Below are 56,642 nucleotides of genomic sequence, written 5' to 3'. Positions count from 1 at the left end.
CAACCGGGAACGTCCGCACCTGGCCCTCCAATACAAAACGCCCGATGCAGTGCATCGGGCGTTTCAAAGGAGCGATCAGGCAGATAATTTACCCTGCTTAACCGTCAACCTATAGCAGGACGGGTCACTGCAGCACGGGTCTTGCACACCTGCCATGGCGGCCGGCAAGCCCTTCCGCAAATCGGTTCTCCCTTCTCTTGCAGCAGTGCCGAAAAGGTATAATGCGCGCCATGAATACCCGGACCGACCCCCAGCTCGACGCGCTTCGTGTTCCACCCCATTCGATCGAGGCAGAGCAATCCGTATTAGGCGGTCTTCTCCTCGACAACGCGGCGTGGGACCGCATCGCCGATTTCGTCAGCGAGGATGATTTCTATCGCTACGACCACCGCATCATCTTCCAGCACATCGTCAAGCTGATCAACGCAACGCGTCCGGCGGACGTGATCACGGTGTACGAGGCACTCAGCACCAGCGGCAAGGCGGAAGAAGTCGGCGGCCTGACCTACCTGAATGCGCTGGCGCAGAACACGCCGTCTGCCGCCAACATCCGCCGCTATGCCGAGATCGTCCGCGACCGCGGCGTGCTGCGCAAGCTGATCACCGTATCGGATGAGATTTCGTCGGAAGCTTTCAACCCTCAGGGCAAGGAAGTCAAGCAGATCCTCGACGCCGCGGAATCCAAGATCTTCGCCATCGCGGAAGAGGGGGCGCGCGGCGCCCAGGGCTTCCAGGCGATCCAGCCGCTGCTGACCCAGGTCGTGGAGCGCATCGACGAGCTTTATAACCGCGACAATCAGAACGACATCACCGGGGTGCCGACCGGCTTCATCGACCTCGACCGCATGACCTCGGGTCTGCAGCCCGGCGACCTGGTCATCGTCGCCGGCCGTCCGTCCATGGGCAAGACCGCGTTCTCCCTGAACATCGGCGAGAACGTCGCGATCGACAGCGGCCTTCCGGTCGCCGTGTTTTCGATGGAAATGGGCGGCACCCAGCTGGCCATGCGTATGCTCGGCTCGGTCGGTCGTCTCGACCAGAGCCGCCTGCGGGTGGGCAAGCTCAACGACGAGGACTGGCCGCGGCTCACGCATGCGATCCAGAAGATGAACGATGCGCAGCTGTACATCGACGAGACGCCCGCGCTGTCGCCGATCGAACTGCGCGCGCGCGCCCGGCGCCTGTCGCGCCAGTGCGGCAAGCTCGGCCTGATCATCGTCGACTACCTGCAGCTCATGGCGGGCAACAGCGCCGGCGAGAACCGCGCCACCGAGATCTCCGAGATCTCGCGTAACCTGAAAGGCCTGGCCAAGGAACTGCACTGCCCCGTGATCGCACTGTCGCAGCTGAACCGATCGCTGGAACAGCGGCCGAACAAGCGACCGGTGATGTCCGACCTGCGGGAATCGGGCGCCATCGAGCAGGACGCCGACGTCATTCTGTTCATCTACCGCGATCAGGTCTACAACCCGGACTCGCCGGACAAGGGCACTGCGGAAATCATCATCGGCAAGCAGCGTAACGGCCCGATCGGCACGGTGCGCCTGACCTTCCTCGGCGAATACACCAAGTTCGACAATTACACGGGCGGCAACGCCGTCTTCGACAACGAATAAAAAAATGACATGGCGGGCGCCTTGCCACGCCGTTTCGACATCGACTACATCACTTCAGAGAGCGACTTATGTTTGGACGTTTGATGCCCACGGAGGGCAAATTCTTCGAGCTTTTCAGCCAGCACGCCGATCTTTGCGTCAAGGGCGCAAAGGAAATGGTCGCCCTGATGACCAACTTCGACGATCTCGAAACCCGCGTGCATGCGATCGAGACCATCGAGAAGCAGGCGGACAAGGTGACCTATGAAACCCTGGACCTGCTGCACAAGACCTTCATCACGCCGCTGGACCGCGACGACATCCACAAGCTGATCACCAGCATGGACGACATCCTCGACCTGCTGGAAGATGCGGGCCAGACCATCTCCCTGTACGACATCAAGGCCATCACGCCTGAAGCCAAGCGCCTCGCCGAGCTGTGCCTGGCCTGCGCCGAGAAGGTCCAGGCCACCGTCGTCCTGCTCAACAACATGGACAACTCGCGCGAGATGCTCGGCATCTGCGAAGAGATCGACCGTCTCGAATCCGATGCCGACCATGTGATGCGCGCCGCGATGTCCAAGCTGTTCCGCGACGAGCCGGACGTCCGTACGCTCATCAAGCTCAAGGCGATCTACGAGATCCTCGAGACCGTGACCGACCGCTGCGAAGACGTGGCCAACATCATCGAGGCGATCATCGTCGAGAACGCCTGAACACGCGGGCCAACCGGAACAACACCAAGAACATTTCATGCAAACCCTAGAAATAAGCATCTATGTGCTCGCGTTCCTGATCGCGCTGGCGCTGCTGTTCGACTTCATGAACGGCTTTCACGATGCGGCCAATGCGATTGCGACGGTGGTCTCGACCGGCGTGCTCAAGCCGCAGCACGCGGTGGCAATGGCCGCCTTCTTCAACGTCGTCGCGATCTTCTTCTTCCAGCTCAAGGTGGCCTCGACGGTGGGCAAGGGCACGATCGAACCCGCGGTCGTCGATCATTACGTGGTATTCGGGGCACTCGTCGGCGCGATCGTCTGGAACGTCATCACCTGGTACTACGGCATTCCCTCGTCGTCCTCGCATGCGCTGATCGGCGGCCTCGTCGGCGCGGCCGTCGCCAAGGCGGGCACGGGCTCGCTGATCTCGGCCGGCCTGATCAAGACCATCTCCTTCATTCTGCTGTCGCCGCTGCTCGGCTTTGTCTTCGGCTCGATCATGATGGTAGTCGTGTCATGGATGTTCGTGCGCACCACGCCGCGCAAGGTGGACAAGTGGTTCCGGCGCATGCAGCTGGTTTCGGCCTCCATGTACAGCCTCGGCCACGGCGGCAACGATGCGCAGAAGACCATGGGCATCATCTGGATGCTGCTGATCGCCGCCGGCCATTCCACGTCCAGCGATCCGCTGCCGATGTGGGTGGTGCTGAGCTGCTACGCGGCGATCGGCCTGGGCACGCTGTTCGGCGGCTGGCGCATCGTCAAGACCATGGGCCAGAAAATCACCAAGCTCAAGCCCGTCGGCGGCTTCTGCGCCGAAACCGGCGGCGCGATCACGCTCTTCCTGGCGACCGCGCTCGGCATCCCAGTATCGACGACCCATACCATCACCGGCGCGATCGTCGGGGTCGGTTCGTCCCGCAAGATGTCCGCGGTGCGCTGGGGCGTGGCGGGCAATATCGTCTGGGCATGGGTCTTCACCATCCCCGCGTCGGCCTTCATGGCGGCGGTCGCATGGTGGATCGGTACCAAGATTCTCTGATCCAGACCGAAAACTCGCGGGAAGCGCATCGGCTAGCCTGAGCCTTCCCGACACACAATGCCGTTCAGCGTCAGCGCCGAGCGGCATTTTTTTTCGTCCTTCCGCCGCCGCGTGCCCCGTTCTGGAGCACTCCATCCCTTCTCTGGTGCACCGCGACATGTCCGGAACCGCTGTCCGCGGTCCGGCTACTGATCGCGTGAGTTTTCCATCGCTACGTGTGACCCAGCCAGACGAGGAGCAGAGATGAACATGTCGTTGAGCGCGTTTTTCAGGGGCAGGCAACCGGCGCAGGTCGTGGCGCCGCCGAACCACGGTGAGCCGAGGCACATCGAAGTTGCCGTGCCCCGCGATAACGAGACCGGATGCCCGCGGCGCAATGTGTACGGCGATCCGGGCGTGTACCACGCAATCGAAGGCGTGACCGCGAAAGCGCACGCCAATGCCCAGCGTCTGCACGAGGAAGCGATCAACCGCCTGTACCCCGGCGCCTATGCGGTGTCCGGTCCCGCGACCGAGGTGTTCTCCATCACGCAGGCCGCGTACGATCACATGGATGTCGCCGCCGGGCGGAAACTGGAGCAGGACCTGCTGCGCGCCGGCTTCCGTCTGCCCGGCGGTTCGTGGACCTACCGGGCGGTAGCGAAGTCGGGCGCCATGCTGGACAGGCTTGCGGACAAAGTCGGCGCAAGCGGCGCACCCGACGGACTCAAGCGCGTCGCGGACAAGGGACTGTCGAAGCTGGGTGCGGCGGTGCGGGGCATCCGCAAGCCGCCGTTGAACTATCCCGGCATGGAGCACGTGCGCGACCGGCGCACCTACTTCGACCTGCTGCGCCGCGCGGACAAGTCCGATACCGCCGCTCATGCCCTGAGCGCGTCACAGCGCAGCAAGCGGCTGCGTCTTGAACGCCAGCTTGTCTACTATCAGCGACTCTACGAGTCGGCTCACGCCTATCTTCAGCAGGGCGCGATCAAGCTGTCCGGGCTTTTTGCCTATGACGCCGGCAGGCGCGGCCTGCAACTGCTACCTAGGAGCGTCGGGGAGATCGACGCCTTCTTCAGGGAACGCTTCGACCTGGTCCCGGACGGCCGGGCGAGCAAGGATGCGGAAAAGAAGTTCGCCAAGGCGGGAAACGATGCGGCCGGGCAGGAACAGGTGCTGCGCGATCATCTGCACGCCCTGCTTGCGAAAGTGCCGCTGGGATTGGGTGAGGGCGCCGGGGGCGTCGCCGGGAATGGCTTGCTGGGACTGGCCGAGGCCTACGCGACGGAGATCGGCCTGCAGCGGCAAAGCGACATCGGCGAGCATGTGATGCAGATCGACAAGAGCGTATGGCTGGCGCCTCACGACGATCCCGCCGCCGGCCCCGGTTCTTTCAGGCTGGTGCAGCCCTTCGGCCAGGATAACTGGGCGTTGCGCAGCAAGCAGCTGGTGGCCACCCGGGATGCCGGTACCGGGCGCTACAAGCTCGAGCTGAAGACGTTTTCCTATTTCGTCGAGGTCGAGGGGCCGGATGGCGGCACCGAAAAAAAGTATGTGTCCGCCACCGGCTTCGACGATCCGAACGCGGTGATCAGGGAAGAGCTGAGCACATCGGTGGAACTGCCGCCCGGGCGCGAGGCCATGGAGATGCTGCGACAGCACTTCTCGGTCAACAATCTCGACCTGCTGTTTGACGATGGCGGCGGATTGGGTACGGAGGACTACAAGACTGTCGCCGCGCGCGTGACCGCCAAGCGCATGATCAACGAGAAGGCCAACGACATCGTCTGCAGGCACGTGGACGAACAGCGCGACCGCTACCTGGAACAGACGAAGGTGATCAGCGGGCAGGAAACCGGCTACTTCTTCAATTCCGGCATGTACGGCGAGAACATCTGCGTCAAGAGCCGCGAGCGGTTCATGGACAGATTCAGCAAGAAGGTGCCGGTGGTCGGCTCCTGCGGCTCGCACCAGCGGGTGGCGGCGGATCACGGCCGGCCGATCATCGCGCTCGAGCATTTGCCGCCGTATCTCAAGTTTCTTCTCAGCCGCCACGGGTCCGATCCCTACACGCTCGGCGAACCCGGCAAGCAGACCATCGGCGCATACAATGAAAACACGCTGGCGGCGGGGGTGATGGAGACTCCGCTCGACATCGTGCCCCATGCCCCAGGCAAGCGCGACGCGGAACCGGGCCGCCCGGTGGCGCAGTCGAAGGAGACGCCGCTGCTCACCCGGGACGTCGACAATTCGCAGCATCTCCCGCTCAACCAGCGCGAGTACATCGAGCCCGGCGCCGCATCCCGGCCGGCCTCGCTGCGGCGGCTCTGGCGGCCCCGCGACGCGGCCAACCTCTGCCTGCATGTCCGGATGAGCCAGGACGATCCGGTCGGTCAGCCCTTCACCTTCTATCAGCCGCAGGCCGCCGTGCCTCGCCTCGCGCCCGCAACGCCGGAGGAGTTGAAGGCAAAGGGGCCGTCGGCGGCGCAGGGTACGGCCAGGGTCGGATTGCGGCAGATTCCGGTGCAGGTTTCGGAAAACCTCAGGCTGCGCGCCGTCGTCATGCAGGACGGTACCCGCACGCCTATCAGCGAAGCCGCGCTGACGCTGGACCGGCTCCGCGAACTCAGCCAGCTCGACGGATTCTCCCATCTCGAGATGACCCATGAAATCCCGGAAGGCTGGGCGCTGTGCGACGACAACCGCCAGCCCATCCGAGACGACGACGGCAACGAAGTACGGCTGCTGGAGCGGGTGCTCATCAAGCCCCACCTGCTGCCCTCGATGCGCAAGGAACTCGTGCATGAGCCGGATGCGGCGGGCAATCCCAGCCCGGTGTACGAAGACGAGCGTGGGGTGAGGGTGTTCCCGACATCGCAGCCGGGACAGGCCGACCCCGTGTTCGAGGACGCCCGCGGCATCCAGGCGACGGGACGCGTCCGGCTGAAGTATGTCGAGGTGGAAGACAAGGATCCTGCGCTGCGCTTCGAGATTACCGGTATCGAGCGCTGGACGCGCGTCCCGATGCCGGATGCGCCGGGCTCGCAGGTGGCGGCGACCCGAAAGGGCGACGGCAAGCCCGACCGCGTGCTTTGCACCTATCGCAAGACCACGCTCGCGCATGGCGACCGCAACTTCCAGCAGGCGCTCTACAGCCTCCGCGACAATCTGTACTTCGAGATGAACTGCATCCACTCGCAGAATCCGGTGTCCGATCTGGCGCGCGAGATGCCCGGGCCGGAAGAGGTGGCCGTCTCCGTGGTCCCCAACGACGGCCGCATGCCCAGGTCCTTCATGACCGCCTGGAGCCGGCAGAATCCGCGCACCCATGCGATCCACGTGGACTGGATGGCGCCGATACAGTCGCTGATTCTCGAAGGGCTCGAGAATTCGAACAGGGGAAACAAGGGTTTTCTGGTGACGCTGCATACCCACCAGGGTCACCGGGACATGGGAACGGACGACATGGGAGCGCGTCTTCATCCCGACTATCTGACCGATTACACCGGCAAGATCAGGAAAGAATATCTCGCACAGCTGCAGGGGAACCTGGAAGGCGTATTCGCCGCGGTCACCCAGGCGCAGGTCGGCGCGCTGGTCCGCGAAATCGCCCTGGCGGCCGCGCAGTCCCTGCCGGAGCGCACTGCCATCGACAGGGTCGACGAAAGCAAACTGGCGGCGGCAGAGGAGACCCTGTGGGAGATCGATGAGACATGGCAAGCCTACGGCAGGACGCGGCGGCCGGAGGACGCCCGGCGCATCATCGGAGCGCTGGCCGGATCACGTCATGTTCAACTGGTGCCTGTCGCCGATGCCCTGCTGCGCAACATGAACGGCTGGGCCACCGAGGGCGCGACGGCCGGCGTCTTCAGCGCGGTGTCGCAGGATGTCGCGGCATTGCTGTCCGTGCTCGACGATGAAGCGCGGGTAGCGTCGCCATCGGCCGCCGACCTGCGACGGCAGACGAGGATCAGGGACGCCATGCACCACCTGCGCGAGCTGGAGACGCCGCTCGCCGCGCTGCAGGCGGTCCTGAAGGGCGAGGCGGACGGGGACGTGAACTGCTACGCGCTGGCCAGGGTTATCGCCAGCGGCGTGGATAACGTCCAGCGCCGGTTCGCGGCCGACGGACCGCCGGCCGGCGCCGACGCTCTTGCGCGCCTGCAGACCTCGGTTGCCGCGCTCGTCAACTGGGAACGCGAGCCGGAAACGCTGCGCCGCGAGCTGCGCAATGCGATCAGCAGCCAGCGCGCGGCGCTGACAGCGGGCGAGGAAGTGACCGTGTCGAGGGAAAAGCTGCTGATGCCCGGTCATATCGTCAGCATCAGAGATCAGGAAGTTCTGCGTAATGGCTACCGGCGGCCGGGGATTGCCGGGATAAGAACGCGCAACGATGCGCTTGCGAACCGCTATCTCGCGGACCCATCGGCCGAGGACGGCGAGGCGCGCTACACGCCCCTGTTCAGGCTGTTTCTCGAGCAGGATTATCTGCCGCCGCGCGTCGAGGTCGAGGAAGACGGCGCCGCCTACCGGGAGCGCCGCAAGCTGTACTGGGCGGAGAAGGATGCGCTCGCCGCGTCCCTGCAGGCCCGCGCCGCGGACATCGCGAACGAGCTGCCGGGCTTGCGGCGGGATACGGTGCTGAACCGGCAGCGGATCGACCAGCTGGAGCAGGAAAAGGTCGAACTGGAGGCTGCAGCCGGCGCGTGGGAGCGGTTCCGTACCCGGGCCGCCGCGGCCTTCGAAACCGGCGATGACGCGCAACGCGCGGCATGGATGGACGGCCGCACGGCCCGGTTGCGGGATCTGGACGCCGCGCTGCAGGAGAAGAATGAAGCGATCCTGCATGCGGCGGCCCCGGCGGAGCAGCTGTCGGCCGAACGCGCCGGCCTGCTGGAAGAACGCCTGCGCTTGCGCTCGGAAATCAGGCAGGCGCGCCGCATTGAGATGCTGGAGGCGGGGCGCGACTGGCTCGCGGGCGCGGCGCCGCCCGGGGGCGCGGTGCAGGCGGCCACGCGCGAAGTCGAACGCCTGCGCACCGAACTGGCGAGCATCGGCGCCCGCGTGGCAAGGCAGGAAACCTGGCTGCAGGCATTGCGCGAAAATCCGGCCGAGCGGCCGCAGATCCTCGAGCAGATGCAGGCCGCGCGCAACGACACGGACAGGTTCTCGGGCATGGGACTGGATGAACTCCAGGGCGAGCGCGAGATGCTGGCCGCGGAGCTGGCCGACGCCAGGGAACTGCTCGACAATTTCGTCTCGGTGGTGGACAGGCAGGAGCCGGTCAGGACCCCTGGCGCGCTCGCACGCATGGGCCACGTACTGCAGACCGACGGCGTCGCCGCGGCCCGACCCGCCGCGGCGCAGGCCGGCGCCACGGCGCCGGAAGACGCCGTCGCCGCAAGCGACGACGCGAACTGGGCGCAGCAGGTCGAGTCCCTGGCTGTCGCGCTCGCCAGGCCGGATTCGAACGAGAAAGCACAGGCGATCGACGATTTCGTGGCGGCGTGCGCAAGCAGGGGCTTGCTCGATGTCCTGTTCCCGGTCGGCCATGCAGGCGAAGACGACAGGATCGCCGCGGCTGTGCAACTCCTGAGCTCTCCCGAATTCGCGCAGAGCATGAGAGACACGGCTCCGGCCGAGCTGGCGGGCATCTACCCCCAGGCGATGCTCGGCCTGCTCGGCGGGCTGCGCCGGCAGCTCCCCGCCGACGGGGAGGCGGACGACGAGAGCATGGGGCGCGTGAAGCAGAACTATCCGGACCGCACTCGTCGCACCCAGCTGGCGAACATGCTGCTGGCCGGCATGGCCGGCAACACTGCGATCGTCGGCACGTTCGCGCAGGTGAAGGAGGCCATCGCGCTGGCAAACAGGCAGGCCGCGGACGCGCTGGGAGGCGCGGAAGCGGCGACAGCCCTGGGCGCCGACGCCGCCTTCGGCCTGCTGCAGATCGCGGCCGGCGCCAACCTGGTCAAGGACGCCCGTTATACCCTGCGTCATCTCGAGGAGAGCAACACCGGCACGCGGGCGGTGGTGGAAGGCGCGATACAAAAGTACGATGACCTCGCCGCTGAGCTGAGAGGGCTGCTTGAGCAGTTGCAGCAGATGGTCGACAGGGTCCCCGATGCCGCCGGTCCCGCCGAGAAGCGCCAGGCGCTGCATGCGCTCGGCGAACTGCTCGACCGCCACCTGGAGGGCTACCACAACCGCTTGCAGCTGATCCGGCGCGATGTGGTGGATGCCAAGGTCAATGCCGCCTCGGGCGCACTGCTGATGTCGGGTATGTCCGCCGTGCTCGCGTCGGCGACGGCCAAGGCGGTGTCGGCGGCAGCCAAGTCCGAGGTGGCGGCCACCGCCGCGGATGCGAGCGGCATCAGCGCCGTGGTCGCCGGCTCGCTGTACACCGCGCTCGGCCTGGCCCAGACCGGGCTCAGCGCCAGGCGCCTGCTGAGCCTGCGCCGCATCAGCGAAGAACTTGCGTTCGAGCTTGGCTACGGCGTCGACAGCGGCGAACGACGGGCGGGGAATGTCCGCATGAACGAGCTGTACGACATGGCGAAGCGTCAGCTCAAGGCATGGGGATTCTTCACTTTCGGCGGCGTACTGGTCACCATCGCGGGCGCCGCCAATGCGGGCGGGGCGGCGCCGTTCGTCGGTGCGCCGCTCAACTCCGTCGGTTCGTGGATGATCAGCGGCGCGGTGGTGCACCTCTACAAGCTTCCGCTCGACCTGCGGGGCAAGGATGCGCGCGTCGCCTTCAGCACCGCGCACATCGACGACGGTTTCCTCAACACGAACCGCCGCCTGAACCAGCTCGGCTCCTGCAACCGGGACAAGGCCGGCATCCAGCAGGAGACGATGTGGAAGTTCGGCAGGGATGTGTTCGACGAGAAGGATGACAAGGCGATGCGGCGCACTTATCTGTCGGCCTGGTTCGTGCCGGGCGCCCAGCGCGCCGCGCTGACTAAAGCCATCAGGCCATCGCTCGACAAGCCGGCGAGCATTCAGGTGCAATACGACTTCATGCAGCGTACCAACGTGGCGGAGCTCAACTGGCGCTACGTGGAAGTCGAAGAGCGCACCAGGGACCTCGATCAGCTCAAGGCGGCCCTGGGCGCGTATCTCGAGGGCATGCTGGACCTGAACAACGCGCGGACCGGGGGCGCGCGCGCGCAGCCATCCCGCGAGCCAGTGCCGTCCGCGGACGACAATACCGTGCGGCTTTCACAGACCATGTTCTCCAGCCTGCAGAACCACATCATCCTGATGGAGCGCAAGCTCGACGCGGCGATCCGTGCGCGCGACGCCGCACTGGACCTGCAGAACCAGCTGCAGGCCTTCAGCCCGGAGCTGGACAGGGAGCCGCGCGAGGAGACGAGGGCCCAGCTCCGGGAGCTGCGGTTGCGCTGGATGCTGGTCAATCAGGTATTCGTCGCCGCCCTGGGCGAGGATGCGGCAAGGAAGATGTTCCAGGACCATTCGCAAGGGAAGGGGCGCCAGAACGGCGCGCGGTTCTCCGCGGTATTCGACAAGAAGCTGTACGGTCCCGGGTCCGACGGGGCGATCCCCGCCAGGGCCAAGCTGGAGCGTGCGGAAATCGATGCGACGCCGCAGAACTGCGAGTGGATCATGGACTGGATCAGCGACAGCCACGGCGGCCGGCATGTCGACGACATGTTCGTCCGCGCGATGGTCGACTGCCTGCCTGAAGCCTGCGCGACCGAGAGCGCCATACTCGGCGACATCCATATCGAGCGCCTCGGCAGGCTGATGAGCAAGAAGACCGCGCAGGCCGGCGGCGCCGTACGGTCCGCCGATACGCAAACGGCGCCGGCCGGCGGGGCGGCAGGTTCGCCAGCGGAATTCCTCGCCGGACGCCCGCGCGGGAACGCCGGCCAGGCGTCCGATCCGGGCATGACGATGCACGGCGCGCTCGAGGCGGCATAAGCCGGGACCCGGCGGCTCGGGGATCCATGCGTCGGCCCCATGGAGGCGGGACCTCGTAAACGGACGAGGCCGGCGGTCGCTCAACGACCGCCGGCCCTGTGGATTGCTGTCCTTCTCAGGTCAGAGCACGTCGCTCGCGTGGTCCGCCAGTCGCGAGCGTTCGCCGCGGGCCAGCGTCACGTGACCGCTGTGCGCCCAGCCCTTGAAGCGGTCGACCACATAGGTCAGGCCGCTCGAGCCTTCGGTCAGATAGGGCGTGTCGATCTGCGCGATATTGCCGAGACAGACGATCTTCGTGCCCGGACCGGCGCGGGTGACAAGCGTCTTCATCTGCTTGGGCGTCAGGTTCTGCGCCTCATCGATGATCAGGAACTTGTTGACGAAGGTCCGGCCGCGCATGAAGTTGAGCGACTTGATCTTGATGCGCGAGCGGATCAGATCCTGGGTCGCCGCCCGGCCCCATTCGCCGGCATCGTTGTCGCTCTTGTTCAGCACTTCGAGGTTGTCGTCGAAGGCGCCCATCCACGGCGACATCTTTTCCTCTTCCGTGCCCGGCAGGAAGCCGATGTCCTCGCCCACCGGCACCGTGACCCGCGTCACGATGATCTCGTTGTAGAGCTTGGACTCCAGCACCTGTGCCAGTCCGGAGGCAAGCGCCAGCAGGGTCTTGCCGGTGCCGGCCTGGCCGAGCAGGGTGACGAAGTCGCACTCGGGGTTCATCAGCAGGTTCAGCGCGAAGTTCTGTTCCCGGTTGCGTGCGGTGATGCCCCAGACGCTGTTCTTGCCGTGGCTGTAGTCGCGCAGGGTCTGCAGCACCGCCGTCTTGCCGTTGATCTGCTTGACCTGGCCGTAGAACGGCGCTTCGCCGTTGTTCGGCTCGAGGAACACGAACTGGTTGATCAGCAGCGAGGGCACGGTCGGGCCGGTCACGCGGTAGAAGGTGTAACCGGTGCCGTGCTTGTTCTCCTGCCAGGATTCCATGCCCTTGGCATGCTTGTTCCAGAAGTCGTCCGGCAGCTGGGTGATGCCCGAGTACAGCAGGTCGGTGTCTTCCAGCACATGGTCATTGAAGTACTCTTCCGCCGGCAGGCCCATCGCGCGCGCCTTGATGCGCATGTTGATGTCCTTCGACACCAGCACGATCGGCCGGCCGGGATGCTGGTCTTCCAGCGCGCGCACGACGCCGAGGATTTGGTTGTCGGCCTTGCCGACCGGCAGGCCTTCCGGCAGCGAACCGTTCTGCAGCCGCGTCTGGAAGAACAGGCGGCCGCGCGCATCCTTGTTGCCCAGCTTGGAGAGCGGAATGCCTTCCTCGATCGCATGCTCTTCCACGCCGGCCACCAGCGCATCGAGCGAACGCGATACCTGGCGGGCATTGCGCGCGACCTCCGACATGCCCTTCTTGTGGTTGTCCAGTTCTTCCAGGGTGACCATCGGCAGGTAGACGTCGTGTTCCTCGAAACGGAACAGCGAGGTCGGATCATGCATGAGCACATTGGTGTCAAGCACGAACATCTTGGTCACGCCCAGCTTGTCGGCCACGCGGCTGGCGCTGGACTTGACGGCTTCCACCGCCTTCGGCTTGGCGCTGCGGGTCTTGGCGGCGGGCTGCTTGTCTTCCGATCTTGCACGCGCCTTCGGCGCCGGCGGCGCCTCCGGAGGGGCGGCCTCGACCAGGGTCATGATCGGTTTGACGGGTTTGCCTTTTTCTGCCTTTGGGTAGTCTTGCTGCGAAAGGATCGTTGCCGGTTTCGTCGGAATTTTAGGCAGTGGCATCAGGACCTCGATCTAAGTAAGGTGAAATTGACAACTACTTGGAAATACGCCAGGCAGTCTGGCGGGTGCTGCGGACCGCGCTTGCGGCATCGGTGGCCGAAAAGCAAAAGGCCGTTTGAGGGGGAGGCGCGGCGCCTCTTCCACAAACGGCCTTTCGGAGAAATTCTTCTTTGAATTCAATGTTTCGGCGAATTATGCAAGGGCCTTCACGAACTCCAGGACGTCATCCACATGTCCAGGCACTTTCACTCCACGCCATTCTTTCACCAATTTCCCGCCGGCGTCAATGACGAAAGTGGAGCGCTCGACGCCGCGCACCTGCTTGCCGTACATGGTCTTCATTTTCATCACGTCGAAGAGATTGCAGACCGTCTCGTCGGGATCGGAGATGAGTTCGAAGGGCAGCTCGAGCTTGGCCTTGAAACCCTCGTGCGAACGAATGCTGTCGCGGCTGATGCCGAACACTTCCGCGTTGGCCGCGCGGAACTGCGGGTGGAGATCGCGGAACTGCATGCTCTCGGTCGTGCAGCCGGGCGTATTGTCCTTGGGGTAAAAGTACAGCACCAGAGCCTTGCCCTGGTAATCGGACAGCCTGAATGTCTGGTCGCCCGTCATCGCGGCGGAAAACTCCGGGACGGTGAGGTTCAGTGCGGATGGGCTTTCGGCCATGTGTTCTCCAGGTGCGGGTTGTTCTCGTTTTTGGCGAGCATCGGGCATGCGCCGCCGGTTGCGACGCCGCAGGCGGATGTTATCGAAACTTCATCCGGTTTGGGAAGGGAGAATGACCCCGATCATTCCATGATCAGCGCCAGCACCACCTTCCGGCCTTCGCCCATCAGGATGTTGTAGGTACGGCAAGCCGCCGGATTGTCCATGCATTCGACGCCGATGCGGCGCGAGGTCAGCGGCTGCACCAGGCGCGGATGAATGAAGCGCTGCCGGGCGCCGGTGCCGAGGATGACCACGTCCGGGGCGGCCGCCGCAATGCTTTCGAAATGGGCCGCGGTGAGCGTGTCGAAGGATTCGGCGTGCCAGGCCGCCGGCGGGGTCTCAGGCATGACCGTCAGACTGTAATTGAAGCGGACCGCGTTGATCTCCACGCCCGATTCGTCGTAGGCGGTGACGGTCTGGTAGTGCTGGGTGGGGGCGGTGTGCAGTTTCATGACGATGTAGACAGGCCGGCGGCCGTGAATTTCCGCCAACTGCGAGAAAAAGATAGGCATTTTAGCCCTAACTTTTGCGCTGCGCCCCGTTCCGGATTGATAAAACGGGTTGCTTTCGGCAAAATGAACCTCTTTGGCGGTGCACCATCGCGTGCCGCTTCCTGTGCTCTCATCAAGGGATTGCCCCGTGCGACCGATTCAGAAATCGAAGAAACTGGCAGACGTCTGCTATGACATCCGTGGACCGGTGCTTGAAAAAGCCAAGGAGATGGAGGAAGAGGGCCACAAGATCATCAAGCTCAACATCGGCAACCTCGCCGTGTTCGGCTTCGACGCGCCCGACGAGATCGTGCATGACATGATCCTCAACATGGGCAACGCGGCCGGCTATACCGACTCCAAGGGCCTGTTCGCGCCGCGCAAGGCGATCATGCACTACACCCAGGAGAAGAAGATCGCCGGGGTGGGCATCGACGACATCTACATCGGCAACGGCGCGTCCGAACTCATCGTAATGGGCATGAACGCGCTGCTCAACGGCGGCGACGAGGTGCTGGTGCCGGCGCCCGATTATCCGCTGTGGACCGCCGCCGTCAGCCTTTCCGGCGGCAAGCCGGTGCACTACGTCTGCGACGAGGAGTCCGGCTGGCTGCCCGACATCGACGACATCAAGAAGAAGATCACTCCGAACACCCGGGCCATCGTCGTCATCAACCCGAACAACCCGACCGGCGCGCTGTATCCGGTCGAACTGCTCAAGGAGATCGTCGAGGTCGCGCGCCAGCACCAGCTGATCGTGTTCGCCGACGAAATCTACGACAAGACCCTGTACGACGGCGAGACCCATACCTCGATCGCGTCGCTGGCGGACGACGTGCTCTTCATCACGCTCAACGGCCTGTCCAAGAACTACCGCTCCTGCGGTTACCGCGCGGGCTGGATGGTGGTGTCGGGCGACAAGAAGCCGGCCCGGGACTACATTGAAGGCCTGAACATGCTGGCCTCGATGCGCCTGTGCGCGAACGTGCCGGGCCAGTACGCGATCCAGACCGCGCTCGGCGGCTACCAGAGCATCAACGACCTGGTCGGCCCCGGCGGCCGGCTGCTGCGCCAGCGCGACCTGGCGCACAAGCTGCTCACCGATATTCCGGGCGTGACCTGCGTCAAGCCGAAATCGGCGCTGTACATGTTCCCCAGGCTCGATCCCCGGCTTTACCCGATCAGCGACGACCAGAAGTTCGCCTATGAACTGCTGGCCGAGGAAAAGGTACTCATCGTCCAGGGCACGGGCTTCAACTGGATCGCGCCGGATCACTTCCGCGTCGTGTTCCTGCCCAATTCGGACGACCTGACGGAGGCGATCGGCCGCATCGCGCGCTTCCTCGACAACTACCGCAGGCGCCACGCGATCGCTGCCTGAGGCGGCGCATGTTTTCCACCCCGGCCGCGCGCGGCCGGGTTTTGAAGCATTCATTCTTCGACGATTATGAAACCCATCAAAGTAGGCCTGCTCGGCATCGGAACCGTCGGTTCCGGCACATTCAATGTCCTCAAGCGCAACCAGGAAGAGATTACCCGGCGCGCCGGCCGCAGCATCCAGATTACGATGGTGGCAGACCTCAATACCGATCGCGCCAGGGAGCTGACGAACGGCGAGTGCGAAGTGGTCAGCGACGGCAACCTGGTCGTCAACAATCCCGACATCGATATCGTCGTCGAGCTGATCGGCGGCTACGGCGTGGCCAAGGACCTGGTGCTCAAGGCCATCGCCAACGGCAAGCACGTGGTCACCGCCAACAAGGCGCTGCTGGCCACCCATGGCAATGAAATCTTCAAGGCGGCGCAGCAGAAGGGCGTGATGGTGGCGTTCGAAGCGGCGGTCGCCGGCGGCATCCCGATCATCAAGGCGCTGCGCGAGGGACTGACCGCCAACCGCATCCAGTGGATCGCCGGCATCATCAACGGCACCACCAACTTCATCCTGTCCGAGATGCGCGACAAGGGCCTGGACTTCGACGTCGTGCTGAAGGAAGCGCAGCGCCTGGGCTACGCCGAGGCCGACCCGACCTTCGACATCGAAGGCGTCGACGCCGCGCACAAGGCGACCATCATGGCGGCCATCGCCTTCGGCATTCCCGTGCAGTTCGACAAGGCGCACGTGGAAGGCATCACCAGACTGCAGGCGACCGACATCCGCTATGCCGAACAGCTCGGCTACCGCATCAAGCTGCTCGGCATCGCGCGCCGCACCGACGGCGGCATCGAGCTGCGCGTCCATCCGACGCTGATCCCGGCCAAACGCCTGATCGCCAACGTCGAAGGCGCGATGAACGCCGTGCTGGTGCAGGGCGACGCCGTTGGCGCCACGCTGTACTACGGCAAGGGCGCGGGTTCGGAGCCGACCGCCTCGGCCGTGATCGCCGACCTGGTGGACATCACCCGCCTGGCGACCGCCGATCCGGAGCATCGTGTTCCGCATCTGGCCTTCCAGCCCGACCAGATGGTGGATACGCCGATCCTGCCGATGGCCGAAGTCACCACCAGCTACTACCTGCGCATGCAGGTCGCGGACCAGGCCGGCGTGCTGGCCGATATCACCCGCATTCTCGCCGACAGCACGATCTCCATCGATGCCATGCTGCAGAAGGAGCCGGAGGAAGGCGAGACCCGCACCGACATCATCATGCTGACGCACCAGACGAAGGAAAAGAACGTCGAAGCGGCCATCAGGCGCATCGAAGCGCTGCCGACGGTCGCCGGCCAGGTGACCAAGATCCGCCTCGAACAGCTGGGCTGAGCCCGCCAGAGTCGGTGAGAAGGGCGCGCTGCGCGAGGCAGCGCGCTTTTTTTTCGTCCGCGGCACGACAGGCCGCCCACGCCGGCTACCGGTGAATCACCACCAGCAGCGCCCTGGCCTCGCTCTTGCCGCCATTGACGATCGCATGCGCCTTGTCCGCCTGGTAGCGGGCGCTGGCGCCCGGCTTGAGCTTTTTCACCTGTCCGTCGACCTCCACCTCCAGGCTGCCCGAGAGCAGGCTCAGATGTTCGGTCGTGCCGGGATCGTGCGCCTGGGAGCGGAGCGCGCCGCCGGGCGCGAGCGTCAGTTCGTACCACTCGAACTTGCCGGCGAGGTCCATCGGGCCGAGTATCCGCAGCACGTAGCCGGAATGATTGCCGGGCAGGGTGGGTGTCTCGTGCGGCTCGACGAGCTGGATGGCATCGCTTTCCCTCTGCTCGCCCGCAAGCAGTTCATCGATGCCGATGCCGAGCGCATTGGCCAGGCGCCAGGCGACCGCGATGGTGGGGTTGGCTTTCTCTCGTTCAATCTGGGACAGCATCGATTTGGACACGCCTGCGGCACGCGACAGGTCTTCCAGTGTCAAACCCCGGGCCAGCCGGAGACGCTGCAGGGTGGCGCCGACTTCCGGCGGAGAGACGGGAGGATGGGAAATGTTGATGGCCATGCTTGCAATTGGCGAGACGGATGGCTAGTATTCAATATGTTGAACAAACAGTTCAATATATTGAAAAGCGGGCAGTTTAATGAACGACGATCTTAACAGAAGACCGGCGGCCCGCGATGCCCGTGGAGAAAACATGACGTCAAACACCAGCAGGGCCGGCTTCTACCAGACACTGGCCGGCAATCTCGAGAACCTGCGCGAACAGGGGCTTTTCAAGGCGGAACGCGTGCTCGCCTCCCGCCAGGGGGCGGAAGTCGTCTGCGACGACGGCAGCCGCCTGCTCAATCTGTGCGCCAACAATTATCTCGGCCTGTCCGGGGACGAGCAGATGGCGCAGGCCGCGATTGCCGCGATCGACCGCTACGGCTATGGCCTGTCCTCGGTGCGTTTCATCTGCGGCACGCAGACGGTGCACAAGCAGCTCGAGCGTACGCTGGCGGATTTCCTCGGCATGGAGGACTGCATCCTCTACGCGGCGGCCTTCGATGCCAACGGCGGCGTATTCGAACCGCTGTTCGACGAGAACGATGCCATCATTTCCGACGCGCTCAACCACGCTTCCATCATCGATGGCATCCGCCTGTGCAAGGCCGCGCGCATGCGTTACGCGCATAACGACATGGCCGACCTGGAGCGTCAGCTGCAGGCGGCGCAGGACAAGCGCCAGCGTCTGATCGTCACCGACGGCGCGTTCTCGATGGACGGCACGATCGCCCAGCTCGACCGCATCTGCGACCTCGCCGACCGCTATGACGCGCTGGTCATGATCGACGACAGCCACGCCACCGGCTTCATGGGCAGAACCGGGCGCGGCACGCATGAGCATCATGGCGTGATGGGACGGGTCGACATCATCACCGGCACGCTCGGCAAGGCGCTGGGCGGCGCGATGGGCGGCTTTACCGCCGCGCGGCGCGAGGTGGTGGAAACCCTGCGCCAGAAATCGCGGCCCTACCTGTTCTCCAATACCCTGGCGCCCGTCATCGCCGGCGCCTCGCTGTCCGTGCTGGAAAGGCTGCGCGCGTCGACCGAACTGCGCGACCGCCTGCACGCCAACACCGCCTTCTTCCGCGAGCAGATCGCGGCGCTCGGTTTCACCATCAAGCCGGGCACGCATCCCGTGGTGCCGGTCATGCTGTTCGACGCGCCGCTGGCGCAGCGCTTCGCGCAACGCCTGTATGAACTCGGCGTGCTCGTGACCGGCTTCTTCTATCCGGTGGTGCCGATGGGGCAGGCGCGGGTGAGGGTGCAGCTGTCCGCGGCGCACAGCCGGGAACAGCTGGAGCGGGCGCTGGCAGCCTTCGCCCAGGCCGGCCGCGAACTCGGCCTGATCGGAAAGTAAGGAGGCGGCGATGGAGAAAATACTGGTGATAGGCGCCAACGGCCAGATCGGCAGCGAACTGGTGGACGCGCTGGCCGCGCGCCACGGTGCGGGCAATGTGATCGCGACCGACGTCGCGCCGCGCAGCCTGTTCGGCGCCGCCCGCTATGAAAGGCTGGACGTGCTCGACACCGCCGCGCTCGCACGCGTGGTCAGGGAGCACGGCGTGACGCAGGTCTATCAGCTCGCGGCGCTGCTGTCGGTCACCGGCGAGCAGGCACCGCTCAAGGCGTGGACGCTCAACATGAACGGCTTGCTCAACGTGCTCGAACTGGCACGCGAACGGGGCGCCGAGGGCAAGCCGCTGAAAGTGTTCTGGCCGTCCTCGATCGCTGCCTTCGGCCCGCACACGCCGGCGGTGGACACGCCCCAGCTGGCAGTGATGGATCCGACCACCATCTACGGAATCAGCAAGCAGGCGGGCGAGCGGCTGTGCGAATACTATTTCCAGCGCTACGGCGTGGATGTGCGCAGCATCCGCTACCCGGGCATCATCAGCCACAAGTCGCCGCCGGGCGGTGGCACCACCGACTACGCGATCGCGATCTTCCACGCCGCGCTGGCGGGCGAGACCTATCGCTGCTATCTCGGCCCGGACACCACACTGCCGATGATCTACATGCCCGACGCCATCCGCGCGACCATCATGCTGATGGAGGCGCCCGGCGACACGCTGCGGGTACGCTCCAGCTACAACGTGGCGGGCGTCAGCTTTAGCCCGCGCGAGCTGGCCGAAGCGATCCGCCGTCACCTGCCGCGCTTCGCCGTGGCCTATGAGCCGGACCACCGCCAGGCGATCGCCGACAGCTGGCCGCACAGCCTGGACGACAGCTGCGCGCGCGCAGACTGGGGCTGGCAGGCGCGCTTCGGGCTGGAGCAGATGGCGGCCGACATGCTGGAAAACCTCCGGCCGGCGCACAGGCGCCACCATGCCGCCTGAGGGCAGGGGCGCACAGTTATAATGTTTCCTTTTCATCCGGCGTTCTGCCGCCCGTCTTCGCGGGACGGCCGGCCGCCGCTCTTGTCCAACTGTCAACGCCCATGCAATACGTCTCCACCCGCGGTCAAGCGCCGGCCCAGTCGTTCTCTGAAATTCTGCTCGGCGGCCTGGCGCCGGACGGCGGCCTCTATCTGCCGGTCGAATATCCGCGTGTCTCCGGCGCCGAACTCGACGCCTGGCGCGGGCTGTCCTACGCCGGGCTCGCCTTCGAGGTACTGAAGAAGTTCGCCACCGACATCCCCGAAGCCGATCTCCGCGAGCTGGCGCGCAAGACCTATACCGCCGAGGTGTACCGCAACGCGCGGGCCGGCGAGGATGCGGCGCAGATCACGCCGCTGCGGGTGCTGGAAGACGGGGACGGCGGAAAGCTCGTCCTGCAGGCATTGTCCAACGGCCCCACGCTGGCCTTCAAGGACATGGCGATGCAGCTGCTCGGCAACCTGTTCGAATACGCGCTGGCCAGGCAGAACGCCCAGCTCAACATCTTCGGCGCCACCTCCGGCGACACCGGCAGCGCGGCCGAGTACGCGATGCGCGGCAAGAAGGGCATCCGCGTCTTCATGCTGTCGCCGTACCGCAAGATGAGCGCCTTCCAGACAGCGCAGATGTTCAGCCTGCAGGACCCCAACATCTTCAATATCGCGGTGCAGGGCGTGTTCGACGACTGCCAGGACATGGTCAAGGCGGTCTCCAACGATCTCGCCTTCAAGGCACGCCACAAGATCGGCACCGTCAACTCGATCAACTGGGCGCGCGTGGTGGCCCAGGTGGTCTACTACTTCCGCGGCTATCTGGCGGCCACCGCGAGCAATGACCAGAAGGTCTCGTTCACCGTCCCGTCCGGCAATTTCGGCAACATCTGCGCCGGCCACATCGCCCGCATGATGGGTCTGCCGATCGACCAGCTGGTGGTGGCGACCAATGAGAACGACGTGCTCGACGAATTCTTCCGTACCGGCGTCTACCGGGTGCGCAAGTCCGCCGAGACCTACCACACCACCAGCCCGAGCATGGACATCAGCAAGGCGTCCAATTTCGAGCGTTTCGTCTATGACCTGATCGGGCGCGACGCGAAGCGCCTGTCCGCGCTGTTCCGCAAGGTCGAGACCGAGGGCGGCTTCGACCTGTCCGGCGAACCAGGCAGCGACGGCGATGAATTCCGCAAGGTCGCCGAGTACGGTTTCGTGTCCGGCAAGTCGGTGCATGCGGACCGCATCGCGACCATCCGCGACGTGCACCAGCGTTATGGCGTCACCATCGACACCCATACCGCCGACGGCGTGAAGGTCGCGCGCGAGCACATCAAGCCGGGCGTGCCCATGCTGGTGCTCGAAACCGCGCTGCCCGCCAAGTTCAACGAGACCATCAGGGAGGCGCTCGGCCGCGACGCCGAGCGGCCGGCCGGCTTCGAGAATATCGAGGCGCTGCCGCAACGTTTCGAAGTGATGAATGCCGACGTCGAGAAGATGAAGGCCTACATCGCCAGCCATACCGGCCTGTAGACAGCGAAGGGGGCGCGATGGAACACAAGCCGATGCTGACCCGTGAACAGGCGCTGGCGCAGTTGCTGGCCGCCGTGCGCACGATCGCGGATGAAGAAATCGTGCCCACCGAACTTGCGGTGGGCCGCGTGCTGGCGCAGGACCAGGTGTCCCGCATCGACGTGCCGCCGCTCGACAATACCCAGATGGACGGCTACGCGGTACGCAGCGCCGACTGCGCGGGCGGCGCCGCGCGGTTGCCGGTCAGCCAGCGCATCCCCGCCGGCCATGTCGGCCAGCCGCTGCAGCCCGGTACCGCGGCCCGCATCTTCACCGGCGCGATGATCCCCGAAGGCGCGGACGCGGTGGTGATGCAGGAGCAATGCGAAGCGCATGCCGACAGCGGCGAAGTCACGATACGCCACGCCCCGCAGGCGGGCGAATGGATACGCCGCCGCGGCGAGGACATCGCCGCCGGCGGCGTGATCCTGGCGGCCGGCACCCGGCTGCGCGCCCAGGAACTGGGTCTGGCGGCCTCGGTCGGCATCGCCGTGCTGCCCGTCAGGCGGCGCCCCCGCGTCGCCGTGTTTTTCACCGGCGACGAACTGGCGATGCCCGGCGAGCCGCTCGCGCCGGGCGCGATCTACAACTCCAACCGTTTCATTCTGCGCGGCCTGCTGCAGTCGCTCGGCTGCGAGGTGCTGGACCTGGGCATCGTGCCCGACACCCTGGACGCCACCCGCGCCGCGCTGCGCGACGCGGCCGCGCACAGCGACCTCATCATCACCTCCGGCGGCGTCTCGGTGGGCGAGGAAGACCACGTCCGGCCGGCGGTGGAAGCCGAAGGCCGGATCAACATGTGGCAGATCGCGATCAAGCCCGGCAAGCCGCTGGCTTTCGGCGAGGTCGACCGTGCCGGCCAGCCGCCGGCCTTTTTCCTCGGCCTGCCCGGCAACCCGGTGTCGAGCTTCGTCACCTTTCTGCTCTTCGTGCGGCCCTTCCTGCTGCGCCTGCAGGGCGTCGGCAAAGTGATGCCGGACAGCTTCATGCTGCGCGCCGACTTCGACTGGCCCAGGGCGGATCGCCGCAACGAATTCCTGCGCGCCAAGGTCAATGCAGAGGGCGGGCTCGACCTGTTCCCGAACCAGGGCTCGGCGGTCCTGACCTCGGCGGTCTGGGGCAGCGGCCTGATCGATTGTCCGCCGGGACAAGCGATCGCCCGTGGCGACCTGGTGCGCTTCATCCCGTTTTCCGAACTGAATCAATGACTACGATGCAAATCCGCCTGCGTTTTTTCGCCAGCGTGCGTGAAGCGGTCGGCACCGCCCAGGAAGAGGCGAGCCTGCCGGCCGACGTCCGCACCGTCGGCCAGGTGCGCGCCTGGCTCGTCCGCCGCGGCGGCGCCTGGGCCGAAGCCCTGGCCGAGGGCAGGGCGCTGCGCATGGCCTACAACCAGCAGATGACCGGCGCCGACACGCCGGTCGCCGAGGGCGGGGAAGTCGCCTTCTTCCCGCCCGTCACCGGAGGCTGATCATGCCGGTGCGGGTACAGACCCAGGATTTCGACCTCGGCGCCGAGGTGGCGGCGCTGCGCGCCGGGCGCCCGGGCGTGGGCGCGGTGGCCGCCTTCGTCGGCACGGTGCGCGACATCAACGACGGCGCCGGCGTGAGCGCGATGGAGCTCGAGCACTATCCCGGCATGACCGAAAAGGCGCTCGACGACATCGTCGCCGAGGCCGGCCGCCGGTGGCAGATCATCGATGCGCTGGTCATCCACCGCGTCGGCCCGCTGCAACCGATGGACCAGATCGTGCTGGTGGCCGTGCTCTCCGCCCACCGGGGCGAAGCCTTCGCCGCCTGCGAGTTCATCATGGATTACCTCAAGACCGCCGCCCCCTTCTGGAAGAAGGAACACGGTGCCGCCGGCGCGCGCTGGGTCGACGCCCGCGAGTCGGACGACCGGGCGCTGGCGAAATGGGGCATCGCCTCCAGCAACGCCGGCAAGCCGGAATGAGCTTCCTGGCCGTCGGCCTCGGCGCGGCGTTGGGCGCCTGGCTGCGCTGGGGCCTCGGCCTCTGGCTCAACGCGCTGCACCCTGCGCTGCCGGTCGGCACCCTGGCCGCCAATCTCGGCGGCGGCTTCCTCGCCGGCTGCGCCTTCGCCTTCTTCTCCGCCGCTCCCGGCCTCGCACCGGAATGGCGGCTGTTCATCGTCACTGGCCTGCTCGGCGGGCTGACGACCTTTTCCACCTTTTCGGCCGAGGCCATGGGCCTCCTGCAGCGAGGCGAATACGCCTGGGCGCTCGGCCATTCCGCGCTTCACCTGGTCGGCTCGATCGCCTTTTGCATCGCCGGCGCCGCCGCCTGGCGCGTGCTGTTCGACTGAGCCGTTTTTCCGGGAAAACTTGATCTGGTTCCATCCCGCCGGACACGCAAAGTATCCAGAATCAATTGCGATTTCTTGAAAAGTGGTTTGCCGCCCCTATTTCGGTAGCAATTGAATCCCGGAGGACCCATGCGTCTCGACAAACTCACCACAAAGCTTCAGGAGGCACTGTCCGATGCCCAGAGTCTGGCCGTCGGCAACGACAACCAGTACATCGAACCAGTGCACCTGCTCACCGCGCTGCTCAATCAGGATGACGGCGGCGCACGTTCACTGCTGCAGCGCGCCGGCGTCAATGTCGGCGCTCTCGCCAACGGTCTGAAACAGGGGCTGGAGCGCCTGCCCAAGGTATCGGGCACCGGCGGCGAAGTGCAGGTCGGCCGCGAACTGGTGGCCCTGCTCAACCTGGCCGACAAGGAAGCCCAGAAGCGCGGCGACCAGTTCCTCGCCAGCGAAATGGTGCTGCTCGCGCTGACCGAAGACAAGTCCGACGCCGGCCGGCAGGCGCGGGAGCACGGACTGACCCGCAAGGCCCTGGAAGCCGCGATCGAAGCGGTACGCGGCGGCGGCAACGTCAACTCCCAGGATGCCGAAGGCCAGCGCGAAGCGCTCAAGAAATACACGCTCGACCTGACCGAGCGCGCCCGTGCCGGCAAGCTCGACCCGGTGATCGGCCGCGACGACGAGATCCGCCGCGCGATCCAGGTGCTGCAGCGCCGCTCCAAGAACAATCCGGTGCTGATCGGCGAACCCGGCGTCGGCAAGACCGCCATCGTCGAGGGGCTCGCGCAGCGTATCGTCAACGGCGAAGTGCCCGACAGCCTCAAGTCCAAGCGCGTGCTGTCGCTCGACATGGCTGCGCTGCTGGCCGGCGCCAAGTACCGCGGTGAGTTCGAGGAAAGACTCAAGGCGGTGCTCAAGGAAATCGCCCAGGACGAAGGCCAGACCATCGTCTTCATCGACGAGCTGCACACCATGGTCGGCGCCGGCAAGGCCGAGGGCGCGATCGACGCCGGCAACATGCTCAAGCCCGCGCTGGCGCGCGGCGAGCTGCACTGCATCGGCGCCACCACCCTGGATGAGTACCGCAAGTACGTCGAGAAGGATGCGGCGCTGGAGCGGCGCTTCCAGAAGATCCTGGTCGGCGAGCCGAGCGTGGAGGCGACCATCGCCATCCTGCGCGGTCTGCAGGAAAAATACGAGGTGCACCATGGCGTGGAGATCACCGACCCGGCGATCGTCGCCGCCGCCGAGCTCTCGCACCGCTACATCACCGACCGCTTCCTGCCCGACAAGGCGATCGACCTGATCGACGAGGCTGCCTCCAAGATCAAGATCGAGATCGACTCCAAGCCGGAGGTCATGGACCGTCTCGACCGCCGCCTGATCCAGCTGAAGATCGAGCGCGAAGCGGTCAAGAAGGAAACCGACGAAGCCTCGCAGAAGCGTCTCGGCCTGATCGAGGAAGAGATCCACAAGCTCGAGCGCGAGTACGCCGACCTGGAAGAAGTCTGGAAGGCGGAAAAGGCCGGCGTGCAGGGCACCCAGCAGATCAAGGAAGAGATCGAAAAGGTTCGTCTGCAGATGGAAGAAGCCAAGCGCCGCGGCGACTGGCAGAAGATGTCCGAGCTCCAGTACGGCCGCCTGCCGGAACTGGAGGCGCAGCTCAGGCAGGCCGACTCCGGGCAGGGCGGCGGTGAAAAGAAGCAGGATCACAAGCTGCTGCGCACCCAGGTCGGCGCCGAGGAAATCGCGGAAGTGGTGTCGCGCGCGACGGGCATCCCGGTCTCCAAGATGATGCAGGGCGAGCGCGACAAGCTGCTGCACATGGAAGAAGAGCTGCACAAGCGCGTGGTCGGCCAGCATGAGGCGATCGTCGCCGTGTCGGACGCGATCCGACGCTCGCGCGCCGGCCTCGGCGACCCGAACCGGCCATACGGCTCCTTCATGTTCCTCGGCCCGACCGGCGTCGGCAAGACCGAGCTGTGCAAGGCGCTCGCGACCTTCCTGTTCGATACCGAGGAAGCGCTGATCCGCATCGACATGAGCGAGTTCATGGAGAAGCACTCGGTAGCCCGGCTCATCGGCGCGCCGCCGGGATATGTGGGCTATGAAGAAGGCGGCTACCTGACCGAGGCGGTGCGGCGCAAGCCCTACAGCGTGATCCTGCTCGACGAGATCGAAAAGGCGCACCAGGATGTGTTCAACGTGCTGCTGCAGGTGCTCGACGACGGTCGCATGACCGACGGCCAGGGGCGCACGGTGGACTTCAAGAACACGGTGATCGTGATGACCTCCAACCTGGGTTCGCACAAGATCCAGTCCATGGAGGACAGCGACCCCGCGCTGGTCAAGCTGGCGGTGATGGCCGAGGTGAAGTCGCACTTCCGGCCGGAGTTCATCAACCGCATCGACGAGCTGGTGGTGTTCCATGCGCTCGACGAAAAGCACATCGGCTCGATCGCCCGCATCCAGCTGCAGACGCTGGAAAAGCGGCTGGCGAAGATGGACATGAAGCTCGACGTCGCCGACGCCGCGCTGCAGAAGGTCGCCGAAGCCGGCTTCGACCCGGTCTATGGCGCCCGCCCGCTCAAGCGCGCGATCCAGCAGGAGATCGAGAATCCGCTGTCGAAGCAGATCCTCGAAGGCCGCTTCGGCCCGAAGGACACCGTGGTCGTAGCCGTCCGCGACGGCCAGCTGGTGTTCGACAAGCTAAGCGGCTGATTCGGCCAGGCCGGCCCGCCGCAGCCCAAGTGGGGCCGGCCTCCGTGCCGGCCCAGCCTGCCTCGGCCCGAAGAAAGAACAAAACGCCCCGCAAGACCCCACTACTCAACCCGTAGCACCGCCAAAAAACACCGAGGGCGACTTCCCAAACGTCTTCCGAAACATCGCCGAAAACGCCGACTGACTCGCATAGCCGAGTTCGGCCGCCACCTGCGACAGTGGCATGCCCGCCGCGATCAGCGGCGCCGCGTGCGCCAGCCGCACCTGCTGCCGCCACTGTCCGAAACTCATGCCCAGTTCCCTCTCGAACAGGCGCGCCAGCGTGCGTTCCGACGCGCCCACCCGGTCGGCCCACGCACCGAGGGTCAGCGGCAGCGCGGGATCGGCGATCAGCGCCTCGCACAAGGCCTTGAGCCGCTTGTCGCGCGGCAGCGGCACGCGTATCGGGAGCGTGGCCAGGCGCGGCAGTTCATTCAGGATCAGCCGCATGACCAGTTCTTCGCGGGCGTCCCCGGCATCGCTCTGCACCAGCGCCAGCACCAGTTCGCGCAACAGGGTGGAGACTTCCAGCACTTCGCAGCGCCCGCCGAAGGGGGCCGCGCGCGCGTGGATGTAGAGCGCGCGCAGCCTGGTCGGCTCCAGCGTCGAGACTTCGTGCACCGCGTGCGGCGGAATCCATATCGCCCGTTGCGGCGGCACGATCCATGTCGTGTCGGCCGCCGTCACCCGGATCACGCCGTCGAGCGCATAGGTGATCTGCCCCCATTCGTGCGAATGCGCGGCAAGCAGTTCCGCGGCGGCGAGATCGCGCGCCACGACCCGGACCGGCCGCTCGGAGGAGGGGGAGCGCCCGGGAAGATTGGGCCGGGTATGGCGGACGGGCTGGACGGGCATGGGCGCTTGGCAGAAATGCGATAAAAAATGGCGATTCATCTTAAAACAGACGTGATGACTTTGCCTACACTCCAGTCATCGCGACTTTCTCCGGGTGACACATGTCGGTTGCTGCCATTTCTCCCGTCCGTCAGGACGCACAGGTCATTGGCCTGGTGGGCCTTGCCCATGGCGTCTCGCACTTCTTCCACCTGATCCTGGCGCCTCTGTTCCCATGGCTGAAGCAGGATTTCGCACTGTCCTACGCCCAGCTCGGCTTTCTGATGACCGTGTTCTTCGTGGTGTCGGGTGTGGGCCAGGCGCTTGCCGGATTCGTCGTCGACCGGGTCGGACCGAGGCTCGTGCTCTTCTGCGGCATCGCGCTGCTCGGGGTGGCGGCGCTGGTGCTGTCGCAGGCGCAGAGCTATCCGATGCTGATGGCCGGCTCGCTGCTCGCGGGCATGGGCAACAGCGTCTTTCATCCCGCCGACTTCACGCTGCTCAACCGCCGCGTCTCGCAGCCTCGCCTCGGCCACGCCTTCTCGTTGCACGGCATCTCGGGCAACCTCGGCTGGGCCGCCGCGCCCATCTTCCTCGCCGGGATCGCGCAGGTCTGGGGCTGGCGGTCGGCGCTGCTGGCAGCCGCATTCATTCCCTTTACGGTGCTGGCGCTGCTGCTCGTCTGCCGCCGGTTGCTCGAGAGCGAACAGGCCGCGGTGGTGCGAAGCCCGCAACGCGATGGCGGCGGCGGCCATCTGCTGGCGTTCATGGCGCTGCCGGCGGTATGGATGTGCTTCGCCTTCTTTCTGATCACCGCGCTGGCCCTGGGCGGCATACAAAGCTTTTCGGCGTCGGCGCTGCGGGCGCTGTACGGCGTCTCGCTCGCCCAGGCCACCGCCGGCTACACCGCCTACATGCTGGCCTCCGCCGCCGGCATGGTGTGGGGCGGCTTCCTTGCCGCGAAGACCAGCCGCCATGACCGCACGATCGCGATCGCCTTCACGGCGGCCGGCGCGTTCGCGCTGGTGGTCGCCAGCGGCGCCACGCCCGCCTGGCTTGCGCTTGCCCTGATGGGGGCGATCGGTTTCGGCGCCGGTGTCGCCGGTCCCTCGCGCGATCTGCTCATTCGCGCGGCGGCGCCGAAGAGCGCGACGGGCAGGGTCTACGGCGTAGTGTATTCGGGGCTCGACATCGGCCTGTCGCTGGCGCCGCTGCTGTTCGGCGCACTGATGGACGTCGGCCAGGCCGGCATGGTCTTCGCCGGCATCGGCCTCTTCCAGTGTCTCGCCATCCTTACCGCGGTCAGTGTCGGCAGCCGCAGCGCCGCGGCCAGGGCGCCCGCCTGAAGGGCGGCACACCCGCATCGCAAGGCCGGCGCATGCCGGCCTTCGTTTTTTGCGCGTCGCTTACAATCCTGCTTTTCTGACCACTCGACCACGGAGATCCCGATGAGCTTTGCCACCTGCGACATCTGCGATGCGAACGAAGACAAGCTGGCCGCCGGCACGTTGCACGTGCTGCCGCCGCTGTTCCAGATTTACGGAAAGCGCGTGTCCTTCTCGGGTCCCGCGAAGACGCTCAAGGTGTTCGAAGACAACGTTCTCGTCCGGTCCACGCTCGAGACGCCCGGCAATGGCCAGGTGCTGGTGGTCGACGGCGGCGGCAGCCTGCGCTGCGCGCTGGTGGGCGGCAACCTCGGCGTGCTCGCGGAAAAGAACGGATGGGCCGGCATCGTCGTCAATGGCTGCATCCGGGATTCGGAAGAAATCAATGCCTGCGATATCGGGGTGAGGGCGCTGGCCACGCATCCGCAGCGCAGCGTGCGCAAGGGCGCCGGCGATGCCGACCTGCGCGTCACCATTGCCGGCGTGGCGATCCGCCCCGGCGACTGGATCTATGCCGACGCGGACGGCGTTCTCGTCGCCGCCGAAAAGCTCGCCTGACCTGCCTGGCGGCGCCCAGCGGGCGCCGCAGCCTCCACCCCGCCCCCGCGACCCGTCCGATGTCCGGACGGATTTCATTACCCGGTTTTCTCCTTTCACAATGCGGAAAATTTATAGCGCAGGGCAGCACGCGCCTATTTCATTTTGAGGGAAATCGTTCCGCATCGCGAAAAACAAACATTAAGTCGTTGATTTCGCTCACATAAAAAAAGCTCATATGTCTTATATAAGACCTTGTTGCCCCGCAAAATAAGGCCTAATATTCACCCATCTGTTTTTCTTTTCATCGCTTCACTTAGGAGAATGAGCATGGCATCTCGGGAAGAGCAAATTAAGGCACTTGAAAAAGACTGGGCGGAGAATCCGCGCTGGAAGGGCGTCAAGCGCGGCTATACCGCGGAAGACGTGGTTCGCCTGCGCGGCTCCAAGCAGATCGAGTACACGCTCGCCAAGGAAGGCGCCGAGAAGCTGTGGGCCAAGGTCAACGGCGGTGCCAAGAAGGGCTATGTGAACGCATTCGGCGCCATCACCGCGGGTCAGGCCATGCAGCAGGCCAAGGCCGGCCTGGAAGCCGTGTACCTGTCCGGCTGGCAGGTCGCCGCCGACGGCAACACTTCCGAAACCATGTACCCCGACCAGTCGCTGTATGCATACGACTCGGTTCCCACCATGGTTCGCCGCATCAACAACACCTTCAAGCGCGCCGACGAGATCCAGTGGTCGCGCGGCATCAATCCGGGCGATGAAAACTTCATCGACTACTTCCTGCCGATCGTCGCTGACGCGGAAGCCGGCTTCGGCGGCGTGCTCAACGCCTTCGAGCTGATGAAGAACATGATCGCAGCGGGCGCCGCCGGCGTGCACTTCGAAGACCAGTTGGCCGCCGTGAAGAAGTGCGGCCACATGGGCGGCAAGGTGCTGGTGCCGACCCAGGAAGCGGTCGAGAAGCTGATCGCCGCCCGCTTTGCCGCCGACGTCATGGGCGTGCCCACCATCGTGCTGGCCCGTACCGATGCCGAGGCAGCCAACCTGATCACCTCCGATCACGACGCCAACGACAAGCCTTTCCTGACCGGCGAGCGCACCGCCGAAGGCTTCTACCGCGTCAAGAACGGTCTGGAGCAGGCCATCAGCCGCGGCGTCGCCTATGCGCCCTACGCCGACCTGGTGTGGTGCGAAACCGGCACCCCGGACCTCGGCTTCGCCCGCGAATTCGCGCAGGCCGTGCATGAGAAGTGCCCGGGCAAGCTGCTGTCCTACAACTGCTCGCCGTCGTTCAACTGGAAGAAGAACCTCGACGACAAGAGCATCGCCGAATTCCAGCAGAAGCTGTCCGAGCTGGGCTACAAGTACCAGTTCATCACGCTGGCCGGCATCCACATCAACTGGTTCAACACCTTCCAGTTCGCCCATGCTTACGCCCGCGGCGAAGGCATGAAGCACTATGTGAACATGGTGCAGGAGCCGGAATTCGCCGCTCGCGAAAAGGGCTACACCTTCGTGTCGCACCAGCAGGAAGTCGGCGCCGGCTACTTCGACGAAGTCACCACCGTGATCCAGGGCGGCACGTCCTCGGTCAAGGCGCTGACCGGCTCGACCGAAGAAGAACAGTTCCACTGATCGCCGCGCCCGGCGTGAGCCGGGCTGCAGCAACGATCGCAGATGGCCGTCCTCAGGGGCGGCCATTTTTTTTCGACCGTGCTAACCTGTACCGCGTGATCTGATGCAGGAGAAGGCAATGCGTATCGGCGAACTGGCCAGGCGCAGCGGATGCGAAGTCGAGACCATCCGCTACTACGAACGGGAGGGCCTGCTGCCGCAACCGGCGCGCAGCGAAGGCAACTACCGGCAATACAGCGAACGCGACGCGGAGCGGCTGCTCTTCATCCGCCATTGCCGCTCGCTCGGCATGTCGCTCGACGACGTGCGCCTGCTGCAGCGCTTCCAGTCCCAGCCCGACCTCGCGTGCGACGAGGTCAATGCGCTGCTCGACCGCCAGCTGCTGCAGGTGCGGGAGCAGATCGCCTCGCTGCAGCAACTGCAGCGCCAGTTGCAGGAGCTGCGCAGCACCTGCGACGCGCATCTGAGCGCACGCGACTGCGGCATCCTGCGCAATCTGCAAAGCGCCGCCGGCGGCAGCGACTGCGCCTGCCATGCCGAAGGGCAGGGCGCCGGCGGGCAGGCTTGATACAATGCTGTCCCTTTCGCATTCCCCCCATTCAAGGTCCCCATGCTGAGCTACCGCCATGCCTTCCACGCCGGCAATCATGCCGATGTGCTCAAGCACATCGTGCTTATCCAGCTGCTGCGTTATCTCGGGCAGAAGGACACGCCGTACATGTACATCGACACCCACGCGGGCGCCGGCGTGTACGCGCTCGATACCGGTTATGCCGCCAAGAGCGCCGAGTGCGAGACCGGCATTGCGCGCCTGTGGGACCAGAAGGACATGCCCGGCCCGGTGGCTGACTACGTGCAGCTGGTAAGGGACATGAACCCGAGCGGCAAGATGCGCTACTACCCGGGCTCGCCGTACTGCGCCGACCGTGTCGCCCGCGAGCAGGATCGCATCCGCCTGTTTGAACTGCATCCGAGCGACAGCAAGATCCTGCAGGAGAATTTCCAGAAGCGCGAGGCGCACCTGGCCGAGCAGGGGCAGCGCCCGGCTTCCCGCGGCAAGCGGGTAATGATCAACAAGTCGGACGGTTTCACCGGCATCAGGAGCCTGTTGCCGCCGCCGTCGCGCCGCGGCCTGGTGCTCATCGATCCGCCCTACGAAATCAAGGACGACTATCGCAAGGTCAAGCAGATGCTCGACGACGCGCTGGTGCGTTTCGCCACCGGCACCTACGCGGTCTGGTATCCGATGCTGCAGCGCATGGAGTCCCGCCAGCTGCCCGACAAGCTCAAGCGCCTGCCGTGCAGCGGCTGGCTCAACGTCACGCTGTCGGTCGGCGCGCCGGTGCCGGATGGCGTCGGCCTGACCAGCAGCGGCATGTTCATCATCAATCCGCCCTACACGCTCGAACCCATGCTGCGCGAAACCATGCCCTGGCTGGTCAAGACGCTGGCGCGCGACAACGGCGCACGCTTCACGCTGGAGACCGGCCTGCCGGTCACCGGCCCGGGGAAGCGGGCCGACGAGAGCGGCATGCGTCGCGGCCGGGCGGGCTGAACGAGGAAAGCGGGACAGGCAACATGAACAAGGCATTCGTCAAGGAAAGCGAAGGGGACGAGGACGACGACCTCGAGGCCGGAGTCCCGGCCATCCCCGCCGGCACGAAGAACTACATGACGCCGGACGGTCACCGCCGCATGAAGGAAGAGCTGCTGCACCTGATCGACGTCGAGCGGCCGGAAGTGGTGAGGGTGGTGTCGTGGGCCGCCTCCAACGGCGACCGTTCCGAGAATGGCGACTACCTCTACGGCAAGAAGCGGCTGCGGGAAATCGATCGCAGGATACGCTTCCTGACCAAGCGGCTCGATCGGGCGGAGGTGGTCGACCCCAGCGTGCATCACGGCAGCGACCAGATTTTCTTCGGCGCCACCGTCACCTATGAAAACCTCGCCGGGGAAGAGCATACGGTCACCATCGTCGGCATCGATGAACTCGACCCCCTCAACGGCAAGATCAGCTGGATATCCCCGGTCGCGCGGGCGCTGACCAAGATGCGCGAGGGCGACAGCGTGAGCCTGAAGACACCCTCAGGGATGGATGAGCTGACGATACTCGACGTGCGCTATCCCGCGCCGCGCGCCTGACGCCGGACACGCGATTTTTCCGGGTTAGAATTGCTGCATTGCAGAATTTCAATTGCAGCAGATTCGATGACGATCGCGACCAGCAGGCTCAACCATCCCCTGCGCATTCCGCTTGCCGCGGAAGTGCATTCCCGGCCCTTCATGTTCCTTGGCGCGCCCGAGGCCATCACTCATCTCGCGGTCTACATGGGCGAGGGCGGCGAGCCGTCGCCCGGCGGTGCCAACGACCAGCATGCGCTGCTTGCCGGCCTGTGCGCGCATTTCGGTGTGGCGCCGCCGTCCGCCGAAGCCAGGTACTTCTTCCATGAGTTCGGCCGCTTCCGCCTGAAGTGGGAGTGCCATACCGAATTCGCGACGTATACCTTCGCGGCCCGCCAGGAGCGAGGCACCGCCGTCGGTGACGCATTCGCGGGCGTACCGCTGCAGCTCATTCCCCAGGACTGGCTGCTCAGCCTGCAGGGCAAGCTGATGGTCGGCGCCCACCTGTATCTCGACACCTCCGGTCTGCCGAGCCCCGACTACGCGGCGCAGGCGCGCAGCGTATTCGAGGGGCGGCTGCTGGCGGGCAGCCGGGTGCTCAACGGCGGCGAGATATGGACGGACTTCCTGGTGCAGTCGGACGGTTTCAGCCGTTTCCTGGTGCGCGACACCGGACTGCAGGAGCAGCAGGCCGGCCGTCTCGTCCAGCGTGTGCTCGAGATCGAGACCTACCGGATGATGGCCTTGCTCGGCTTCCCGCGCGCGCAGCGGGCGATCCCTCAGCTCAACGGGATCGAGGACGAGCTGGAGACGCTGACCTCGGCCATGGTCGACACCGACGGCAAGCCGCAGCTCGGCGACGACCAGGCCGACGCCGAGCAGGCCCTGCTCAACATGATCACCAGGCTCGCGGCGCGGACCGAAAAGCTGGCGCTGGAAAACAGCTACCGTTTCTCCGCCTCCCAGGCCTACTTCAAGCTGGTACAGGCGCGAATCGAGGAGCTGCGCGAGACCCGCATAGAAGGCTTCCCGACGGTCGAGGAATTCATGGAGCGGCGCCTGGCGCCGGCGATGCACACCTGCCAGGCGGTATCGAGGCGGCAGGAGATCCTGGCCGAGCGCATCGCCCGCACCAACGACCTGTTGCGCACGCGCGTCGGCATCACGCAGGAAAGGCAGAACCGCCGCATCCTCGAATCGCTCAATGCGCGGGCGGCACAGCAGCTGCGCCTGCAGCAGGCGGTGGAGGGGCTGTCGGTGGTGGCGATTTCCTACTACCTGACGGGATTGCTCGGCTATGCCATCAAGGCCGCGAAGGTCGCGGGCCTGCCGCTCAATCCCGAACTCGCAACCGGCCTGGTATTGCCCTTCGTCGCGGCAGGCGTGTGGCTGGGATTGCGGCGGATGCGCGGCAGGCTGCACGCGGGCCACGGCTGACGCCGGGGCCGGGCGCTCAGGCGCGTTCGCGCAGGATGCGGGCGACGCCCGGGATGCGGCGGACGTTGCGCATCAGGCGTGCCAGGTGTACCCGGTCTTCCACCTGTATCGTGAAGCGCAGCTGTTTCATCTGCTGATCGCGGTCGTCGTCCATGCCGACGTGGGTGATGTTGGCGTCGGACTCGCCGATTTCGGCGGCCACCCGGGCGAGCACGCCTTTTTCATTGTTGACCAGGACCTTGATGCGGCAGTCGAAGCGGCGGCTCAGGCCGCTGCCCCAGGCCAGCTCGATCCAGCGTTCCGGTTCTTTCGCATGCTGTCGCTTGGCGAGATCGCAATCGGTGCCATGCACCGTGATGCCCTGGTCGCGCTTGAGCTGGCCGATGATGCCGTCGCCGGGGATGGGCAGGCAGCACGGCGCCAGGTGCACCGCCGTGCCCTCGTTGCCGTAAATGAGCACCGGGTCCAGCTTGCCCTGAGTCTCGGCCTTCAAGGGCGGTAGTTCGCAGGCCGGGTCGTTCTCCATCAGGGTGCGGATATGCCGCGCCACCAGCGTCGCCATGCGCTTGCCGACGCCGATGTCGGCATACAGCTCATCCATCGAACGCGCGCTCGATTCCTTCAGCAGCCGCTCGGCGAGCGCCTCGGCCAGCGGCGGCACGACATCCACCGCGCCGAGCGCCTGCGTCAGCAGGCGCTTGCCGAGTTCGGTCGACTCGGCGAGGTTGATGGTGCGCAGATGATGACGGATCGCCGAACGCGCCTTGCCGGTTCGCACGAAGGTCAGCCAGTTCGGGCTGGGGCGGGAAGAGGGCGCGGTGACGATTTCAACGATGTCGCCGTTGCGCAGTTCGGTGCGCAGCGCCGCGTGCTCGTGGTTCACCCGCGCCGCGATCGCCTGGTCGCCGATGTCGGTATGGATGGTGTAGGCGAAATCGAGCACCGTCGCGCCGCGCGGCAGCGCGATGATCTTCGACTTCGGCGTGAACACGTAGACCGAGTCCGGGAACAGGTCGACCTTCACATGTTCGAGGAACTCCGCCGAATCGCCGGTCTGCTGCTGGATGTCGAGCAGCGACTGCAGCCAGGCGTGCGTGCGCTGCTGCAGGTCGGTCAGGTTGGCGTCGTCGTTCTTGTACAGCCAGTGCGCCGCCACGCCCGCTTCCGCCACCCGGTGCATCTCCTGGGTGCGGATCTGGAACTCCACCGGCGTGCCGTAGGGGCCGATCAGCGTGGTATGCAGCGACTGGTAGCCGTTGAGCTTGGGGATGGCGATGTAATCCTTGAACTTGCCGGGCATGGGCTTGTACAGCGCATGCAGCGTGCCGAGGGCGACATAGCAGTTGGCGAAGCTGTCGACCACGATGCGGAAGCCGTAGACGTCGAGTACCTGGGAGAAGGAGAGATGCTTGTTGCGCATCTTGCGATAGATGCCGAACAGCGTCTTCTCGCGGCCGTACACCTCTGCCCTGATGCCGCTTCCGGCGAGCGTGCCGTTGACGGCCTCGAGAATCTTGCTCACCACTTCGCGCCGGTTGCCGCGCGCCGCCTTGACCGCCTTGGCCAGGGTCCGGTAACGCAACGGGTACAAGTGCGAGAAAGCGAGATCCTGCAGTTCCCGATAGATGTTGTTGAGCCCGAGGCGGTGCGCGATCGGGACGTAGACTTCCATCGTCTCGCGCGCGATGCGCCGCTTCTTCTCCGGCGACATGTAGCCGAGCGTGCGCATGTTGTGCAGCCGGTCCGCCAGTTTGACCAGGATGACGCGCACATCGCGTGCCATCGCCAGCAGCATCTTGCGGAAGTTCTCGGCCTGCGCCTCGATCTGGCTCTGGAATTCGATCTTGTCCAGTTTCGACAGGCCGTCCACCAGGGTGGCCACCGGCGCGCCGAAGCGTTCGATCAGCTCTTCCTTCTTGACGTCCTGGTCTTCCATCACGTCGTGCAGCAGGGCCGCCATGATGGCCTGCGCATCCAGTTTCCAGTCCGCGCAGATCTCGGCCACCGCGATCGGGTGCGAGATATAGGGCTCGCCCGACTTGCGGATCTGACCAAGGTGCATCTCGTCGGAAAAGCGATATGCCTCCTTGACCTTCTTCATTTCGGAAGGCGTCAGGTATGCGGCAAGCTTTTCGTTGAGCAGGGTGACCGAGGCGACGCAGGCATTGTGCGCGGCGCTGTTGTCGGACGGGCGGGAAGGGGAATCGGTGTTCTTGGAGGCCGGGCGACCGTTATTCGCCCGGCTGTCTGGAGCGACTGACAATGCTGAGTCTGCTGGAGTCACGTTCATGGTCAAAGCATATCAGTCGCATGGCGTTTGATGCTACTCAGCTCGGGACTTTTTTCAGCATTTCAATCCCGACCTTGCCGGCCGCGATTTCACGCAGCGCGACGACGGTCGGTTTGTCCTTGGCGTCGACCTTCGGTGTGTGACCCTGCAGCAGCTGGCGGGCACGGTAGGTCGCGGCCAGCGTCAGCTGGAAGCGGTTCGGGACTTGTTTCAGGCAATCTTCAATCGTGATACGGGCCATGGTTGCTCCTAAAAATGTCAGCTCGCGTTGGCGTGGATGCCGAGCTGGGCAAAGAGATAGGTGTTGCGGGCGGCCTGCTGCGCGAAGCGGCAGCGGGTTGCCTTGACGATCGCGGTCAGTTCGGACAAGGCAGTCGCAAACTCTTGATTAATAATAACATATTCGAACTCGGGGGCGTGCGCGATCTCGCCGCCGGCGGCCAGGATACGGCGCGTGATGACGAGATGATCATCCTGTCCGCGCTTCTTCAGCCGTTCCTCCAGGGCTGCAATCGACGGCGGCAGGATGAATACGCCGACCGCGTGCGGGAACTGCTTCCTGACCTGCTGCGCACCCTGCCAGTCGATCTCTAGCAGCACGTCGGTGCCGATCGCCATCGCCTGCTCGATCAGCAGTCGCGACGTGCCGTAGTAATTGCCATGGACTTCCGCCGACTCCAGGAATTCCCCGCTTTCACGCCGCTGCAGGAAATCCTCGACCGTGGTGAAGTAATACTCGCGGCCGTGCTGCTCGCCGGGACGGGGAGGGCGGGTGGTGAAGGAGATGGACAGCTTGATCTCCGGTTCCTGCGCCAGCAGTGCGTTGACCAGGGTGGACTTCCCCGCGCCGGAGGGGGCAACCACCATGAAGAGGCTGCCCGAGTGAGGTTTGGTATCGATCATAAAAAGGCGTGTGTTACGAGGGACGGACGCACTGCCCGCGCAGGCTGCGGGCGTTGCTTATTCCAGGTTCTGCACCTGTTCGCGCATCTGTTCGATCAGCAGCTTCATCGCCATCGAGGCGTCGGACAATTCCTTCAGCGCGGCCTTGGACCCGACGGTATTGGCCTCGCGGTTCAGTTCCTGCATCATGAAGTCCAGGCGCTTGCCGACCTGTCCGCCCTTCTTCAGGATGTGGCGGGTCTCGGCGAGGTGGGCTGACAGGCGCGAGAGTTCTTCCGCGACGTCGATGCGGATCCCGTACAGCGTGACTTCCTGGCGGATGCGCTCGAGCGCCTCGTCGCGGGAAGTGGTCGGCGCGTTGCCGTTGGCGCTCTGGAGGGCGAGTCCGAGCGCTTCCTTCATGCGTTCGGTGGCCTTTTGCTGGAACTGGGAGATCGCCTGCGGCACGAGAGGCGTGATGCGATGGACGATGCCTTCCATTTCCTCGACCCGGGCCAGCAGCATGGCTTGCAGGGCGGCTCCCTCGCGTTCGCGGGTGGCGATGAAGGCGTCGAGCGCGTCGGCGACCGCCGCCTGCACTTCGCCGGACAGCGCTTCCTGTGCAAGATCGCTGTCTTCGATGACGCCCGGCCAGCGCAGGATTTCGTTCACGCTCAGCGCCGCCGCGTCGGGCAGCGTCTGCTTGACTTTCCGTTGCATTTCGGACAATGCTTCGATCACTGCGAGGTTCAGCTGGGGATTCGCGACCGCGGCCGACTTGCGGCCGAAACTCAGCCGGCACTCCACCTTCCCGCGCGTGATGCGTGCCATGATGGCTTCGCGAATGGCGGGCTCGACGGAGCGCAGTTCGTCGTTGATGCGGAACTGCAGGTCGAGAAAACGGGAGTTGACGCTTTTGAGTTCGACAGTCAGGGTGCCGGCGCCGGTCTCGCGGGTGACGACCGCGTAGCCGGTCATGCTGCTGATGGTCAAGATACTATCCCTTCGGCTTTACAAAACAGTGATTTATCAAGACAATCCGGAGTACATTTTTCCAAGACAACATGGCCTCGCAAAACAACGCACCGTTGCCCGATGGACTAGAAATTGCCGGATACCGCATTGTAAAGAAGATTGCGTCCGGCGGGTTCAGTATTGTCTATCTCGCCTATGACGAAGACGGCAATGCCGTGGCCATCAAGGAATACCTGCCGAGCTCGCTGGCCCTGCGCCGCCCCGGTGAACTGGTGCCCGCGATCTCGGCCGACAACCTCCCGGTGTTCCGCATCGGCCTCAAGTGCTTTTTCGAGGAAGGCCGCGCGCTGGCGCGCATCGCGCACCCTAACGTGGTCAGCGTGCTCAACTTCTTCCGCGCCAACGACACCGTCTACATGGTGATGGCCTACGAGTCGGGGCGCTCCCTGCAGGACCATATCCTGAGGCGGCGCGAGAAGGGCGAACGGCCGCTCGTGTCGGAGCGCTTCATCCGCAAGATGTTCAACCAGGTGATGAACGGCCTGCGCGAGGTGCATGCCAACAAGCTGCTGCACCTGGATCTCAAGCCGGGCAACATCTACCTGCGCATGGACGGCACGCCCATCCTGCTCGACTTCGGCGCCGCCCGCCAGACCCTGCGCAGCGACCTGCCCAAGCTGTATCCGATGTACACGCCCGGCTTCGCGGCGCCCGAACTGTACGCGAAGAACGGCAACCTCGGCCCCTGGACCGACATCTACAGCATAGGCGCCTCGATGTTCGCCTGCATGGTCGGGGCGCCGCCCCAGCCCGCCGACCAGCGCAAGGCAGGCGACCGCATGGAAGAGCACTTCCGCAAGTTGGAAAGCATGTATTCCCGCGAGCTGCTGGATGTGATCCGGTGGTCGCTCAAGCTCGATCCGCTGGAGCGGCCGCAGAGCGTGTTCGCGCTGCAGAAAGCGCTGCGCGAACCGGTCTCGACCCGCAAGGAAACGCCGCTGATCGCCCGGGTGGCCGATCGGCTGCGCGGGCTGCTCGCCGGTCTCGGCAAGCCCCGTGCGCTCGGCGCGAACACCACCGTCCATCAACAACATACCCGGTAGCTTGCAATGCGATTCTCCGTTTATCAGGAAAGCCAGGTTGGCGGCCGCAAGAACAACCAGGACAGGATGGGCTACAGCTTCACCCGCGACGCGCTGCTGTTGCTGCTCGCGGACGGCATGGGCGGACACATCCAGGGCGAGATGGCGGCGACCATCGCGCTGCAGACCATCGGCTCGCTGTTCCAGCAGAATGCCACGCCCTATGTGAAGAAACCGGAGAAGTTCCTCGAGGACAGCTTCTTCGCCGCGCACCGCGAAATCCACCGCTACCGGGCCATCAACAACCTGTCCGAAACGCCGCGCACCACCATCGTGGGCTGCCTGATCCAGCACAACTGCGCCTACTGGGCGCATTGCGGCGATTCGCGCCTGTACTGGATGCGCCAGGGGCAGATCCTCGCGCGTACGCGCGACCACTCCCGCATCGAAACCCTGATTGCGCAGGGCAAGGTCAGTCCCGCCGAACGCGACACGCACCCCGAGCGCAACCGGCTGTTCAACTGCCTCGGCGCCCCCAACATGCCGATCGTCGAGCTGTCGCGGCGGGCCAGCCTGGAGGCGGGCGACGTGATTCTGCTCTGCTCCGACGGGCTGTGGTCGGTTCTGCCCGATCATGTGCTCGCCCAGAGCCTGCATCAGCACACCGTCGTGCGCGCGGTCCCGGAACTGCTGCAACTTGCGACCGGCATCGCCGGCAAGACGAGCGATAATGTCACCGCGCTGGCGGTGGCATGGGAAAGCGGCAACACGGTGGGCGAATCGCCGACCACGATCACCACCAATACGCTCCCTGTGGGCAGCGTGGCGACCACCATCCAGGCACCCCGGGCGGATCTCGATCCGGCCGATGTCTTCGATGACGAAGAAATCGAGAAAGCCATCGCCGAAATCCGCGGAGCGATCGAAAAGACTTCCCGCATCACTTCCAAGAACTGAGACCGACATGTCTGAACAACGTCCGAGCGGACGCGCGGCCGATGCGCTGCGCGCGGTCCGCCTTACCCGGGATTACACCCGCCATGCCGAAGGTTCGGTGCTGGTCGAGTTCGGCGATACCCGTGTCATCTGCACCGCGAGCATCGAGGACAAGGTGCCGGGTTTCCTCAAGGGCAAGGGGCAGGGCTGGCTCACCGCCGAATACGGCATGCTGCCGCGCTCCACGCATACGCGGATGGACCGCGAGGCGGCGCGCGGCAAGCAGTCCGGTCGCACCCAGGAAATCCAGCGCCTGATCGGCCGCTCGCTGCGGGCCGCGTTCGATCTGGACGCTTTCGGCGAGCGCACGCTGCAGCTCGACTGCGACGTGATCCAGGCCGACGGCGGCACGCGCACGGCTTCCATCACCGGCGCCATGGTCGCCGCTTATGATGCCTTCGGCAAACTCGTGCAATCCGGACAACTCGCCGCGGTGCCGGTACGGCATTTCGTGGCCGCGGTGTCGGTCGGCGTGTATAGCGGCATGCCGGTACTGGATCTGGACTACCTTGAAGATTCGGACTGCGACACCGATATGAATGTGGTGATGAACGACGCCGGCCATTTTATCGAGGTGCAGGGAACGGCCGAGGGCGACGCCTTCGACCGCGCCACCATGAACCGCCTGCTCGATCTGGCCGACGCCGGTATCGCGCGCCTGATCGCGCTGCAGAAACAGGCGCTCGGCCTGACTGCCTGAGCGCAAGCGATGTCTTGCTCCGCGGCGAGGCTTCCTGCCCGCCGCGGTTTTCTTTTTTGAATGCCATGACCCGAACACTCGTACTCGCCTCCAACAACCCCGGCAAGCTGAAGGAATTCGGCGAGCTGCTCGGACCGCTCGGTTTCGAGGTGCGGCCGCAGGGCGACTTCGGCGTGCCGGAAGCAGAGGAGCCGCATCCGACCTTCGTCGAAAACGCGCTGGCCAAGGCAAGGCATGCCGCGCGCCTGACCGGCCTGCCGGCGCTGGCCGACGATTCCGGCGTCTGCGCGGCGGCGCTCGGCGGCCGTCCCGGCGTCCACTCCGCCCGTTACGCGGGCGAGCCCAGGTCCGACCTGCGCAACAATGAAAAACTGGTGGCCGAACTGTCCGCGCTCGGCGACAGGTCGGCGTGGTATTACTGCGTGCTCGTCTATGTGCGCAGCGCCGACGACCCGCAGCCGGTGATCGCCGACGGCCGCTGGGACGGCGAGATCATCGCCGCCCCTCGCGGCAGCGGCGGCTTCGGCTACGATCCGCATTTCCTGCTGCCTGCGCTCGGACGGACCGCGGCCGAGCTGACGGCCGAGGAAAAGCACCGCTTCTCCCATCGCGGCCAGGCCTTGCGGGCGCTGGTGGAGAAGCTGCGATGATTCCGATCCGACCGGTGCAGGACACGGGCAAGCCGGCGGGGCAGGGACCGGCGCAGGCGGCGACCGCCTTTCTCAAGCCGGGCGCGCTGCAACTCACCGCATTGCCGCCGCTGTCGCTGTATGTGCACTTTCCCTGGTGCGTGCGCAAATGTCCCTACTGCGACTTCAATTCGCACGAAGCCAGGAACGGTTTCCCGGAGCAGGAGTATCTCGATGCCTTGCGCGCCGATCTCGAGCAGGCGCTGCCGCTCATCTGGGGCCGCAAGATCTACACCGTTTTCATCGGCGGCGGCACCCCGAGCCTGATGTCCGCCGCCGGTCTCGACCGACTGATGTCGGACATACGCAGCCTGCTGCCGCTCGACGGCAGGGCGGAGATCACGATGGAAGCGAATCCGGGCACTTTCGAAGCCGACAAGTTCCGCTCCTATCGCGCCAGCGGCATCAACCGCCTGTCGATCGGCATCCAGAGCTTCAATCCGCGTCATCTGTCCGCGCTCGGCCGCATCCATGACGGCGATGAGGCGCGCAAGGCGGTGGAGATCGCCCACGCCAATTTCGACAACTTCAACCTCGACCTGATGTACGCGCTGCCCGGCCAGAGCCTCGCCGAGGCGGCCGAAGACGTCCAGGCCGCGATCGCGTTCGCGCCGCCGCATCTGTCCCTGTATCACCTGACGCTGGAGCCGAACACCTACTTCGCGAAATTCCCGCCCGTGGTGCCGGACGATGACACCAGCGCCGAGATGCAGGACATGATCCGGGAGCGGACCGGCGCCGCCGGCTACCGTCAGTACGAAGTCTCCGCCTATGCGCAACCGGGCCGGCAGGCGCGCCACAATCTCAACTACTGGCAGTTCGGCGACTATCTCGGCATCGGCGCCGGGGCCCATTCCAAGCTGTCCTTCCCGCACCGTATCGTGCGGCAGATGCGCTACAAGCAGCCGAAGGCCTACCTCGACAACATGCGGGCGGGCCAGCCGGTACAGGAAGAGTTCGAGGTGGAACGGGGCGAACTCGGATTCGAGTTCATGCTCAACGCGCTGCGCCTGGTCGACGGCTTCGAGGTCAACCTCTTTGCCGAGCGGACGGGAATCGCGCTGAACGCGCTGGAGAAGTCGCTGACGCAGGCCGAGGCAAAGGGCTTGCTGTACCGCGACCACAAGATCATTCGCCCGACCGATCTCGGGCAGCGCTTTCTGAACGACCTGCAGCAGATGTTCCTGCCTTAGCGGCAGCGGGAGTTGGTATAATCCCGGCTCCTGAGCGGGACGCATGTGCCCCGCGTCTCTGGAAGAGTGGCCGAGCGGTTTAAGGCACTGGTCTTGAAAACCAGCGAAGGGGTAACCCTTCCGTGGGTTCGAATCCCACCTCTTCCGCCAGGCCTTCCTCCAGTCTGTACAGCGCGGGATGGCCGGATCCCGTCATTCCCGTTACGCCGTCAGCAGTTTTCGCTGTCCCGTCGCATCTTCAAGCCTCGGCGCCGCCGCAGCCTGTCCCTGCAGACGGAACACGCTCACCGCCTCGGCCAGTCCTGCCGCCTGGCTGCGCATGTTTTCGGATGCGGCGAGGGCTTCCTCGACCAGTGCCGCATTCTGCTGCGTGACCTGGTCCATCTGGCTCACCGCCTGGCTGATCTGCTCGATGCCCGAGGTCTGCTCCTGGCTGGCCTGCATGATCTCGTGCATGATGGTCGCGACCTGGCGGATGCTTTGCACCACTTCGTCCATCTTTGCACCGGCCTGGCCCACCAGCGTGGTGCCGCCGTCCACTTTCTCGACGGTGCTGCTGATCAGGACCTTGATTTCCCGGGCGGCCTGGGCGGAGCGCTGGGCGAGGCTGCGTACTTCGCTCGCGACCACCGCGAAGCCCCGGCCCTGTTCGCCGGCACGCGCGGCCTCGACCGCCGCGTTGAGCGCAAGGATATTGGTCTGGAAGGCGATGCCGTCGATGACCGAAATGATGTCCACGATCTTGCGCGACGCTGCCTGGATATCGCCCATCGTGTTCACGACCTGCGAGACGACTTCGCCGCCGTCGTGCGCGACGGTGGAGGCATTGGCCGCGAGCTGGTTGGCCTGGCGTGCGCTTTCCGCATTCTGCTTGACGGTCGAGGTCAGCTCTTCCAGGGAAGAGGCGGTCTCTTCCAGCGAGCCGGCCTGGTGCTCGGTGCGGGCCGACAGGTCGGCATTGCCCGAGGCGATCTGGGCCGACGCGGTGGCAATGGTTTCGGTGCCGGTCCGCACCTTGCTGACGATCTCCGCCAGGCTTTCATTCATGTGCCGCAGAGCCGCCATCAGCTTGCCGGTCTCATCATTGCTGTTGACCCGGATGTCCTGTGTGAGGTCGCCATCCGCCACGCTCTCGGCAACCTTGACCGCCATGCCGAGCTGCCCGGTGATGGTGCGCACCAGCATGGCGCCGATGGCGACGGCGACGAACAGTCCTGCGAGTACGCCGCCAATGGTTGCCATGCGCACGATCTCATAGGTCGATTCCGCCTGCTCGTATTCCATGCGCGCCGCGTCGAGCTGGCGCTTGATGAGGGCGTTGACCTGCTCGCGCACCGGCGCCAGCAGTTCCGTCATCGGCCCGTGCACCGCCGTGACCGCGGACTGGGTGTCGAGCACGGTCAGCGCCTCGATCGCCGGCTTCATGCCCTCGGCCACGTATTTCTTGTGGCGGGCGGCGAACTCGTCGGCCAGCTTGCGCTCTTCCGCAGACAGATCGCCCGACATGAACTCCGACCATTTGGCGTCGATCAGCTTGTTGCGCTCGGCGATTGCCTTGAGCGAGGCTTCGAGACCGCTCTGTTCGCCGGTCAGCACCTTGCTGATGCCCGACTCGTTTTCATCGATCAGACGCACCACCTGGTCAAGCAGGCCGAGACGGACAAGCCGCTCCTCATAGACGACCCTGAGCGCCGAGTTGGCGCCGGAGAGCGTGACGATGCCGATGATGCCGCCGACGACGAGCTGAATGCAGAGCAGTGCGAGGACCGCGACCAGGCGGGTCCTGAGGGTGAGATTTTTGAGCATGGCGCTTGCTTTTTGAGTTCGCGGTACTTGCCCGGCATGGATGGCGCCGGACACCCTGGGGCGCGGCATGCGCCCTGTGATTGCCAGAGAGCAACAAGTATGCCCGCTCGGCAGGGGAAGCGCAATGCGTTTCGGCGCGCGACGTGCAGGGGTGACAGCCGGACAACGCATGTCGCCTTAATTCGCGTGGCTATGACGGCGAGCAAGACCGGCCGTCGGGCGGGGCGGTGTAATGCCCTGATTTTGTAGCGTTATATGGAGAGTCGAATGAGCCAGACGCCGGAAGAGCAGGCCAACCTCGCAACCTGGGCGCAGATCAGCGAGGACGTGAAACGCCTGGGACTGGATGCGGACGAGGGCATGGAGATCGCCAGCGTGACCGGAGCGATCGCGCAGGCGCGCGGGTATCCGCTGGAAGTGGTGATGGATGCCCTGCTGGAGGGCGTCCAGCAGGGCGTGCTCAGCATCGAGCGCAACCGGGTGCGCTATCGCAACTGAGACGCCTCCGGCGCCGCATCAGGGCTTGGGCGGCGCGTCCCCGGTCTTCTGTGGCGCCTGCGGATGCAGATAGGAAAAGCGCGGGCGCTGTTCTTCGGCGCTCGGCCTGCGGTCCGCGTAATTCTGTTCTTCCACCACATCGAGATACTGACTGCCATCGAGCGGCCGGCCGACATACGGGCCGGCTGGACGCAGTTCCGTGCCTTCCTGCGCGGCAGGGGTCGGGATGGTGTCGGAGGATGGACGGGAAGGGGGCGTGGCTTGGTCGGACATGGCTGCTCCTTTCGCATGAGTGGATGCTGCTTGGACCCGCGCATCGCCCTCTACGTTCTGCTGATCACGCTCCGGGTCACGCCTTGAGGAAACTCTTGACGCCGCTCTTGCGCAGTACTTCTCCCCAGGAGTCGATGTGGTAGATGTCGCCCACCTTGTGCAGCACCACCCCGAACTCCTCGCGCAAGCGGTTGACGCCGGCATCGATGCTGTCGCGCTCGAAGCCCGTGAGATCGGCGATGGCCGATACCGTGGGACGTTCGAGCAGATCGATGGCCGACAGCAGGACAAACAGACGGCGCGCGTCGTTGTCCGGATATTGCGGCACGCCAAATTCGTTCTTCGGATAATCCATCGAAACCTCTCGGTCTGGACAGCAGGACACGGCGGCCGGGGCCGCCGCACTTTCCGTTTTCATCGGCAGCAAAACAGGCAAACAGTTCCGGCGCTGGCTTTCTTCGGCATCTGCAAAAAGGGCGCCGCCGACGGTAAAAATTGCAGCGGCACGGCGCGCCCGTACGCTCCCGCGCGGCGGCATGCGGTTTTCCCGGCGCCGGCACGATTTTCGCTGACGGGCGTGCCGAAAGGAGGTGTAGATGAAGCCAAGACTGAAGAAACTGCACGACCAGGTCGTCGTGATCACGGGTGCCAGCAGCGGCATCGGTTTAACCACGGCAAGAATGGCGGCCGCCCGGGGCGCCCGGCTGGTGCTGGCGGCACGCAACGAGGACGCGCTGCGTCAACTGGCAGCCGAGATCGAGTCGCGGGGCGGGCAGGCACTGGCGGTCGTCGCCGATGTCGGTTCCGAAGATGACATGCGCCGGGTTGCGGCAGCGGCGGTCGAGCGCTTCGGCGGATTCGACACCTGGATCAACAATGCCGGCGTGTCCATCTTCGGCCGGCTCGAAGAGGTGTCGAGCGAGGACCACCGGCAACTCTTCCAGACCAACTTCTGGGGCGTGGTGCACGGTTCGCTGGTCGCGGCCGAACATCTGCGCAGGCAGGGCGGTGGCGCGATCATCAACCTCGGCAGCGAGGTGTCGGACCGTGCGGTACCGCTGCAGGGGATGTATGCGGCGTCCAAGCATGCGGTCAAGGGCTTCACCGACGCCCTGCGCATGGAGCTGGAGGAAGAGGGGCTGCCGATATCGGTCACCCTGATCAAGCCGGCGGCGATCGACACCATGTTCGTCGCCCATGCGAGGAATTATCTCGAGGTGGAGCCGCAGCTGCCGCCGCCGATCTACGCGCCGGACGTTGCCGCCGATGCCATCCTGCACGCCGCCGAGCATCCCGTGCGCGACCTCTTCGTGGGCAGTGGCGCCAAGGCCGTGTCCGCGGCCTCCCACTATGCGCCGCGCCTGGTGGACCGCGTGATGGAGCGCTTCATGTTTTCGCAGCAGAAGTCGTCGCAGCCGCCGGGCGACCGCAGCCGGCACAGCCTGTACAAGCCCGGCGTCGGGCTGCAGGAGCGCCAGGGCGATCCGCGCATGGTGCGTGAGCACAGCGTCTACACCGCCGCGGTCAAGCGGCCCGGAACCGCGCTCACCGCCGCAGCCGGCCTCGGCCTGCTGACCTGGATGTTCCTGCGCGGACGCGGCACCGGCACCCGCGCTGTTGCAACCCAGTCCGTCTGAGGAGGCCACACCATGCCCGAACTGAGCCGGGAGCAGTTTTCCCAACTGAAGAAGATGCTGGATGACAGGTACGAAGCCCTGCGCGTCGAACTCAATGACGAAATGCGCACCCGGGATGAGAACATCGGCGCGACGACCGAAGAAGTGCCCGACTCCGCCGATTCCTCGTTCGCCCACCTGACCATGGACCTCGACAACGCCGCCGTCACGCGGGACGTCGCGGAAAGGCGCGCGATCGAAGGCGCGCATGCGAGGATGAACGAGGGCACCTACGGCATCTGCGTCGACTGCGGCGTCGACATCCCGTTCGAACGCCTGCAGGTCCAGCCGGCGGCCGAGCGCTGCGCACCCTGTCAGGAGAGGTACGAAAAGTCGCATGAGGCCGGGGGCGGACGCGGCCCCACCCTGTAGGAGGGCGCTGCGCAAATTCTCCGCGTTGACCGTACAATGCCAGCTGTAAAGCGAACAACGGAACGATGCGGAAGGGAAAAACATGGATGCGAGCCTGCGCCAGCTGCTGGAGAAAATGCCGAAAGCGGAGCTGCACATGCACATAGAAGGTTCGCTCGAACCGGAGCTGATTTTCGCTCTGGCCGAGCGCAACGGGGTCACGCTCAAGTACAGCTCGGTCGACGAACTGCGGCGCGCCTATGCCTTCACCGACCTGCAGTCCTTCCTCGACATCTACTACGCCGGCGCCAGCGTCCTGCTCAAGGAGCAGGACTTCTACGACATGACCCGCGCCTATCTCGGGCGCGCGCATGCCGACAACGTGCGGCATGCCGAGCTGTTCTTCGATCCGCAGACGCACACCGAACGCGGCGTCGATTTCGGCACCGTCATCAGCGGCATCCATCGCGCGCTGCAGGACGCCGCGACGGAGTGGGGCATGAGCGGCGCGCTCATCATGTGCTTCCTGCGCCACCTGTCGGAAGAGGATGCCTTCGCCACGCTCGAACAGGCGCTGCCCTACCGCGACAAGTTCATCGGCGTCGGACTGGATTCATCCGAGCGCGGCCATCCGCCGGAGAAGTTCGCGCGCGTGTTCGCACGCTGCCGCGAACTCGGCCTGCGACTGGTTGCGCATGCCGGCGAAGAAGGGCCGCCGGAATACATCCGCACCGCGCTCGACGTGCTGAAGGTCGAGCGCATCGACCACGGCGTGCGCTGCCTCGAGGATGCCGAACTCACGCAGCGGCTGGCGCGCGACAAGGTGCCGCTGACCGTCTGCCCGCTGTCCAACGTCAAGCTGCGGGTGTTCGACCGCGCGGCGGACCACAATCTCCAGCGCCTGCTCGATGCGGGCCTGACCGTTACCATCAATTCGGACGACCCCGCCTATTTCGGCGGATACGTGAACGACAATTTCACGGAAATGTTTTCGGTGCTGCCGCTGGACCAGCGGCATGCGCGCCAGCTGGCGCGCGACAGCTTTGCCGCTTCCTTCCTGCCGGAGCAGGACAAGCGCAGGCTGATGGCTGAAGTCGATGCCTTCTTCGCGCAATAGCGGCGGGCAGCACCGCTGAAGCAAGGGCGATCTGCCGGCATCCGGCGAGCGCCAGAACGTGGAGGTAGCCATGGCCGAAACCCTGTCGGCTGCTGCGCTCGCGGGCGGGATGTCGTGGGCGAGCGGGATACGACTTTACATGACCCTGTTTCTTGCCGGCTGGTTCGGCAGGGCGGGGTGGATCGATCTGCCGCCCGCGCTGGAGGTTTTGCAGTCGCCCTGGGTGCTCGCCGTCACCGGCATGTTGTTCGTGGTTGAATTCCTCGCCGACAAGGTGCCCGGCATCGACTCGGCCTGGGATGCGGTGCAGACCTTCATCCGGGTCCCGGCGGGCGCGGTGCTCGGTGCCGCGGCGCTGGGCGACATGGCGCCCGAGTGGACGGCCGTCGCCGGACTGCTGGGCGGCACCTTCGCGGCCGGCGCGCACCTGACCAAGGCCGGCAGCCGCGCGCTCATCAATACCTCGCCAGAACCCTTCAGCAACTGGGCCGCCTCGTTCTCGGAGGATGTGGCGGTGGTGGGGGCGCTGTTCGCGGCGTTTTATCATCCCTGGCTGCTGTTTGCCATTCTCGTCGTCTTTTTCCTTGTTGCCATCTGGCTGATGCCCAAGCTCTGGCGCGGCATGCGGTGGCTGTTCCGAAAGCTGAGTACCTGATGCTCTTCCAGGCATTGCTGATGACGCGCCGCGACTGGCGCGCGGGTGAGTTGCGTTTCCTTTTGCTGGCGCTCGTCGTCGCCGTGGCGTCCCTGTCTTCCGTCGGTTTCTTTGTCGACCGCATGCGCGCCGGACTGAACCGGGATGCGCACCAGCTGCTGGGCGGCGACCTCGTGATCAACGCCGACCGGCCGGTGAGCCAGGCATGGCGCGCTGAAGCGGTGCGCCGCGGGCTGCGCGTGGCGGACACGACGACCTTCCCGAGCATGGCGCTGGCGGGGCAGGGCGATGACGTGCGCTCCCAGCTCGCCTCGGTCAAGGCAGTCTCGCCCGGCTATCCGCTGCGCGGCGCCATGAAACTCGAAGATCCCGCCGACAGGGCGGGCGGCGGCACCGCGGCGAACGGCATTCCCGGGCCGGGCACGGTGTGGGCCGACCCGGCCGTGCTTTCGGCGCTCGGCATCGCCGTCGGTGACAGCCTGCGCCTGGGCGAAAGCAGCTTCAGGGTGGCGGCCGCGATCGCCGTGGAGCCGGACCGGGGCGCCGGCTTCATCAATTTCGCGCCGCGCGTCATGCTCCCGCTCGCCGACCTCGAGGCCACCGGCCTGATCCAGGGTGGCTCGCGGGTCACCTACCGCCTGCTGCTGGCCGGCGCGCCGCAGGATGTGCAGGCCTTCCACGGCTGGGTGACCAGGCAGATCCGCGATGAAAACCTCAAGGGCGTGCGGGTCGAGTCGCTCGAATCCGGCCGTCCCGAAATGCGTGCCACGCTCGACCGCGCGGAGCAGTTCCTGGCACTGGTCAGCCTGCTGTCGGCGATGCTGGCCGCCGTCGCCATTGCCATGGCCGCGCGCCGCTTCATGCTTCGGCACATCGACGCGTGCGCGATGCTGCGCTGCCTCGGCCTGACCCAGCGGCAGGTGACCGAGATCTATCTCCTCGAATTCCTCGCGGTGGGTATCGCCGGCGGGCTGCTCGGCATCGCCGTGGGCTTCGCCGCCCATTATGTGCTGCTCGAATGGCTGGGCCGGCTCGTGACCGACACCCTGCCGCCGCCGACCTTCATGCCCGCCCTGCAGGGCATCGCCACCGGCATTCTGCTCCTGGTCGGTTTTGCGTTGCCGCCCGTCCTGCAGCTGCGCAACGTGCCGCACAACCGCGTGATACGACGCGAGCAGGATCCGCCCCGGCCCGCCACGCTCGCAAGCTACGTGCTCGGCCTCTCGGTGTTCATCGGCCTGCTGGTGTGGCAGACGCGGGATATCAAGCTCGCGCTGCTGACCGCGGGCGGATTCATCGGCGGCTTCGCGGCGTTCGCACTGCTCGGCTGGCTCAGCCTGCGCGCCCTGCGCCTCCTGCGCGGCCATGTCACGCATCCCGGCTGGCGTTTCGCCATCACCGGGCTGCAGCGGCGCACCGGCGCAACAGTCGTGCAAACCGTCGCGCTCTCGCTCGGACTGATGGCCTTGCTGCTGCTGACCGTGGTTCGAGGCGACCTGCTCGCGGCCTGGCGCAATGCCACGCCGCCCGACGCGCCCAACCGTTTCGTGATCAATATCCAGCCGGAACAGAAGGCGGAGTTCGAGAGCAGGCTCAATGCCGCCGGCATCGAGGATGCACAACTGTATCCGATGATCCGCGGCCGCCTGGTCGGCATCAACGGCAAGCCCGTCACCGGAGACACTTACGTCGAGGACCGGGCGCGTCGCCTGGTGGACCGTGAATTCAACCTGTCGACGATGCGCACCATGCCGTCGCAGAACCGGATATCAGCCGGGCAGTGGTTCGACGACAGCGGGCCGGCCGCATCAGTGGAGGAGGGCCTGGCCAAGACGCTTGGCCTGCGTCTCGGAGACCGTCTGCAATTCGACATCGGCGGCCAGCAGGTGGAAGCCCCCGTGACCAGCCTGCGCAAGCTGGAGTGGGGATCGATGCGCGTGAACTTCTTCGTGATCCTCAATCCCGCGATCATGCGCGACATGCCGCAGACCTGGATCACCGCGTTTCACCTGCCCGAAGCCAAGGCGACGCTCGTCGGCGATCTCACCCAGGCGTTTCCCAATCTGACGGTGGTCGATGTCGGCAGCATGATCAGGCAGATGCAGTCGGTGCTCGACCAGGTGGTGGTGGCGGTCGAATTCCTGTTCGTCTTCACGCTCGCCGCCGGCGTGCTCGTGCTGTATGCGGCGCTGCTCGGTTCGCAGGACGAGCGCATCCGCGAGTCGGGCCTGCTGCGCGCGCTGGGCGCCACCCGCGCGCAATTGTCGCGGGCGCAGTGGATGGAGTTCGCAATGGTCGGCGCGCTCTCGGGCCTGCTGGCCGCCACCGGCGCGGCCGCCGTCGGCTGGGCGCTTTCCCGCTACGTATTCAACTTCGAATGGGCATTCAGCCCGCTCGTCTGGGTTGCCGGCCTCGCCGCCGGCTGCGTCTGCGCATTCGCCGGCGGCTGGGCCGGCCTGCGCGGCGTGCTGCGCCACCCCCCGCTGGCGACGCTGCGCGGCAGCTGACCGCCTCTCTTGCCCCGCAGCCGCTTCCGCGCGGCGCGGGCGCCTCCCGGCAACATCTTTAATCAAGATTAAGTCTTGCCCTGCGGGCAGGTGCTCTAGCGCAAGACCGCGAGAGCCCCGTGCCCTATCTTGACTACTGTCGCGGAGCCGCAGCACGTCATCACCGGACAGCAATTCCAACGGCTTCGCGCTTGCGTTTCAAGCTGAAAAAACGGGCGTGCGAACACTTTGCAACGCTTTCGGACAGGGCCAATTTCAATCTTGTTTCACGTTGATAAGCCTCAAAACAGGCCTAAAACGGGAACGTAGAGTTGTATATCAGTTAAGTTTAAGTGGCTGTATGGCAACGATTTTCGGTTTCCGGTACAGCTCATCAGCCCGGGTCCGACCGCTTGCGACGCCGTTATAAAAACGACTTTCAAGGCCAGGCTTCGGAATGGCTGATCCGTATTCATCAAGTGGGGTAAAGACATGAAGTTCTCTTCCAAGGCATCTGCAAAACGCTGGAGCGTCGTTCTTCTCATGCCGTTGCTGGCTGCCGGTTGCGCGTCGGTTTCGCCCGGCTTGCACTTCAACCGCCCGGCCGCATCCTCGGGCTCCAGCGCGCCCGACTCCGCTGCCGCGTCCGCGGAGGAGATGAACGCAGTGCTCAAACCGATCACCCCGCAACTCGTGAAGATGGAGCGCGACCTGCGCGAAAAGCAGGTCAGCCAGGACATCAGCGCGCTTCTCGGCAAACCGGCGCCGTACACCATCGACAGCGGCGACGTGCTGTCGGTCGTCGTCTGGGACCATCCCGAACTCAGCAGCTCCGCAACGACCGCCGCGGGCATCCCGGCGGGCACCGGCTCCGACGCCTCGACCTCCGCCACGACTGCGCCTCCGGCCGGCTTCATCGTCGACCATGAGGGCATGATCCAGTTTCCCTACGCCGGCCCGATCAAGGTGGCCGGCCTGACCCAGGACCAGGCGCGCAACCTGTTGACCAGCAAGCTCTCCAAGTACCTGCGGCAGCCGAAGGTGACCCTGCGCGTGCAGTCGTACCGCAGCAAGCGCGTCTACGTGGACGGCGAGGTCAAGAACCCGGGCCTGCAGGCGATCAACGACATCCCGATGACGCTGGTGGAGGCGATCAACCGCGCCGGCGGCGTGCTGCCTACCGGTGACCAGAGCCAGGTCGTGGTGAACCGCAACGGCGTCAACTATCACGTGAACCTGCCGCAGCTCGTGCAGCGCGGCGTCAATCCCGGCAGCATCATTCTCGCCAACGGCGACGTGGTGCGTGTCCGTTCCCGCGACGAAAGCAAGGTGTTCGTGTCCGGCGAAGTGGTCAGCCCGCGTGCGCTGCCGATGTACAACGGCCGCCTGACGCTGAACGAAGCGCTCGGCGAATCCGGTGGCATCAACCCCACCAGCGGCGACGGCAGCCAGATCTATGTGATCCGCAAGAACGGCACCGATCAGGTCGTGTACCAGCTCGACGGGCGCAGCCCCGGCGCGCTCGCGATGGCGGAAGGCTTCGAGCTGAGTCCGAAGGATGTCGTGTACGTCGCCGCGACGCCGCTGGCCAACTGGCACCGCGCCATCAGCCTGATCCTCCCGGGCGCGCTGTCTTCGGCAGTCGGCGCAGTCGGACCGGCCCGCTGACGCGGCCGAGGCAGTCGGACGGGGCGCAGCGGTACGCCCCGTCGCGCGGCCGCCATCACGCGTCCCCGATCACGTAAGAATCAACCAAGAGCAAACAATCCTATGATGAACCATCCGATCCCCCCTCAGTTGACCGGTCCCGTTCCCGTGTACCGGCCGGAAGAAAAGAAAGAAGCCGAACTGGGCACCTATCTCGACGTCCTGTGGGAGAGCCGCTGGCTGATCGCGACGATTGCCGTCGTCGTCACCCTGCTCGGCGCCGTCTATGCCTTTACGGCGAAGTCGGTCTACCAGGCGAGCATGCTGATCCATGTCGAGGAAGAAGGCCAGCAGCGCTCGCAGAACATCGTGGGCGACCTGCAGTCGATGTTCGACGTCAAGACTTCCGCGCTCGCCGAAATGGAGCTTGTCCAGTCGCGCCTCGTCGTCTCCCGCGCCACGGACAACCTGCGCCTCTACATCAATGCCGGGCCCAAGTATTTCCCGGTCATCGGGCGCTGGATCGCTGACCGCAACCAGAAGCTGTCGAATCCGGGCGTGCTCGGATACGGCGGTTTCGCCTGGGGCGCCGAGCGCATCGACGCGGCGGTGTTCAATGTGCCCGATGCGCTGCTCAACCGCGAATTCGTCGTCATCGCCGAAGGCAACGGCGGCTATCGGCTGACGCAGAAGGAGCAGGGCATCGACCTCAGGGCCAAGGTCGGCGAGACCGCGATCTTCGAACTGCCCAAGGGCACGATCGAAGTCCGCGTCGACCGCCTCGACGCGAAGCCGGGCGCTGAATTCCTCATGAGCCGCGCTTCCCGCCTGGCCACCATCGAGGGTATCCAGAGCGGTCTCAAGGTGCAGGAACTCGGGGGCAAGCAGTCTGGCGTGATCGGCGTCTCCCTGCAGGGCTCGAACCCGGCTTTCGTGCATACCGTACTGAATGAGATCGGCAAGGAGTACGTCAAGCAGAACGCCGCACGTCAGACCGAGGATGCGGAAAAGTCGCTGGCCTACCTGAACAAGCAGCTGCCGGAGATCAAGACCCAGCTGGAGCAGGCCGAGGCCAAGTACAACGCGTTCCGCAACGCCAACGGCACCGTCGACCTGGGTGAAGAGTCGAAGCTCAGCCTGCAGCAGTCTTCGGCGGCCAAGCTGAGGAAGCTGGAGCTGCAGCAGAAGAAGATCGAGCTTCTCGCGCGCTACACCGATGATCACCCCGCGGTGCAGGGCATCGACATGCAGCTGCGCGAGATCAACGGCCAGATCAACGCAATGAACGACCACATCAAGCAGCTGCCGCAGATCGAGCAGAACCTGCTGCGCCTGCAGCGCGAAGTCAAGGTCAACACCGACCTCTACACGCAGCTGCTCAATACCGCCCAGCAGATGCGCCTGATCACCGTCGGCAAGGTGAGCAATGTCCGCTTGGTCGATCCGCCGATGGTGCCGGAGAAGCCGGTGAAGCCGAACCGCCCGGTGATTCTCGCGCTCGCGCTGATGGCTGGCCTGTTCTTCGGCGTCGTCGCGGCCTTCTTCCGCAAGTCGCTCACCGGCAGCATCGACACCCCGGAGCAGCTGGAGCAGATCGCAGGCGTGCCGGTGTACGCCACCATCCCGCACAGCAAGAAGCAGCGGGAGCTCTACCAGCAGGTCAATGCGAAACACCAGAAGGTGCCGCTGCTTGCCAACGTGTCCTCCGGCGACGTGGCCGTGGAAAGCCTGCGCAACTTCCGCACCGCGCTCCAGTATGCGATGCCCAGCTTCAAGAACAACATCGTTCTGATCAGCGGCGCAACGCCGGGGATGGGCAAGTCCTTCGTGTCGGCCAACCTGGCCGCCATCATGGCTGCCACCGGCAAGCGTGTGCTCCTGATCGACGGCGACCTGCGCAACGGCCTGCTGCATCTGTACTTCGGCTTCGGCCGGCATGACGGCCTTTCCGATGCCATCGCCGGCGCACGCCGCCTCGACCAGGTGATTCATCATGACGTGATCGAAAACCTCGACTTCATCACCACCGGCACCCTGCCGCAGCACCCGTCCGAACTGCTGCTGCGTCCGAACTTCGGCGCCTTCCTGCAGGAGCTGTCGGCGCGTTATGACCTGGTGCTGGTCGACGCGCCGCCGATCCTCGCGGTCGCCGACACAATGATCATCGGCGCACATGTCGGGGCGATCTACATCATGACCCGCGCGGGCGTGACGACGCCGGGCGAGATCAACGAATCGATGAAGCGTCTCGCGCAGGCCGGACTCGAAGCCAAGGGCGTCCTGTTCAACGACCTGAAGGTTCGTCCCGGTCGCTATGGCTACGGCTACGGCTACACCTACGGTGGCCGCTCCTACAACCAGCGCCCCGCCGGCAACACTCCGCTCATCGAAGCTTCCTGAGCCCGACGAGACTGCCGCGTCCGAGTGAATGGACATACGTCCACGCATTCGGCGCGGCTTTTTTCTTTTCACGAGGGGGCATGCATAAGCCTTCCGCTACCTAGAACGACTGAAACTGGATCCAACATCGTGGTAAATCTCTCTCCCAGCATTTTCAAAGCCTACGACATCCGCGGCATCGTCGGCAAAACCCTCGATGCCGACGTGGCGCGCCAGATCGGCCGCGCCTTCGGCACCGCCGCTCGTGACAAGGGCGAGCGCAGCGTGGCCATTG

The 56,642-nt window shown here is 65.3% G+C and carries 47 protein-coding genes, 1 tRNA gene and 1 pseudogene; 36 read left to right on the top strand and 13 right to left on the bottom strand.

Annotation, left to right across the window (positions count from 1 at the left end; all coding sequences use genetic code 11):
* Window positions 1-230 precede the first annotated feature (230 nt).
* The 4 genes from NCCP691_RS20380 to NCCP691_RS20365 all read left to right on the top strand — a co-directional run bounded on the left by NCCP691_RS20380 (window position 231) and on the right by NCCP691_RS20365 (window position 11,285).
* Window positions 231-1,616 (top strand): replicative DNA helicase, encoded by a 1,386-nt coding sequence (locus tag NCCP691_RS20380; RefSeq protein ID WP_220810405.1) that lies wholly within the window; start codon window positions 231-233, stop codon window positions 1,614-1,616.
* Window positions 1,617-1,684: 68 nt separating this feature from the next.
* Window positions 1,685-2,311, top strand: a complete 627-nt coding sequence (locus NCCP691_RS20375) for a DUF47 domain-containing protein (RefSeq protein ID WP_220810404.1) — start codon at window positions 1,685-1,687, stop codon at window positions 2,309-2,311.
* 37 nt (window positions 2,312-2,348) lie between these two features.
* Window positions 2,349-3,356, top strand: a complete 1,008-nt coding sequence (locus tag NCCP691_RS20370; RefSeq protein WP_220810403.1) for an inorganic phosphate transporter — start codon at window positions 2,349-2,351, stop codon at window positions 3,354-3,356.
* A gap of 243 nt (window positions 3,357-3,599) precedes the next feature.
* A complete protein-coding gene (locus tag NCCP691_RS20365; protein WP_220810402.1) occupies window positions 3,600-11,285 on the top strand; it encodes a coiled-coil domain-containing protein in 7,686 nt (2,561 codons plus the stop codon).
* A 120-nt stretch (window positions 11,286-11,405) separates the two neighbouring features.
* Here NCCP691_RS20365 and NCCP691_RS20360 read toward each other — a convergent pair whose 3' ends face one another.
* From NCCP691_RS20360 to NCCP691_RS20350, 3 genes are all read right to left on the bottom strand, one after another.
* A complete protein-coding gene (locus NCCP691_RS20360; protein ID WP_220810401.1) occupies window positions 11,406-13,061 on the bottom strand; it encodes a PhoH family protein in 1,656 nt (551 codons plus the stop codon).
* Window positions 13,062-13,253: 192 nt separating this feature from the next.
* Window positions 13,254-13,730 (bottom strand): peroxiredoxin, encoded by a 477-nt coding sequence (locus tag NCCP691_RS20355; protein ID WP_220810400.1) that lies wholly within the window; start codon window positions 13,728-13,730, stop codon window positions 13,254-13,256.
* A gap of 122 nt (window positions 13,731-13,852) precedes the next feature.
* Complete coding sequence (locus tag NCCP691_RS20350) at window positions 13,853-14,224, bottom strand: Mth938-like domain-containing protein (RefSeq protein ID WP_220810399.1); 372 nt, start codon at window positions 14,222-14,224, stop codon at window positions 13,853-13,855.
* A 187-nt stretch (window positions 14,225-14,411) separates the two neighbouring features.
* Between NCCP691_RS20350 and NCCP691_RS20345 the strand changes: the two genes are divergently transcribed.
* Together NCCP691_RS20345 and NCCP691_RS20340 are read left to right on the top strand one after the other, a co-directional pair.
* On the top strand, window positions 14,412-15,644 hold the full coding sequence (locus NCCP691_RS20345; protein ID WP_220810398.1) for a pyridoxal phosphate-dependent aminotransferase: 1,233 nt from the start codon (window positions 14,412-14,414) through the stop codon (window positions 15,642-15,644).
* Between the two features lie 66 nt (window positions 15,645-15,710).
* Entirely contained in the window at window positions 15,711-17,021 is a 1,311-nt protein-coding gene (locus NCCP691_RS20340) for a homoserine dehydrogenase (protein ID WP_220810397.1), read from the top strand.
* Between the two features lie 85 nt (window positions 17,022-17,106).
* Here NCCP691_RS20340 and NCCP691_RS20335 read toward each other — a convergent pair whose 3' ends face one another.
* Window positions 17,107-17,688 carry a helix-turn-helix domain-containing protein gene (locus NCCP691_RS20335; protein ID WP_220810396.1) on the bottom strand — a complete coding sequence of 194 codons (582 nt, stop codon included), beginning with the start codon at window positions 17,686-17,688 and terminating at the stop codon, window positions 17,107-17,109.
* Window positions 17,689-17,821: 133 nt separating this feature from the next.
* Here NCCP691_RS20335 and kbl point away from each other — a divergent pair, with 133 nt between their 5' ends.
* The 8 genes from kbl to clpB all read left to right on the top strand — a co-directional run bounded on the left by kbl (window position 17,822) and on the right by clpB (window position 26,658).
* A complete protein-coding gene (gene kbl / locus NCCP691_RS20330) occupies window positions 17,822-19,030 on the top strand; it encodes a glycine C-acetyltransferase (protein ID WP_220810395.1) in 1,209 nt (402 codons plus the stop codon).
* Window positions 19,031-19,040: 10 nt separating this feature from the next.
* Window positions 19,041-20,009 (top strand): NAD-dependent epimerase/dehydratase family protein, encoded by a 969-nt coding sequence (locus tag NCCP691_RS20325; protein WP_220810394.1) that lies wholly within the window; start codon window positions 19,041-19,043, stop codon window positions 20,007-20,009.
* A gap of 101 nt (window positions 20,010-20,110) precedes the next feature.
* Window positions 20,111-21,571 (top strand): threonine synthase, encoded by a 1,461-nt coding sequence (gene thrC / locus NCCP691_RS20320; protein WP_220810393.1) that lies wholly within the window; start codon window positions 20,111-20,113, stop codon window positions 21,569-21,571.
* Between the two features lie 17 nt (window positions 21,572-21,588).
* Window positions 21,589-22,818 carry a molybdopterin molybdotransferase MoeA gene (locus tag NCCP691_RS20315; RefSeq protein WP_238482527.1) on the top strand — a complete coding sequence of 410 codons (1,230 nt, stop codon included), beginning with the start codon at window positions 21,589-21,591 and terminating at the stop codon, window positions 22,816-22,818.
* 5 nt (window positions 22,819-22,823) lie between these two features.
* A complete protein-coding gene (gene moaD, locus NCCP691_RS20310) occupies window positions 22,824-23,081 on the top strand; it encodes a molybdopterin converting factor subunit 1 (protein ID WP_220810410.1) in 258 nt (85 codons plus the stop codon).
* A 2-nt stretch (window positions 23,082-23,083) separates the two neighbouring features.
* Complete coding sequence (gene moaE / locus NCCP691_RS20305; protein WP_220810392.1) at window positions 23,084-23,563, top strand: molybdopterin synthase catalytic subunit MoaE; 480 nt, start codon at window positions 23,084-23,086, stop codon at window positions 23,561-23,563.
* Window positions 23,560-23,934 carry a fluoride efflux transporter CrcB gene (gene crcB / locus NCCP691_RS20300; protein ID WP_220810391.1) on the top strand — a complete coding sequence of 125 codons (375 nt, stop codon included), beginning with the start codon at window positions 23,560-23,562 and terminating at the stop codon, window positions 23,932-23,934. Before moaE ends, crcB begins: the two co-directional genes overlap by 4 nt.
* Before the next feature lie 129 nt (window positions 23,935-24,063).
* Entirely contained in the window at window positions 24,064-26,658 is a 2,595-nt protein-coding gene (clpB, locus tag NCCP691_RS20295; RefSeq protein ID WP_220810390.1) for an ATP-dependent chaperone ClpB, read from the top strand.
* A gap of 105 nt (window positions 26,659-26,763) precedes the next feature.
* Here the strand turns inward: clpB and NCCP691_RS20290 are convergent, their stop codons facing one another.
* Window positions 26,764-27,552 carry an AraC family transcriptional regulator gene (locus NCCP691_RS20290; protein WP_220810389.1) on the bottom strand — a complete coding sequence of 263 codons (789 nt, stop codon included), beginning with the start codon at window positions 27,550-27,552 and terminating at the stop codon, window positions 26,764-26,766.
* Window positions 27,553-27,653: 101 nt separating this feature from the next.
* Here NCCP691_RS20290 and NCCP691_RS20285 point away from each other — a divergent pair, with 101 nt between their 5' ends.
* The 7 genes from NCCP691_RS20285 (at window position 27,654) to NCCP691_RS20255 (ending at window position 34,652) form a co-directional block, all read left to right on the top strand.
* Window positions 27,654-28,877 (top strand): MFS transporter, encoded by a 1,224-nt coding sequence (locus NCCP691_RS20285; RefSeq protein ID WP_220810388.1) that lies wholly within the window; start codon window positions 27,654-27,656, stop codon window positions 28,875-28,877.
* A 102-nt stretch (window positions 28,878-28,979) separates the two neighbouring features.
* The gene (gene rraA / locus NCCP691_RS20280) at window positions 28,980-29,474 is read left to right on the top strand and encodes a ribonuclease E activity regulator RraA (RefSeq protein WP_220810387.1); all 495 of its coding nucleotides are present in this window, start codon (window positions 28,980-28,982) and stop codon (window positions 29,472-29,474) included.
* A 303-nt stretch (window positions 29,475-29,777) separates the two neighbouring features.
* The gene (gene aceA, locus NCCP691_RS20275; protein WP_220810386.1) at window positions 29,778-31,094 is read left to right on the top strand and encodes an isocitrate lyase; all 1,317 of its coding nucleotides are present in this window, start codon (window positions 29,778-29,780) and stop codon (window positions 31,092-31,094) included.
* Window positions 31,095-31,212: 118 nt separating this feature from the next.
* Window positions 31,213-31,662, top strand: a complete 450-nt coding sequence (gene cadR / locus NCCP691_RS20270) for a Cd(II)/Pb(II)-responsive transcriptional regulator (RefSeq protein WP_220810385.1) — start codon at window positions 31,213-31,215, stop codon at window positions 31,660-31,662.
* 42 nt (window positions 31,663-31,704) lie between these two features.
* Window positions 31,705-32,649, top strand: coding sequence for a 23S rRNA (adenine(2030)-N(6))-methyltransferase RlmJ (locus NCCP691_RS20265; RefSeq protein ID WP_220810384.1), 945 nt, complete (start codon window positions 31,705-31,707; stop codon window positions 32,647-32,649).
* A 23-nt stretch (window positions 32,650-32,672) separates the two neighbouring features.
* Window positions 32,673-33,236: a transcription elongation factor GreB gene (gene greB, locus NCCP691_RS20260; RefSeq protein ID WP_220810383.1), complete on the top strand. Its 564-nt coding sequence runs from the start codon at window positions 32,673-32,675 to the stop codon at window positions 33,234-33,236.
* Between the two features lie 66 nt (window positions 33,237-33,302).
* Window positions 33,303-34,652 (top strand): DUF3422 family protein, encoded by a 1,350-nt coding sequence (locus NCCP691_RS20255; RefSeq protein WP_220810382.1) that lies wholly within the window; start codon window positions 33,303-33,305, stop codon window positions 34,650-34,652.
* Window positions 34,653-34,668: 16 nt separating this feature from the next.
* Here the strand turns inward: NCCP691_RS20255 and NCCP691_RS20250 are convergent, their stop codons facing one another.
* The 4 genes from NCCP691_RS20250 to NCCP691_RS20235 are packed head-to-tail and all read right to left on the bottom strand — an operon-like array spanning window position 34,669 to window position 38,817.
* The gene (locus tag NCCP691_RS20250; protein ID WP_220810381.1) at window positions 34,669-36,942 is read right to left on the bottom strand and encodes a RelA/SpoT family protein; all 2,274 of its coding nucleotides are present in this window, start codon (window positions 36,940-36,942) and stop codon (window positions 34,669-34,671) included.
* 37 nt (window positions 36,943-36,979) lie between these two features.
* Window positions 36,980-37,183, bottom strand: coding sequence for a DNA-directed RNA polymerase subunit omega (rpoZ, locus tag NCCP691_RS20245; RefSeq protein ID WP_220810380.1), 204 nt, complete (start codon window positions 37,181-37,183; stop codon window positions 36,980-36,982).
* A gap of 17 nt (window positions 37,184-37,200) precedes the next feature.
* Window positions 37,201-37,845 carry a guanylate kinase gene (gene gmk, locus NCCP691_RS20240; RefSeq protein WP_220810379.1) on the bottom strand — a complete coding sequence of 215 codons (645 nt, stop codon included), beginning with the start codon at window positions 37,843-37,845 and terminating at the stop codon, window positions 37,201-37,203.
* Between the two features lie 57 nt (window positions 37,846-37,902).
* Window positions 37,903-38,817 carry a YicC/YloC family endoribonuclease gene (locus tag NCCP691_RS20235; protein WP_373870376.1) on the bottom strand — a complete coding sequence of 305 codons (915 nt, stop codon included), beginning with the start codon at window positions 38,815-38,817 and terminating at the stop codon, window positions 37,903-37,905.
* A 71-nt stretch (window positions 38,818-38,888) separates the two neighbouring features.
* Between NCCP691_RS20235 and NCCP691_RS20230 the strand changes: the two genes are divergently transcribed.
* From NCCP691_RS20230 to NCCP691_RS20205, 6 genes are all read left to right on the top strand, one after another.
* On the top strand, window positions 38,889-39,902 hold the full coding sequence (locus NCCP691_RS20230; protein WP_220810378.1) for a serine/threonine-protein kinase: 1,014 nt from the start codon (window positions 38,889-38,891) through the stop codon (window positions 39,900-39,902).
* A 6-nt stretch (window positions 39,903-39,908) separates the two neighbouring features.
* Complete coding sequence (locus NCCP691_RS20225; RefSeq protein ID WP_220810377.1) at window positions 39,909-40,838, top strand: PP2C family protein-serine/threonine phosphatase; 930 nt, start codon at window positions 39,909-39,911, stop codon at window positions 40,836-40,838.
* Window positions 40,839-40,845: 7 nt separating this feature from the next.
* A complete protein-coding gene (rph, locus tag NCCP691_RS20220; RefSeq protein ID WP_220810376.1) occupies window positions 40,846-41,577 on the top strand; it encodes a ribonuclease PH in 732 nt (243 codons plus the stop codon).
* A 65-nt stretch (window positions 41,578-41,642) separates the two neighbouring features.
* Window positions 41,643-42,227, top strand: coding sequence for an RdgB/HAM1 family non-canonical purine NTP pyrophosphatase (gene rdgB / locus NCCP691_RS20215; protein WP_220810375.1), 585 nt, complete (start codon window positions 41,643-41,645; stop codon window positions 42,225-42,227).
* Window positions 42,224-43,459: a radical SAM family heme chaperone HemW gene (hemW, locus tag NCCP691_RS20210; protein WP_220810374.1), complete on the top strand. Its 1,236-nt coding sequence runs from the start codon at window positions 42,224-42,226 to the stop codon at window positions 43,457-43,459. The genes rdgB and hemW overlap by 4 nt, the downstream gene beginning before the upstream one ends.
* A 60-nt stretch (window positions 43,460-43,519) precedes the next feature.
* Window positions 43,520-43,609, top strand: a tRNA-Ser gene (locus tag NCCP691_RS20205).
* Window positions 43,610-43,660: 51 nt separating this feature from the next.
* Here NCCP691_RS20205 and NCCP691_RS20200 read toward each other — a convergent pair.
* Window positions 43,661-45,265 (bottom strand): methyl-accepting chemotaxis protein, encoded by a 1,605-nt coding sequence (locus NCCP691_RS20200; protein WP_220810373.1) that lies wholly within the window; start codon window positions 45,263-45,265, stop codon window positions 43,661-43,663.
* Window positions 45,266-45,532: 267 nt separating this feature from the next.
* Between NCCP691_RS20200 and NCCP691_RS20195 the strand changes: the two genes are divergently transcribed.
* Window positions 45,533-45,763: a hypothetical protein gene (locus tag NCCP691_RS20195; RefSeq protein ID WP_220810372.1), complete on the top strand. Its 231-nt coding sequence runs from the start codon at window positions 45,533-45,535 to the stop codon at window positions 45,761-45,763.
* Between the two features lie 18 nt (window positions 45,764-45,781).
* Here NCCP691_RS20195 and NCCP691_RS20190 read toward each other — a convergent pair whose 3' ends face one another.
* Both NCCP691_RS20190 and NCCP691_RS21445 read right to left on the bottom strand, forming a co-directional pair.
* Complete coding sequence (locus NCCP691_RS20190; protein WP_220810371.1) at window positions 45,782-46,036, bottom strand: hypothetical protein; 255 nt, start codon at window positions 46,034-46,036, stop codon at window positions 45,782-45,784.
* Between the two features lie 76 nt (window positions 46,037-46,112).
* Window positions 46,113-46,574 carry a hypothetical protein gene (locus NCCP691_RS21445; RefSeq protein ID WP_238482526.1) on the bottom strand — a complete coding sequence of 154 codons (462 nt, stop codon included), beginning with the start codon at window positions 46,572-46,574 and terminating at the stop codon, window positions 46,113-46,115.
* Between the two features lie 58 nt (window positions 46,575-46,632).
* On the opposite strand from NCCP691_RS21445, the gene NCCP691_RS20180 reads away from it, so the two are divergent.
* The 5 genes from NCCP691_RS20180 to NCCP691_RS20160 all read left to right on the top strand — a co-directional run bounded on the left by NCCP691_RS20180 (window position 46,633) and on the right by NCCP691_RS20160 (window position 52,342).
* Window positions 46,633-47,673 (top strand): SDR family oxidoreductase, encoded by a 1,041-nt coding sequence (locus NCCP691_RS20180; RefSeq protein ID WP_220810370.1) that lies wholly within the window; start codon window positions 46,633-46,635, stop codon window positions 47,671-47,673.
* Window positions 47,674-47,685: 12 nt separating this feature from the next.
* Window positions 47,686-48,084, top strand: a complete 399-nt coding sequence (locus tag NCCP691_RS20175) for a TraR/DksA family transcriptional regulator (RefSeq protein WP_220810369.1) — start codon at window positions 47,686-47,688, stop codon at window positions 48,082-48,084.
* Window positions 48,085-48,166: 82 nt separating this feature from the next.
* Complete coding sequence (locus tag NCCP691_RS20170; RefSeq protein WP_220810368.1) at window positions 48,167-49,180, top strand: adenosine deaminase; 1,014 nt, start codon at window positions 48,167-48,169, stop codon at window positions 49,178-49,180.
* A 70-nt stretch (window positions 49,181-49,250) separates the two neighbouring features.
* On the top strand, window positions 49,251-49,835 hold the full coding sequence (locus tag NCCP691_RS20165; RefSeq protein ID WP_220810367.1) for a DUF4126 domain-containing protein: 585 nt from the start codon (window positions 49,251-49,253) through the stop codon (window positions 49,833-49,835).
* Complete coding sequence (locus tag NCCP691_RS20160) at window positions 49,835-52,342, top strand: ABC transporter permease (protein ID WP_220810366.1); 2,508 nt, start codon at window positions 49,835-49,837, stop codon at window positions 52,340-52,342. Before NCCP691_RS20165 ends, NCCP691_RS20160 begins: the two co-directional genes overlap by 1 nt.
* 281 nt (window positions 52,343-52,623) lie before the next feature.
* Here the strand turns inward: NCCP691_RS20160 and NCCP691_RS21440 are convergent, their stop codons facing one another.
* The gene (locus NCCP691_RS21440; RefSeq protein ID WP_238482525.1) at window positions 52,624-52,995 is read right to left on the bottom strand and encodes a hypothetical protein; all 372 of its coding nucleotides are present in this window, start codon (window positions 52,993-52,995) and stop codon (window positions 52,624-52,626) included.
* Between NCCP691_RS21440 and NCCP691_RS20155 the strand changes: the two genes are divergently transcribed.
* The 3 genes and pseudogenes from NCCP691_RS20155 to NCCP691_RS20145 form a co-directional block, all read left to right on the top strand.
* Window positions 52,979-53,989 carry a polysaccharide biosynthesis/export family protein gene (locus tag NCCP691_RS20155; protein ID WP_238482524.1) on the top strand — a complete coding sequence of 337 codons (1,011 nt, stop codon included), beginning with the start codon at window positions 52,979-52,981 and terminating at the stop codon, window positions 53,987-53,989. The genes NCCP691_RS21440 and NCCP691_RS20155 overlap by 17 nt on opposite strands.
* 102 nt (window positions 53,990-54,091) lie before the next feature.
* Complete coding sequence (locus NCCP691_RS20150; protein WP_238482523.1) at window positions 54,092-56,368, top strand: polysaccharide biosynthesis tyrosine autokinase; 2,277 nt, start codon at window positions 54,092-54,094, stop codon at window positions 56,366-56,368.
* Window positions 56,369-56,452: 84 nt separating this feature from the next.
* Window positions 56,453-56,642: pseudogene (locus NCCP691_RS20145) on the top strand (hypothetical protein); the annotation flags it as partial.

It is taken from the genome of Noviherbaspirillum aridicola, from assembly GCF_019656455.1.
GTDB classification, from domain to species: domain Bacteria; phylum Pseudomonadota; class Gammaproteobacteria; order Burkholderiales; family Burkholderiaceae_D; genus Noviherbaspirillum; species Noviherbaspirillum aridicola.
The sequence above is the reverse complement of the archived record's forward strand: the minus strand, read 5'-3'. Positions and strand labels throughout refer to the sequence as shown.

Excerpts from the sequence above, each read along its gene's own strand:
- NCCP691_RS20380 (WP_220810405.1), top strand. The coding sequence starts at position 231 with ATGAATACCCGGACCGACCCCCAGCTCGACGCGCTTCGTGTTCCACCC.
- NCCP691_RS20375 (WP_220810404.1), top strand. The coding sequence starts at position 1,685 with ATGTTTGGACGTTTGATGCCCACGGAGGGCAAATTCTTCGAGCTTTTC.
- NCCP691_RS20370 (WP_220810403.1), top strand. The coding sequence starts at position 2,349 with ATGCAAACCCTAGAAATAAGCATCTATGTGCTCGCGTTCCTGATCGCG.
- NCCP691_RS20365 (WP_220810402.1), top strand. The coding sequence starts at position 3,600 with ATGAACATGTCGTTGAGCGCGTTTTTCAGGGGCAGGCAACCGGCGCAG.
- NCCP691_RS20360 (WP_220810401.1), bottom strand. The coding sequence starts at position 13,061 with ATGCCACTGCCTAAAATTCCGACGAAACCGGCAACGATCCTTTCGCAG.
- NCCP691_RS20355 (WP_220810400.1), bottom strand. The coding sequence starts at position 13,730 with ATGGCCGAAAGCCCATCCGCACTGAACCTCACCGTCCCGGAGTTTTCC.
- NCCP691_RS20350 (WP_220810399.1), bottom strand. The coding sequence starts at position 14,224 with ATGAAACTGCACACCGCCCCCACCCAGCACTACCAGACCGTCACCGCC.
- NCCP691_RS20340 (WP_220810397.1), top strand. The coding sequence starts at position 15,711 with ATGAAACCCATCAAAGTAGGCCTGCTCGGCATCGGAACCGTCGGTTCC.
- NCCP691_RS20335 (WP_220810396.1), bottom strand. The coding sequence starts at position 17,688 with ATGGCCATCAACATTTCCCATCCTCCCGTCTCTCCGCCGGAAGTCGGC.
- kbl (WP_220810395.1), top strand. The coding sequence starts at position 17,822 with ATGACGTCAAACACCAGCAGGGCCGGCTTCTACCAGACACTGGCCGGC.
- NCCP691_RS20325 (WP_220810394.1), top strand. The coding sequence starts at position 19,041 with ATGGAGAAAATACTGGTGATAGGCGCCAACGGCCAGATCGGCAGCGAA.
- thrC (WP_220810393.1), top strand. The coding sequence starts at position 20,111 with ATGCAATACGTCTCCACCCGCGGTCAAGCGCCGGCCCAGTCGTTCTCT.
- NCCP691_RS20315 (WP_238482527.1), top strand. The coding sequence starts at position 21,589 with ATGGAACACAAGCCGATGCTGACCCGTGAACAGGCGCTGGCGCAGTTG.
- moaD (WP_220810410.1), top strand. The coding sequence starts at position 22,824 with ATGCAAATCCGCCTGCGTTTTTTCGCCAGCGTGCGTGAAGCGGTCGGC.
- moaE (WP_220810392.1), top strand. The coding sequence starts at position 23,084 with ATGCCGGTGCGGGTACAGACCCAGGATTTCGACCTCGGCGCCGAGGTG.
- crcB (WP_220810391.1), top strand. The coding sequence starts at position 23,560 with ATGAGCTTCCTGGCCGTCGGCCTCGGCGCGGCGTTGGGCGCCTGGCTG.
- clpB (WP_220810390.1), top strand. The coding sequence starts at position 24,064 with ATGCGTCTCGACAAACTCACCACAAAGCTTCAGGAGGCACTGTCCGAT.
- NCCP691_RS20290 (WP_220810389.1), bottom strand. The coding sequence starts at position 27,552 with ATGCCCGTCCAGCCCGTCCGCCATACCCGGCCCAATCTTCCCGGGCGC.
- NCCP691_RS20285 (WP_220810388.1), top strand. The coding sequence starts at position 27,654 with ATGTCGGTTGCTGCCATTTCTCCCGTCCGTCAGGACGCACAGGTCATT.
- rraA (WP_220810387.1), top strand. The coding sequence starts at position 28,980 with ATGAGCTTTGCCACCTGCGACATCTGCGATGCGAACGAAGACAAGCTG.
- aceA (WP_220810386.1), top strand. The coding sequence starts at position 29,778 with ATGAGCATGGCATCTCGGGAAGAGCAAATTAAGGCACTTGAAAAAGAC.
- cadR (WP_220810385.1), top strand. The coding sequence starts at position 31,213 with ATGCGTATCGGCGAACTGGCCAGGCGCAGCGGATGCGAAGTCGAGACC.
- NCCP691_RS20265 (WP_220810384.1), top strand. The coding sequence starts at position 31,705 with ATGCTGAGCTACCGCCATGCCTTCCACGCCGGCAATCATGCCGATGTG.
- greB (WP_220810383.1), top strand. The coding sequence starts at position 32,673 with ATGAACAAGGCATTCGTCAAGGAAAGCGAAGGGGACGAGGACGACGAC.
- NCCP691_RS20255 (WP_220810382.1), top strand. The coding sequence starts at position 33,303 with ATGACGATCGCGACCAGCAGGCTCAACCATCCCCTGCGCATTCCGCTT.
- NCCP691_RS20250 (WP_220810381.1), bottom strand. The coding sequence starts at position 36,942 with ATGAACGTGACTCCAGCAGACTCAGCATTGTCAGTCGCTCCAGACAGC.
- rpoZ (WP_220810380.1), bottom strand. The coding sequence starts at position 37,183 with ATGGCCCGTATCACGATTGAAGATTGCCTGAAACAAGTCCCGAACCGC.
- gmk (WP_220810379.1), bottom strand. The coding sequence starts at position 37,845 with ATGATCGATACCAAACCTCACTCGGGCAGCCTCTTCATGGTGGTTGCC.
- NCCP691_RS20230 (WP_220810378.1), top strand. The coding sequence starts at position 38,889 with ATGGCCTCGCAAAACAACGCACCGTTGCCCGATGGACTAGAAATTGCC.
- NCCP691_RS20225 (WP_220810377.1), top strand. The coding sequence starts at position 39,909 with ATGCGATTCTCCGTTTATCAGGAAAGCCAGGTTGGCGGCCGCAAGAAC.
- rph (WP_220810376.1), top strand. The coding sequence starts at position 40,846 with ATGTCTGAACAACGTCCGAGCGGACGCGCGGCCGATGCGCTGCGCGCG.
- rdgB (WP_220810375.1), top strand. The coding sequence starts at position 41,643 with ATGACCCGAACACTCGTACTCGCCTCCAACAACCCCGGCAAGCTGAAG.
- hemW (WP_220810374.1), top strand. The coding sequence starts at position 42,224 with ATGATTCCGATCCGACCGGTGCAGGACACGGGCAAGCCGGCGGGGCAG.
- NCCP691_RS20200 (WP_220810373.1), bottom strand. The coding sequence starts at position 45,265 with ATGCTCAAAAATCTCACCCTCAGGACCCGCCTGGTCGCGGTCCTCGCA.
- NCCP691_RS20195 (WP_220810372.1), top strand. The coding sequence starts at position 45,533 with ATGAGCCAGACGCCGGAAGAGCAGGCCAACCTCGCAACCTGGGCGCAG.
- NCCP691_RS20190 (WP_220810371.1), bottom strand. The coding sequence starts at position 46,036 with ATGTCCGACCAAGCCACGCCCCCTTCCCGTCCATCCTCCGACACCATC.
- NCCP691_RS21445 (WP_238482526.1), bottom strand. The coding sequence starts at position 46,574 with ATGCCGCCGCGCGGGAGCGTACGGGCGCGCCGTGCCGCTGCAATTTTT.
- NCCP691_RS20180 (WP_220810370.1), top strand. The coding sequence starts at position 46,633 with ATGAAGCCAAGACTGAAGAAACTGCACGACCAGGTCGTCGTGATCACG.
- NCCP691_RS20175 (WP_220810369.1), top strand. The coding sequence starts at position 47,686 with ATGCCCGAACTGAGCCGGGAGCAGTTTTCCCAACTGAAGAAGATGCTG.
- NCCP691_RS20170 (WP_220810368.1), top strand. The coding sequence starts at position 48,167 with ATGGATGCGAGCCTGCGCCAGCTGCTGGAGAAAATGCCGAAAGCGGAG.
- NCCP691_RS20165 (WP_220810367.1), top strand. The coding sequence starts at position 49,251 with ATGGCCGAAACCCTGTCGGCTGCTGCGCTCGCGGGCGGGATGTCGTGG.
- NCCP691_RS20160 (WP_220810366.1), top strand. The coding sequence starts at position 49,835 with ATGCTCTTCCAGGCATTGCTGATGACGCGCCGCGACTGGCGCGCGGGT.
- NCCP691_RS20155 (WP_238482524.1), top strand. The coding sequence starts at position 52,979 with ATGAACGCAGTGCTCAAACCGATCACCCCGCAACTCGTGAAGATGGAG.
- NCCP691_RS20150 (WP_238482523.1), top strand. The coding sequence starts at position 54,092 with ATGATGAACCATCCGATCCCCCCTCAGTTGACCGGTCCCGTTCCCGTG.